Here is a 57,671-nt window from a genome sequence, read left to right on the forward strand (position 1 = left end):
TACGGTTTGATGAGGAGGGGCTGGGTCATACCAGCCTTTTACTCTAGTAAGATTAACCTGTGCTCTGGAGTGGACGCTCCGCGAACGGACCGTTGTTCCAATCGCTCTGTGCTCTCCAGAATTTTTTCATTCCCTTTAGCTGTGAAAATCCGGAGACCAAACTTATGAGACAGCCTCGTTGGTTTACAGCGTGATTATAGTGTGATTCCGCCGTCGTTAACTTCTTACCGGCTTTCTGGATATTCCCTCCAGCACCTCATGTGAACGACCGTATTTGCACATGGCGTCACATTCACACTGCAGATCCGAGAATAAAATATAAGATATGTGCCCAGCGTTGTTCTGCTGTAAGGAAGGACGCAGCAGCTGGGCCTGAATTTCTTTTTCCCGGCTGTCAGGAGAAATAAGGTATAAACTGCATTCCGGCTCATTCAGTGATAAGGCTAAATCGTATAGTCTGAGAATGCCCGAATATATAGAAGTGCTTTTCTCCACTTCAAAGGCAGCGATCATTCTGTTCTCATCATCAAGCCAAAGCACATCAATGAAGGATATAGTGTCAAAGACTGCTTTGGATACCTGAAGCGGAGGCAAAACGGGCAGTGAATGTTCGCCGAGCTTTGCATTGTTCCATTGTCTCTTGTGATCATTCTGAGCGATCCATACCTTATATCCGAGCGAACGGCCTAATCTTGCCAGATGATATTGCATTTCGCTATGTGCATTTTCTTCACGGATGTCGTTCATGATCTCCATATGACGTTTTAACTGGGTTTTCTCCTGCTTGGCAGCCTCAGACTCCAGAATCCGCTCTGCATTACCGCTTACAATGAGACGGCCGGTGCCAATTTCAAACACAAACCCTCCAATAGCGCCTAAATCATTGGACAGCAGGGAACGTTGTTCATTATTCATTTGGAGCAGACCTTCACGCATTTCCAGATATGCAGTCCATGAACCCAGCTTGATTTTCTGGCCCAGAAGTTCGTTATAGCCTTTTACAATTGCAGTATTGAAAGGCGGGAATAGGGTGGGATGAAGAAAATATATAATATTGGCTAAAGCAGGGCCCAGCCCTTTGATATGTACACTGTCGAGTTTATAAATCTCCTCCAGAATTTGCTTCTCCTGGCTGGCTTGCTGAACTGCCTTCAGAAAGCGTCCAAAAGCGAGCTGATGGACATCATTCTCATAAATATCCGGAATACGCAATTTAGGTTTCCAGTAGAAGGCATGAGCCGCTCCTTCAAAAATCTGTTTCTGCTCACAAATGGCGGACATTACAAACTCCAGGGATGAACCCTTATAATCATTGCCGAATGTCCGGGCTTCAATGCTGCGGATGACGTCTGTCAGTCCGTTTTTGATTGTACGGAATGCCTTTAACCGCTCGCTATTATTCAGAAACCAAGTGTTGTAAACAGACTCCGGGTCTGCCTTATAAGCTTTGATACGATCTGTAATATAGTGATTGTCCATGCCGCTTATCCTCCAGATACCATAGTATCCATATTGTACAGAAGCAGCAGTAGGTTCTCAGTATACTTTGTTGCTTCATTCTTTCTACACATTTGTCCTATACACTTCTAGTTATTCGCGAGAGCAACTTGAATGGAGGGACAATGATGAAGAAAAGACTGCTGACGGCTACCTTTATCCTGCTGCTTGGAGCTACATTGGCGGGTTGCAGCCCGGGCGCAGATAACAAGGAAGAATCAAGCGCTATCACTGCACAAACAGCGGTAGCTACACCATGGATCGCTACCAAGAATACAACACGGATCAACACCTCTGACCCTGTTCAGGCGGCTGTGCTGGTCTCCCGGACCTTATGGACGGCTGAAACGAAGAGCAACCGGCCATCGTCTGTAGTCCTGACAAGTGTGGATAACTGGCAGATTGCGGCGGTAAGCACGGACCTGATCCACCATCCGAGCAACGGTCCGGTGCTCTTTTTCACCAAAGACGGTGTGCCGGATGAGACTCTTACTGAATTGAAGCGGCTGAAGCCGCTTGGTGCGGACGGCAATGACGGCATTCAGGTTGTAATTGTCGGGCCTTCGTCTGAAGCTGTCGAGACTCAGCTCAACTCGCTTAATCTGAAGCTGGACAAGATTGAAGGGGATGATCCAGCCGCAGTGGCAGGCGCTATTGATTCTTACTATGCGAAAGTGTCAGGCGAGCTGCCGCAGAGTGTAATTATCGGCTCGATGGATAGTCCTGAATATACCCTCCCGGCCGTGAACTGGATCGCCCATATGCCGGAGCCTTTACTATATGTGGGAAAAAGCGTAATCCCGTCTGCAACAGCAGACGCGCTCAAGGAACGCGGCGGAAGTGCTGCAATCTATATTCTGGGTCCCCAATCCGTCATTTCAGCAGATGTGGAGGAGCAGCTCAAGCAATACGGAACGGTTACGCGCATAGCGGGAGAGGATCCTTATGAGAATGCCATTGCCTTTGCCAAATTCAAGGATACGGCGAACGGCTTCGGCTGGGGAATCACTACTCCCGGACATAACCTGTCCTTGTTGACTACGGATTCAACGATGCTGGCAATTGCCGCTGCCCCCTTCTCCCATCTGGGCAAACACGCGCCGCTGGTCTTCATGAAGCAGGACGGATTGCCGGATTCTCTGATGAATTATACGATGGAGCTGCAGCCCAAATTCAAGGATTCACCGGCTGAAGGCCCGTATAATCACGCGTGGCTGACTGGCGATGCAGCAACGATCAGCGCCGCGGCGCAGAGTGAGATCGATGACATGCTGGAGATTTCCTCCGCCTCCGGTGATAATCCGCACTCGGGGCATTAGACAGAGCAAGCCCGCAGCGGGACCCGCTGCCGGCCTCTTTATTTATATATCAAGTAAGAAGGCATAACCGTTTCCACTTGGGTATAATGAATGCACGAACTATTAACCAGTACACGAAAAGGGTGAACGGCTTGTCCAAATCTCAAATACTTATAGTAGACGACGAATGGAATATGCGGAATTTGCTGCGTATATATCTGCTGAACGAGGGCTTCACCACCAGGGAAGCGGCCACGGGGCAGGAAGCCATCCGCATGGCAGGGCAGCACGAGTTTGATCTGATTCTGCTCGATGTGATGATGCCTGACATGGATGGCTGGCAGGTCTGCCGTGTGATCCGGGAGCAGAGTCATATCCCCATCCTGATGCTCACCGCGCGTTCGGAGATTAAGGATAAGGTGCAGGGGCTTGGCATCGGCGCGGATGATTATCTGACTAAGCCGTTTGAGCCGGAGGAGCTGCTGGCCCGGATACATTCGCTGCTCCGCCGTTCTGCGCTGACGCAGTCACTGGCGCCCCGGGAAGAAGTACTGGAGTACCCCGATTTGCGGATTTACCCGGAGGCACGCGAGGTGCGTGTACAGGGCCAGAACGTTGATTTTACGTTAAAGGAGTTCGATCTCCTGGCCTTGCTGGCGCGCAGCGGACAACGGGTATTCACCCGCGATGAGCTGGTCGAACGGCTATGGGGCAACGATTACGGCGGTGAAACCCGGGTCATCGACACCCACATCAAGAATATCCGCGAAAAGATGCAGAGAGCGGGCCTGGCGTATAATCCGGTGCAAACGGTATGGGGCCTCGGGTATAAATTCCAGGTCACGGGTAGTCCGGATGAAACATAATATCATCGGCTCCAAGCTTGGGCTGGTCATCATGTCCGTATTCCTGATCGTGCTGCTGTCTCTGGGCATGGTGATCGACAGGATGTTCACCAGCTTCTATTACAACGAAATGAAGACGGAAACGGAGGAGCTGGCCTCCCATTTCACGGTCATGGCCCAGTCCAAGGAGTCCACGACCAGCCAGATGATGACGACGTTTGCTGAATTCTCCAATGTCAGTATATTTAACATTCTTCCTGATGGCCGTACGAATCTGCATTCAGGCGTTCACGATTCTGCGGACCGGGCGTTCATCCGGACCGGGGATCTTACAGACATTTTTACCGGCAAAACAGTCAGCTTCCTGTACAAAGATCCAGCGGGGCACCGGTATTTCGTCACTGGACAACCTATCACAGGTGAGGATGGGGTCAGTTCGGCACTGTATGTAATGTCCTCTACCACGAGTATGGAAGAATCGCTGGCTTCAGTGCGCAATATTCTGCTGCTCGCGGGGATTGGCGCGTTCCTTTTGGCGCTCGGCATCACCTGGATCATTGCCGTGGTCCTGTCCCGTCCGCTTCTGCAGATGCAGAGAGCCACCCGCAAGATCGCCGCCGGTGAACTGGAGACACGCCTTACCATCCGCGGCAAGGATGAGATTGGTTTCCTCGCAGGAGCCATTAACGATCTGGCCGTTGACCTGCAGCGTTACAGGGATACCCGCCAGGAATTTCTGGCCAATATCTCGCATGAACTGCGGACACCGATTACTTATCTGCAGGGGTATGCCAAGGTAGTGAAGAGCGGGTTATATGAGACGGAGGAAGAGAAGGGGCTGTATCTCGACATCATCGATCAGGAAGCGCACCGGCTGCAGCACCTGGTCGACGACTTGTTCGAGCTGGCCAAGATGGAAGAGGGCAGAATTCCGCTGAACCTGGAACAGGTCAATCTCAGACAGATCGTGGATCAGGCGGTCCGCAGGGTGGAATTACCGGCGAAGGAGAAAGGTCTGCTGCTGACAGCTTCGTACGATGGCGGGCAGGAGGTAAGAGTATTAGGCGATGGCAAACGGATGGAGCAAATTGTGATGAATCTGCTGGAGAACGCTGTCCGCTATACCGAAAAGGGACAGATCAGGGTGAATCTAAGATTCACTCCGGACTCAGCAATATTTGTTGTAGAGGATACGGGAATCGGTATTCCGGAGGCGGAGCTTCCCTTTATTTTTGACCGGTTTTACCGGGTAGAGAAATCCCGCTCGCGGCAATACGGAGGCTCCGGCCTCGGGCTTTCAATTGTGAACAAGCTGGTCGAGCTGCTCGGCGGTACGATTGTGTTTACAAGTAAGGTGGGCGTAGGAACACGCTGTGAGGTTGTTTTTAGGAGATAACTAAGAATTATTTAGACTTATACCTTGCAGGATGTAATCCCAATTCGCATAATCATTCATATCACCGGGCACTTCCAGAACGCAGACATTGCTGATACCCCATTCCGCTTCTCTTGTTAGGGTAAGGCCGGGTATGGGATTTAGGATGAGTATTGTGAATTTCTTGTTGTTTAAAAGTTTTGATAATATCATGTGCAGCTCCAGCACCTGTTCAGCGCTTGCAAACCATCTGACAAATAAACTATCGTCGCTGCTGAGCAGACTGTTCCAGAACCGGCTGATCCGGTATTCCAGCTTCAGTCTGTAGGCGGGATAGGAAGCGCTCCAGCCCTGACCTGTAATAATCGGGAAATCGTGGGCGGAGATGATGTTATACAGAGAGTCCCGTATGAAATAGGATTGTGACAGATTGTTCCTGGAATGATCCAAATACACGGGATCTCCATCATCCAGCAAAAAATGGGTCTCATTCAACGGATGCAGATTTTTGAAATCCATAAAGTTCTTGAACTCATTCTTTAGAAGCCGGTTGACATCGGCCAGTGAATACGAAATCATCCAGTCTAGAGGCATTGAGAATTTCCGTAAACCGTATCTCTTCAGGTTAATTGCTGGCGCACAAGATGAACCTAAGCTGACGATCAGCCCATAGTCCTTTTTGACTTCTTGTAGTTTCATGAATTCACCCATTTCTATCCAGACTCAATCGTTAGTAAATCATATACGTGATGCTCCGGGATTGATTGGACGGATGAGACAAAATTCAGCGGCACACATGCTTCGGATAGCTGAGAGGCGATCTCATTCTGACGGGTTTGTGCGTAATGAAAACAAAAGGTGCCCGGGCAGCTATTTCTATAGCCTCCCCGGACACCTGTCAATCTTTTATAGACTTGGGTGACTCAACTCTTAGTGGCTCATGCCAGCCATTCCGCCCATAATTTCCGGATTCACCATCCCGAAGATCATGGCGATGTGGGCAACAACGAGGAAGCCGCTGATCAGCAGGAAATGCAGCTTAAGCTTGCTCTCTTCACTGCGTTTGCGGGCGATGAGACCGAGATCCAGCAGGGCCAGAGGCAGCAGGAAGATGACTCCGCTCAGATAAAAGCTTACTGCAACCACATCCACCCAGGTGTGCCATTCGCCATTTGCGGTGAGCGGGATGAAGGCGGTAGGGAACAAGTACAGGAAAACTCCGGTGAAATAGAGTCCGGCAAGAATACTGCATACCCGGTTGAACGCTCTGAGCGGCCCGTTCAGCTTCTTGGTGAATAGAATAATAAACTCCGTAACCGTAATCGTCTCGGCAAAAATCACGGGAATCGCCATAAAAAGAATCAGATTCCATGGCTGATTGTCCGCCAGCAGGGACATATAATGCGTCATGTTCATGTTACATCCTCCAGGTTCAAATATAGCTTACATAGTGATGTTAGTAGATAAGTGTGTGGAAAGTATGAAGAAAGGAAGGTATGATGGACAAAGTTAAACAGGAAGGGAGCACGAACGGAAGTGAAGGACGCGTTGCATCATATTTTATTTGATCTGGACGGCACATTAACCGACCCCAAAGAAGGCATTACCAAATGCGTGGAATATGCGCTGCACAAGCTAGGGATCGGGGTGGAGCATCCCGACCTGCTGATCCCGTATATCGGCCCGCCGCTCTATGATTCTTTTGTTCACATCCAGGGTCTGACACATGAAGCTGCCCTGCAGGGTGTGGACTTCTACCGGGAGCGTTACCGGACGCTCGGCATGTTCGAGAACAGTGTGATTCCAGGGGTTCCGGAGTTACTGGAGAACCTGCGGAATCAGGGGTTCAGCCTGTATGTGGCGACATCCAAACCCACGGTCTTTGCTGAGGAAATTCTCCGCCATTACAAGCTGGATCACTTCTTCAAGTTCACCGCTGGCAGCAATCTGGACGGGACACGCTCGAAGAAGCGCGAGGTGATCCAGTATGTGCTGGACCAGAATGATATTCCTGCCGCACAGGCGCTGATGATCGGGGACCGGGAGCATGATATTATCGGGGCGAAGGCCTGCGGTGTACCCTCCATTGGCGTGTTATTCGGCTACGGTTCAGAGGAGGAATTATCGGCTGCCGGAGCGGATTATATTGCTGCTACGGTTGAAGAAGCGGGTATGATTATTTCGCGGATTTCAAGTGAATGATATTAACGGATAGATTGCCGGGGGGACAGCGGCATAGAACTATTTTTTCATTGAGGTATTGACTTTTAGCGAAGGCATTCAGTATTATGTAACCAGCAACACCATATCTAAGGCAATGACCAGAGACAGGATATCCTCCCAGGACTGACCAGAGAGAGAAGTGCAAGGTGAGAGCTTCTTACAGAGACCAGCCGGATGTTACCCCTTTGCAGCCGTGACACTGAACCCTCCTGCTGTTAGTGAGGCTGTAAATGCCACCGACCCATCCCCGTTAACGGATGCCATGAGGATTGTGCTTATCACGTTTCCGCCGAACAGCCGGGGGTCCGTAGATACATAGTCGAATTAGGGTGGAACCACGAGCTTAGACGCACTCGTCCCTTTCCGGGATGAGATGCGTTTTTTTGCGTTCAATATACACAAACAGAAACCTGAAGAAATGGAGGCCACAATCATGGAGATTCAAGTGAAACTGCCGGATGGAACAATTAGGAGGTATTCGCGTAACACCACAGTTGCGCAGGTTGCGGAGTCAATCAGTGCAAGTCTGAAGAAGAATGCGGTAGCCGGTAAAATCGACGGCAGGCTCGTTGACCTTGATCACCCGGTTGAACAGGATAGCCTCGTTGAAATTATAATGGCGGACAGCAGTGAGGGTCTAATGATCCACAGACATAGTACTGCTCATCTGATGGCCCAGGCTGTCAAACGGATCTACGGGGATCAGAACGTTAAATTGGGTATCGGTCCGGTCATAGAGGATGGATTCTATTACGATATTGATATAGCACGGCCGTTGTCCGTGGAGGATTTGGGTGCGATTGAGCGGGAAATGGAGAAGATAATCGGAGAAAATCTGCCGATTCTGCGCCGGGTTGTCAGCAGAAGTGAAGCGATGGAACTGTTCCGGCAGCTGGAGGAGCCCCTAAAGCTTGAACTGCTCCGTGACCTGCCGGAGGATGCAGTGATCAGCTTGTATGAGCAAGGAGAATTCACTGATCTGTGCCGGGGGCCGCATTTGCCGTCTACTGGCCGGATCAAGGCCTTCAAGCTGCTTAGCGTAGCGGGAGCCTACTGGCGCGGGGATTCAGATAATCAGGTGCTCCAGCGGATCTATGGAACTTCATTCTTCAAGAAATCTCAGCTGGAGGAGCATCTCCACATGCTGGAGGAAGCGAAGAAGCGCGACCACCGCAAGCTGGGCAAGGAACTTGGGTTGTTCATGTTCTCCGAAGAGGCGCCGGGCATGCCGTTCTATCTGCCGAAGGGCATGATCATCCGTACAGAGCTGGAGAACTTCTCGCGTGAATTGCAGAGGTATAGTGGATATGATGAGGTCCGTTCACCCCTGATGATGAACAGAAGGCTATGGGAGCAATCCGGGCACTGGGATCATTATAAAGACGAGATGTATTTCACAAAAGTAGATGAAACAGATTTTGCGCTCAAACCGATGAACTGCCCCGGACATATGCTGATCTACAAGAACAGCCTTCGTTCATACCGGGAGCTGCCGATCCGGATTGCTGAATATGGCCAGGTCCACCGCCATGAATTCTCAGGGGCGCTGAATGGAATGATGCGTGTCCGGACTTTTTGCCAGGATGATGCCCACCTGTTTGTCCTGCCGGAACAGATCGAGGATGAAATTAGCCGGGTGCTGGAGCTCATTGATCAGATGTACAAAGTATTCGGTTTCGAGTACAAGGTGGAGCTGTCCACACGTCCGGATGATTATATGGGGGCTGAAGAACTCTGGGATCAGGCGGAGCTGTCGCTCGAACGCGTGCTGAAGAACAACGGGATCGAGTATCGGGTGAACGAGGGGGATGGCGCTTTTTACGGGCCTAAGATCGATTTCCATGTCCTTGATGCCTTGAAAAGAAGCTGGCAATGCGGTACAATCCAGCTGGATTTCCAAATGCCGGAGAAGTTCGATCTGACTTATATTGGTGAAGATAACGGAAAGCACCGTCCGGTAGTCATTCACCGTGCTGTATTTGGCTCCATTGACCGGTTCATGGGCATTCTTACAGAGCACTTCAGCGGAGCATTTCCGCTGTGGCTGTCTCCCGTGCAAGTCAAGCTGCTGCCTGTATCCGGGGTTCATGCTGATTATGCCTTCCAGATTAAAGGCCAGCTGCAGGCTGCCGGACTGCGGGTTGAGCTCGATGTGCGGGATGAGAAGCTGGGCTACAAAATCCGTGAAGCACAGCTGGAGAAAGTGCCTTATATGCTCGTACTCGGAGATCAAGAACAGAACAACGGTACTGTTTCCGTACGGGGCCGTGCGGAGAGTACACAAATACCGCTCAGCGTGCAGGAATTCATTCAGCTGCTGGCCGGCCAAATCGCAGATCGGAAATAAATTGCTTCATTAAATAGGTAGTCAAAGGTCTGGAGGGCTGATGCATGATTTCGAAGAATGCTGAGCAACTGGAGGGCGGTGTGATCAGGCTTGTGCCCCTCATGGAAGAGCATAAGCCGGAGCTGGTTAAGGTGCTGAACGATCCGCTGATCTGGGAATATACCTGGAGAAGGATCAGTACAGAAGAGCAGGTAGGGCAATTGATAGACGCGGCACTGGTGAATAAGGCCAAAGGTACGGATATCCCTTTTGTCATCATTGAGCAGGCCTCCGGCCGGATTGCCGGTACTACACGGATCATGCATCTGGACCGGAGACACCGCAATGCAGAGATCGGCTGCACCTGGATTTCGCCGGATTACTGGAGAACCGCAGTGAACACGGAGTCGAAGTCACTGCTGTTGAAGGTATGCTTCGAGAAGCTGGAATTAATCCGCGTTGACTTCTCTATTGTCAGTACCAACCTCCGGTCGCAGCGGGCGGTTGAACGGATTGGTGCTGTCCGGGAAGGCGTGCTGCGCAAGCACCGCCTCACTTCTGACGGCATGGTTATGGACAATGCGCTGTACAGTATCATTGATGACGAGTGGCCTGCGGTGAAGGCTAATCTTGATTATCTGTTGAATGTGAAATATAAGTAGCTGCATCCATCCGGGTGCCCAAGCGAAACTTAGAGGGGTCCCTTTGCGGGCTCCTCTATTATTTTTTGCAAATAGCCATATCTGTGAAACATTGATATAATAGAAAGACATGAGGATAGAAACATACATTCCCATTTTTTATGGGTCCTAATCATTTACTCAACGTCTATATCTCTGTATGTTCTGGCCCATACTTCACCCTTCGGGGAGGATTTGGGTTTATGCTATGTTGTGAGGGTGAAGGCATGAAAGAGCGAATCAAGGAAGTTATTGAGAGTAAGTTTAGGAATTCACGCAAAACCAGAAGTATTATTAAACTTGGAGACCTTGTGGAAGCAATACAGGAATCCTTCGAATACCGGGGTGACTACGACGAAAGTGGTGGAGGATTCTCGGCGTTTCAATACGGGATTATACAGTTAGTTGATGAAGGATATTTAACAGCCATGTCTAAACCCAAGCAATACATGCATACAAAACTGGACGAAGTCTACTGGTTGGCTGCACCAGTTTATTCTCTGGCAGGCTGGAGTGAAGCTGCTATGATGCGGGTCATCGGTGCCAAAGAGCTGAATTTGGATTATTACAGGAATCATCCTGAAGCGCAGTCTGCAGTCGTGTGGGAATACATAGAGCGCATATATCATTTTTTGCGTATGGCAGAGGACAGAGAGACAATAACTCGTGAGGAGCGTTCGCTGGAGCTTTTTGATCAGGAGAAGTTTCTCTCGAAGCCCGAAGGCAAGCAATTTCTAACCAGGCTCGGCATGAACCTGGGGATGCTTAAAGCAGATATTGTATATGAAGATTTCGAACATTATAAGACACCGAATAGACCTACACGGAAGGTACTGATCTCGGAGAACCATTCATTCTACAATTCCGCAAAAAGATTGATGGTGAACGGACTAACGGTATGCGGATTGCAACCGGATATGCTGATCTACGGGGAAGGCTGGAAGATCATAAGTAGTCTGTATTTTTTGAAGGAACGGGTGGATCATCCGCTTGAAGCTGAGTTGTTCTATGTTGGTGATATGGATAAGACGGGCTGGGATATCTATGGAAATTTGAAACGCAGCTATCCAGAGCTGAATATTAAGCTGGCACTCCCGGTGTATAGTTGTATGCACAGCAAGGCCCATCAATCATACGATTACGAAAAAGAACAAAACGACTGCCCTCCTCATCATTTGAAGATAGTGCGTGAGGAAGTTTCCACTGTTCCCGAACTGCTGCTGTGCATGAATACACTGCTTAAAGAGAACAAGAGGATCCCCCAGGAAGTCCTAAATTATGAAGTGATGGCGAGGTTGGCTGGAGCATGAACTGGAATGATTTTGGAGAACGGAATAAACGGCTGAATCCCCTATGGAGTCTGGGGGCAGGCATGAATCTCGGCGAGCTTCAGCCTTATAAGGAAATGATTGCTCTAAGCGTGCTGCTGCAGGTCTATTATCTGGAGCTGGAATCGAATGAACAGAGATCCAGGGAGGATCTGGTCCAGCTGACTTGGAGCTCGCTTGAACGCTTCGGCATCGCGAGGCTCGGCAGTCCGGAATCGGTGGAACGGCTGGTGGACGGGCTGCTGTGGAGCGGAGGCGGCGGGGATTTCGAGGCAAACTATTATGATGATCAGTCCCGTCAGATGGCGGTGCAGAAATACAAATATTTCACAGTGGATGAAGATGCCACCCGGACCAGCTGGGAAGAGAACGGGACCACAATCTACCGGCTCTCCGAATATGCGATGGAGCTGATCTTCATGAGCCATGAGATCATTGATGAATTTCAGATCAGCATTAAGCTGCTCGAGATTCAGATGCATATCAAGCATGGACGGGTAACCCGGGCGATGCAGGATGTGAACGAACTGATCTCCCGGGTGCGGAAGATGACCCAGCAGCAGCAGGAATACCGCAATGCGCTGCGCCGCAATCCGAAGCATATCTTCAGCGAATATGGCGCCCAGCGGCACCAGCGGCTGGAGGAGATTCATCAGCAATTCGACGAGGAACGCAAGCATTTCGATAATATTCACCGCTCGCTGGCCCGGCTGGCCAATGATGAGAAGGATGTCATCGACTTCAATGAGCTGCGGCTGCTCTCCGAGCGGGTCGAACTCTCCCGTCGAGTGCATGATGAGCTTGCCGAAGTGGTACTTAGCATTTTTGAAGCGGAAACCAATCTCAGGCTCAACTTCCCGGAGCTGTTCTGGGGTGCCGCCGGCTTCAACTTCCGTACCCATGTATGGGAGGAATGGGTGAAGCCGGAAGGGCTGCCGGATGGAGACAGCATGGAAACCCTGATCAGCGGGCTCTTCTCTCCCAGCCAAGACTTCATTTATCCGCTGGCCTGGGCCTGGGAAGAGCAGGATGTCGGCTTCCTGCCTGACGAATTGCCGGACGACCCGGATGAAGCCGGGGAGGAGGAAGAACTCCACTATGTCCCCAAAAGCATACCGTGGACCGAGGTGTCTGAGCTTTGGCTGCCGGTCTTCGCCGGACTGGCAGAACAGGGAAGCTTTACATTCTCGACAGAGGCTTTCTCTGAGGATGAACAGCGGCGCTGGGCGGATACCCCCAATGCGGTAGACCTGTGGGTTCAATTTTTCCATACCGAAATTAAGGTGCAGGAGCAGGAAGCGGAAGGTCACGGCGGGGCCGACGAATGTCAGAAGCTGATTGGGCGTCTGATCGCGGACCACCCGGAGCTTGAGACCTTGCGGGGCAAAGTGCTGCGGACAAGAATTCTTGCCGGGCAGCAAGGCAGTGTCCGCTGGCCCGGCCTGGAGATCAGTCCTTATACCATTACTATAGTAGAGAAGTGAGATGATTCAGCATGAGTTATTCGTTAGAGCAAGTACAACAGGCTTCACGGCTGTTCTTCGACCTGCTTCGCCGCAAGGTGATATCACTTGATGATCCCGCTGCTGCTGAATGCCTGCAGGATACCGTCGCTTATGATGCCTTAGAATATGTAGCCAAGGAAGCCGGCTGCCGGATTATGAATTCCGGGCATCGTCTGCACCTGCTCGTGAGTCCAATGGGTTCCGGCTTTGCCAGCAACTTCACACAGCTGCGCAATAAATATTCCCGCATCGAACGCAAGACGCATCTGCATATCATCAACGTAATTATTCTGGTGTTCCTGGCTGAGATGGATCAGGATGAGCAGCATTTCAAGCCGGGTCAGGACAGCATGTCTTACATACAGCTCTCGGATCAGGTATCAGCCTTGTTCCAGACATGGATGGACATGGACGAAGACGGCAGCTTCAGCAAGCAGTGGCGGCTGGATATCCAGGCGATGCACAAAGTATGGAGCAGCCTGTATATGCAGACCAAAAGCCAGGAGGAGGGCGATTCGCTGACCCGCGGCGCCGGCTCACGGATCGGCCTGATCCATGAGGGGATGAAGCTGCTGGAGGAAGAGCATCTGGTATTCATCTCCGAGAATGAGAAGCGGATTTTCCCCCGGGAAGAGCTGTATGAGCGGATGCGTTATCTCTATCATGATGTGGACCGCTATAAGGAGCTGAAGGCCCTGATTGGCCGGACACTCAGCGAGAAGGAGGAGGAAGCCCATGCCGCGCATTGAGCGAATCCGCATCGCCGGACTTAAATATGAGAAGATGCTGAAGAAATATGAGGATATGATCCTCGACCTGTGCAATGAGGAAGGCCCGTCCAACACGCTGATTACGCTGATGAACGGCGGGGGGAAGGGCGTGCTGCTGCAGTCGATATTCCAGCTGCTGATGCCCAAGGCGGCCTGGGGTAAAGATAACGAGAACCAGGTAGAAGCCTTCTTCCATAATCACAAAAAACAGCTGAAGCCCTATACGTTCCACGTTGCCATCGAATGGCGGCTGGACGAGCCGGAACGGACAGAGTACATAACCACCGGAATCGCAATGACTGCCCAGAACTCGATGGATCAGCTGGAGATCAAAGTAGATTATCTGCTCTATGCGCTGCTCAATTATGATGAGAATGCGGAGCTTACGTTGTCTACTCTGCCGCTCTATGATCACGAGCTGAACACTCCGGCCAGCTTTGAAGCGATTCAGCAATTTGTCCGTGAGCGGCGTAATGAGATCGTTGCGTACGGCAGCCACAGCTCGGATCTGAAGAAATATTATGCTTTTCTGGCGGACCGGGATATCCATATTGATGAATGGCGGAATATGCGGAGAATCAACGGCGAGGAGGGCGGAATTAAAGGCTATTTCCAGAAGAATGATGCCTTCACCAACCATAATCTGTTCGAGAAGCTGATCATTCCGGAAATCGGGTCCAGTCTGAACGGCAGCATGCGCGAGGATGAAGGCTCGCTTCAGCGGATGTTCATAGATTCCGCTACGGTTGCACAGAGGCTGCCGATGCTGGAGCAGAGAGAGCGGGCTTTTGCCGAATTCACTTCACTTGCCGCCCCGCTCTATGAGGCCGTCAAGCAGGGGACTGAGGCTGACCGCAGCTTTCAGGAGACCGAATTGTTCGGACGGCAGCTGTACACGGTGATCTATGATGAGCTGAAGAATGCCGAAGACAAGCGCCGCAATACTGCGGATGAGCTGGCCGGGCATTATCAGGAAGCGAAGCAGCTTAAATTTGAGACGGATAATCTGAAGTATCTGAAGCTCAAGGAAGAGCGTGACAGCAAACAGGATGATTTCAAAGCGGTCTCGGATAATCAGGCACGGGCTAAGCAGCGGCTGGAGGAATCGAAGATCAAGGAAAAGGATCTTGAGGTTGCCCATTATTTAGCCAGACGCAGATTGCAGATCCGCCAGATGGAGCAGTGGCAGAAGGAAATTGAAGCCATCGAAGGTTCCCTTGCGATGAAGGAGCGTCAAGAGGTTATCCAAGCGGCCAAGCAGGAGCTTCGCCTGCAGTGGGATGAGGTCTACAGGTTGTGGCAGGCGCGAATTCTGTTCTTCAGCGGCCGCCAGCAGGCTCTGGGTGCAGAAGAGGCCGTTCTGCGCAAAGGCCGGGAGGCATTCCTGCTTGAACTCGGCGGACTTGAGGGCAAGATTCATGAATTGACGGCGCTCATCCGCCAGTATACCGAAGATCTGGGAGTGTTCGCTTCCCGCCACGGGCAGGAAGCTGCCCATTCACCGGCAGCCGCCCTTCAGCGCACGCTGATTGCAGCCAGAAGCATTGCCGAGAATATCGTTGCCCTGAACGAGCAGCGCAAATCCGTAGAAGAAGAGAAGCTTGCCCTGCATACCCGACATACACGGCTGACTGAGAAGCTGCAGGGGGCTGCAAGCCAGGCGGAGGAGCTTACGGACCGGATTGAAGCCCAGATGGGCAAGGAATCACAGCTCTGGTCACAGCTTGTAGTTCTGCTGGAAATGTATGAAGAACATCAGCAGCTCGGGACGACAGCATTGTTCGAGGCCAAATCACTTATCCAGGAACGGTTCATCCGCAGGCTGGAGGATGCCGAGCAGCAGACGAAGCGGCTCAGACGGGAATACTATAATCAATTGCTGGATGTAGAGCTGCAGCAGGAAGCCTATTGGCTGCCTAATAATGATATCCTGACAGTGAAGGATGCCCTGGATGCCCTGAAGATCAGCTCCATGATCGGCAGTGCATATCTGAACGACCAGTCTTACCTGGTCCGTGAAGAGGAGCTGGAGCGTCATCCGTTGCTGCCTTACGGGCTGATTGTAACGAAGCGTGAATCGGCTAAGCTTCAGCCTGAGCTGCTTCAGGAGCTTCTGCTCAAATCTCCTGTCCCGGTCTTCGTGCGTGAGGAAATGGCGGATGCCACAGGCGCCTCATTCCTGCTGCTCTCCCATCAGGGGCCGCAGATGGTGCTGCAGCCGGAGCGTTTCCTGGACTGGAAGCAAGGGATCGCCTCCCGGCTCAAAGAGCGGGAAGAAGAGCTACAGGATGCGGAAGGGTATCTGTCGAAGCTGAAATCAGCCAGACAGGAGTATGACCGTCTGCTCCAGGGTGAACACACCGTAAGTCTGCGGGCCAGTCAGAAGGTATTAGAGACCCGGCAGCAGGAGCTTGGCAAGAGTCTGAATGAATTGAATGCTGAAATGTCCCTGAATGAAGAGACTCTATCCGGAATAGCCAGAGATCTGGCTGTCAGTAAGGCCGAGAAAACCGAGCATGAGGCCAGGGAAGCGGCGCTGCGTGAATGGGCGGAGCGTAGCCGGAAGCAGGAGCAGGATTACAAAGATAAACAAAAGTCAGTTGAATTGAAGACGGCCTTAAGCAAAGAGATTACCGTCAAGGAACAGCAGCTGGCACATTTGAAGGCAGATATGGACAGCCTCTCCCTGCAGCGGGAGAAGTGGCTGGGAGAAGCTAAATATTCCTTGTTCCCGCGGCTGCAGAACTGGTTCCCGGAGATCCACTTCCCAAGTGAACATGGCGGTGCTGCACAAGATACTGTGCAGGAAGAAGCAGTGCCGGATGAGGCTGTACAGGATAAGCTGCTGCAGCTGCTGAGTACCGTGGAAAGTCTGCAGCAGTCGCTCAGCCAGAATGAGCTGGAAATCCGCACACGGGCTGCCCAGATCAAAGCGGCGGGGCAACAGCTGGTTGAACTGGAAGCTGCAGTCCATCAGGTCGATGACGGATGGCAGTCTGCACCCGAACCGGATGAATCACCGGAGGTTGTTCAGTCGGCCAGAACACAGCAGAAGAGTGACACGGTGATTCTGGATGAGGATTATCAGCATATCCGCGATTCCTTCATCCGCTGTATGGCGGAGCTGGATAACCTGCAGAAGGAGCTGGGCAAAGCCGAGAAGGCCATCAAGGAGAAGCATGAGCGTGCTGTAGAGCTCTGGCATGAGCCGCTGGCGCAGAAGGAAGAAGAGCTCAGTGCGCGCTTCCGTGAGAACGAGCATTTGCTGAATACCTGCAAGCAGGCGCTTGCCTCTATGGATATTTGGCTGCAGACACTCTCCAATCAGAGCAAGGTCATGGATACCCATGTGGAGAGCCGCATGCAGCTGCGGGATGTGCCCGAAGACGTGCAGCTGGATGTGCGGGAGAACTGTGAGCAGCTGGTTGCAGACTGGCTGCTGCGCAGCAAGGAGAGCCGCAGCCAGCGTGCGGAAATCTCGCGCAAAGTCAAGGAAGAGAAGACAACACTCAGCGGCAGACTGGCCAAATCCGGCTGGAACGTTGAACTGGAGACCAAAATTCAGGACCGGCTGAACACAGTTCACTGGGATGATTTCTCGATTGCACTGCAGGTGCTGGACTCCATGCTCCAGAGCTCACGTGATCAGATTGAGAGTATCCGCAGTGACAAGGAAGATATGGAGCTGTCGCGCAAGCTATGGGTAGGACGTGCCGCGAAGCGGGTCGTGCAGATTACCGACATTCTGAAGCGGATGGAACGCCGGATGATCATTCATAATGAGAACGGGCATGCCTTCCCGCTGGTCCGGCTGAATTACAAGAATATTACCGTTCCGAGAACGACAGATGACATCGAACCGCTGGTCAGTGAGTATTTCAACCGCTGCATCAGCAGCCTGCTGGAGAAGTTCCCGAAGATCGAACAGGTTCCGGCTTCCGCAGTCAGAGAGCTGATTAATGACGGGCGGATGGTGTATGCCGCGCTACAGAACCGCTTCCCGGTGCTCCAGGTATATAAACCGGTGACCGAGAATTATTTCCTCTACGCAGCACCGGAAGAGTACCATTACTCGGATTGGGAGGTCATTAACCGCGGGGCGCTGGATGAGGCCGTCGGCAGCGGCGGTCAACGCCAGTCGGTTCAGCTGCTGGTGGCGATGATGATTATGACCCACAAGCGCGTCAACCGTGAGAATAAAGGCTGGACAGTCTTCCTGTACGATAATCCGTTTGGTGAAATGGTCTCCAATAACGTGCTTGATCCGGTGTTCGAGATTTCCAAGGCGCTGAAGTTCCAGTGGCTGATCGTTACGCCGCCGGAGCTGGTGAAGAATGATGTCAGCATCCGTTTCGGCGTGTACTGGCAGCTGTATTTTGGCGGGGATAAAGGAGATGCACTGGATTCAACCCTGATCAAGGGCGGCCGCAAGCTGATCCCTGCCTCATTGTTCTAGCAACAATCCAAATCATATAGATGGGTGGTATTCTGATAATGATGAATCTAAAGTCGACAACGAAGTTAGCTAATGGTGTAGAAATGCCTTGGTTTGGTCTGGGAGTGTTCAAGGTCCAGGAAGGTCAAGAGGTTGTGGATTCTGTCAAAGCAGCAATTAAGGCCGGATACAGAAGTATTGATACAGCAACAGTCTATGGAAATGAAGAGGGAGTCGGTCAGGCGATCCGCGAATCCGGGGTTGCCCGCAACGAGCTGTTCATCACCACTAAGGTATGGAATAACGATCAGGGGTATGATTCTACGCTGGCGGCTTTTGACCTGAGTCTCAGTAAGCTGGGCCTGGACTATGTGGATCTGTATCTGGTGCACTGGCCGATCCGAGCCAAATATAAAGACACCTGGCGTGCACTTGAGAAGCTGTATGCGGATGGTAAAGTCCGGGCGATCGGTGTCTCGAACTTCCAGATAGATCATTTGGAAGATCTTTTAACTGAAGCCAAGGTGAAGCCGATGGTTAACCAGGTGGAACTGCATCCGCTGCTTAGCCAGCTTGAGCTTCGTGAGTTTTGCCGGGCGCAGGGCATTCAGATTGAAGCGTGGGCTCCGTTGGCCCAAGGCCATCTGCTGGACAATGAGGTGATTGCTGACATTGCGGCACGCCATAACAAAACGCTGCCTCAGGTCATCCTGCGCTGGGATCTGCAGAACGGCATTGTGACGATTCCAAAGTCGGTCAAGGAAGAGCGGATTATCGCGAATGCCGATATCTTTGATTTCGAGCTGTCAGAGGATGAAATCAGCCGCATTAATGCGCTGAACAACAACCAGCGTTTTGGATCGCATCCGGACAGATTTAATAACGAGTAACCTCCGGGCAGTCTCTTTTGAATATTTACTAGATTCGGACATAAGTATAAGGGGAATGGAACTATATCCCATAGTGCGCTTAACCGATATAGTATAGTAGAGATATGAGTAGCCGGAGGGGTATTAATGTATGGAAAAACTTTAAAAACTGCGCTTATCGCCATCCTGATGATCCTGCTACTGCTGCCGCTGGCGCCAAGCCGCACGGAGGCGGCTGTTCCGGCACATTCGGAGTCCTTTTATGTGAATGACTTCGCGGAAGTCATTGATCAGAAAACAGAGAACTATATGGTCAATTATGGCGTGAAGCTGCATCAGCAGACCGGTGCACAGGTTGTACTGGTAACAGTGGATTCTACAGGCGGAGCATCGATGGAAGATTACGCGGTGAAGCTGCATCAGCAGACCGGTGCACAGGTTGTACTGGTAACAGTGGATTCTACAGGCGGAGCATCGATGGAAGATTACGCGACTTCGCTGTTCAATGCATGGGGAGTCGGCTCGGCGGATAAGAACAACGGAGTCCTGCTGCTGCTCTCCACCCAGGATGATGATTACTGGGCGGTACCGGGCAAAGGTCTGGAGGATACACTGAACGACAATGTGTTATCTCAGATTCTCTCGGAGTCACTGGAGCCGGATTTCGCGGCGAAGAACTATAGCGCTGGTGCGCGCAAAACCTATGGTTCATTAATTCAGGAGCTTGGCGGAATCTATTCGGAGCAGGTCGGCTCCAAGAACTATGTCGCAGACAATGCCGGAGTCTTCAAGCAGGTAACGAAGGATTATCTGAACCAGTCCAGCAACCGATATGCGGCAACGACCGGCAGCGGGATCTATGTAGTGACTGTCAAGAATTCCGGAGATACAAGCCTGCAGGATTATACGTATGCGAAGTTCGCCGGCGTAGCAGCTGGACCTAGAGATGTAATGCTGGTGCTGGATATCGGCGGAGATAATTATCATGTCCTTCAGGGTAAGGATATCGACAATCTGTTGACTAATGATATGATCGGCGGGATTCTGGATACTGCGCTTGAACCGAAATTTGCGGCAAAAGATTACGCCGGCGGGGCAACCGCTACGGCGAATGCCTTCTACAACTTTTTCCTGGCTAGAGCAGATCATAGCCAACAGTCTGCAGTTCAAAGCGCTGAGTCTGCGGAGGTAAACACGTTGCCGGCAGCGGTCAGCCCTTCGAAAGTGCAGGTGCGCACGTATCCAGCCTCCAGTTATGATCCGCTAGATAAGAAGCCGGTTCCCCGCTTAGAGGGGAGTGCTATAATTCTTTGTTTTCTAATATTGGTGTGGGGCTTCAGCGTATACGCCTCGCGCCGCAACCGGAATATTGCCCGGTACGGAATCGGAATTAACCCGCATCACCCCGGCAATATACAGCGCTATGGTGTTTGGACGGGGCAGCCGGATTATGGCATCAGGCGTAGGAGCCATAACCAAAGAAGCTATACCCAAAGAAGCTATAACCAGCGGCCTCAACCCCGCAGCTCATCGTCCCGTAATGAATCACGGAGCAGCTTCTGGGGCAGTAATTCGGGAGGCGGAGGTTCAACAAGCGGCGGGGGCTCGGGCCGCTCTTCCTCCTCCAGTAGAGAAACGAATCATGGAGGCGGAGGCTCGTCAAGCGGAGGCGGCTCAGGCCGTCATTCCTCGGGATCTTCCAGCAGCAGCGGAGTGGGCCGCCACTCCTCAGGATCTTCTGGAGGCGGCAATTCCGGCGGAGGCGGTAACGCAAGTGGCGGCGGTGGTGTAGGCAGACACCGGTAATCTGTTTTTTTTGATTTTTATATCTGTAATAGTCTGACTAGAGACAGCACAAATACAACGGCAGCGCCTCCCCTTCTGCGGGCTGGCCTGCCATTTTTTTTGCTCCATACATAAGCACAACCGGAATGGAACTATATACCATAATGTGCGTAACCGATATAGTATAGAAGAGATATAACTAGCGGAGGGGTACGAATGAATCGTAAAAGTATACTAGCAGCGTTTACCGTCATCCTGATGATCCTGCTACTGCTGCCGCTGGCGCCAAGCCGGACGGAGGCAGCTGTTCCCGCCCATTCGGAGTCCTTTTATGTGAATGACTTCGCGGGCGTAATCGATCAGAAGACAGAGAATTATATGGTCAATTACGGCGTGAAGCTGCATCAGCAGACCGGTGCACAGGTTGTACTGGTAACAGTGAATTCTACGGACGGAACACCGATGGAAGACTACGGAAGCTGCATCAGCAGACCGGTGCACAGGTTGTACTGGTAACAGTGAATTCTACGGACGGAACACCGATGGAAGACTACGCGACCTCGCTGTTCAATTCATGGGGAGTCGGTTCGGCAGATAAGAATAACGGAGTCCTGCTGCTGCTCTCCATTAAGGATGATGATTACTGGGCGGTTCCGGGCAAAGGCCTGGAGGATACGCTGAACGACAATGTGTTATCCCGGATTCTATCGGAGTCGCTGGAGCCGGATTTTGCCAAGAAGGATTACAGCGCAGGCGCACGCAAAACCTATGGCTCGTTAATTCAGAGTCTTGGCGGAATCTATTCGGAGACTGTCGGCACCAAAAACTATGTATCGGATAATGCCGGGGTCTTCAAACAAGTCACCAAGGATTATCTGAACCAGTCCAGCAACCGATATGCGGCAACGACCGGAAGCGGGATCTATGTAGTGACAATCAAGAATTCCGGTGATAAAAGCCTGCAGGATTATACGTATGCGAAGTTCGCCGGTGTAGCCGCAGGGCCTAAAGATGTGATGCTTGTGCTCAATATTGGCGGAGATAATTATCATGTATTACAGGGTAAGGCAATCGATGGAGTCTTGACCAATGAATGTATTGGCGGAATACTGGACACGGTGCTTGAACCCGAATTTTCCGCAAAAGATTACGCGGGCGGGGCAACCGGGACGGCGAACGCTTTCTACAGCTTCTTCCTGGCCAGAGCAGATGCCAGTCTGGAGGCTGCGGCGGCTGGCACCAAATCTACCGCTGCAGCAGCAACCAAATCACCTGTGAAATCGCACATTAACGATAAACCGAAACCCGTCAGCGCATCTACAGGATTAAAGATTATGGGAGTCTATCTGATAATCATTGCTCTATTCAGTCTTGCTGCTTCCGGCCGCAACCGTTTAATTGCCCGTTTTGGATCACGGCTTAATCCGTTCAACCAGCAGAATATTAACCGTTTCGTTACCAGGTACGGCTCGGGTTCTACAATGAGACAGCGGCGGCACCGCCGTCATGAGCGGCATCGTAACGAAGCCTTGAATCACAGCAGTTCGCAGAGCAGCTTCTGGGGTAGCAATGAAGGAGGCGGCGGTTCATCCAGCGGAGGCGGAGTAGGGCGCTATTCCTCTTACGAGGATGAGGATGAAAATGAGGGTGATGGCGGTTCTACCAATGGTGGTGGAGCGGGGCGTTATTCTTCCTATGATGATGACGATGACGATAATAATTCCGGCGGAGGAGGCAGTGCAAGCGGCGGAGGCGGTGTAGGCAGACACCGGTGATTGGCTGGAGTTGTAGACTAAGAAAATAAAGTATTCTAAAAAAAGGACAGTGGCCGTGTGACCGCCCTGTCCTTTTTTCATAGATAAAGATAAATATGTGATGAGCTTACGGTTTGATCAAGGTTTACAGATCGACTCTCAAGGTGCCCAGCATCTTGACGAACTTCGGATCGTGGTAGGATAAGAAAAGACTGTCCCGCGTATCGAGGGCGGAAATTTGTCCGATGTCATCCGCGCTCAACTCAAAATCGAAAATATTGAAGTTTTCCGCGATCCGCTCTTTTCTCACTGATTTTGGAATCACAACGATTCCACGCTGAACAAGCCAGCGCAGCACGACCTGGGCGACGGACTTGGTGTGTTTTTCAGCAATTGAAGCCAGTGCTTCGTTGCCGAACATGTTGCCCAGTCCTTCAGCGAACGGCGCCCACGACTGGTGCTGCACGCCCTGATCTTTCATAAAAGCAGCGCTCTCGGCCTGCTGGTAGAACGGGTGCGTTTCGATCTGGTTGACAGCGGGTACGATTTCGTTATGCACAATGAGGTCCATCAGACGGTCGGGCAGGAAGTTGCTGACACCGATCGCCCTGATCTTGTTTTCGCGGTACAATTCTTCCATCGCACGCCAAGCGCCGTAGTAATCCCCGAACGGCTGGTGAATAAGGTATAGATCGAGATAGTCCAGCTGCAGCTTATTCAAGGATTTAGCGAACGCCAGCTTGGCACTCTCGTAGCCGGCATCCTGAACCCAAAGCTTGGTCGTGATGAACAGCTCCTCACGCTTCACGCCGCTACGCTTAATTGCGCGTCCAACCGCTTCCTCGTTGAGGTAACCGGCCGCTGTGTCAATGAGGCGGTATCCAGCCATCAGTGCTTCATATACGGCGTTCTCGCATTCTACAGCATCCGGGATTTGGTAGACACCAAAACCGATGATCGGCATTTTCACACCATTGTTTAAGGTTACGTTTAGCATTATAATTCCTCCCAGTATTCAGATGTACAACAGCAAACGGTGCGTATCCCGAAGTAGGATACTGAAGCGGGGATTCCACTTCCATCCGAGTTGCATTACAATAAGCCTATCGCCTTCGTGTAACACGAAGTCAAGCGGTCTTATCATTTTTTTCAAGGAGGATCACCCATGCATACGGTCAAAGAAGCCGCCCAGATTACAGGACTCACTGAGCACGCTGTACGCTTTTACACCGATAAAGGGCTGGTGCCCAGCGTACAGCGAAACCAGAATAATATCCGGCTGTTCGATGAAGAATCCATCAACTGGCTGCATGGCGTCAGATGTCTCAAGCAATCCGGGATGCCGATTGAAGTTATCAAAATATACATTGATCTCTGTCTCGAAGGAGATTCGACCCTACCGCAACGCAGTGAACTCATAATGAAGCATAAAGAAGCAGCGCTCATTAAGCTTGAAGAAGCCAAACAGCATATAGCCCATCTGGAACAAAAAACTGCCCTATATCAGGACATTCTGGAGCACGGTGCACCAGATACGACCAATCCCTTCAACTGGGCCGAAATTCAGCATATGCATGCTGACGTATTTTACTCGCCCGCTGTCCGGAAGGCGTGAGATGCTCCGAACGAACAGATTTGCACAATATTATTATCTTTGTAGAAAATTCTAAATCGGAGGAGAAGCAAACATGAGAAAACTCGTATTGTTCATGCATGTGTCGCTGGACGGGTATGCGTCGGATTCGAATGGAGGACTAGATTGGATTCCGTACAACGAGGAATTAGAGAAATACGCTGAGGAGGTCGTAACCGAGGTCGGCTCGCCCGTATACGGACGCACGACGTATCGGATGATGGAGAGCTACTGGCCCTCGGTGCTGGACGATCCGAATGCGTCGAGGCACGATATGGAGCATGCCAAATGGCTGCAGGATGTTAAGAAGATCGTTATTTCCGGCTCGATGGACATTGTGGAATGGAACAATACGATGCTGATCAAGGATAATATCGCTGAGGAAATCAGGGTACTCAAGGAGCAGCCTGGCAACAATCTCGTTATCTTCGGCAGCCCGGGGGCGGCGAAGACGTTGCTTGAGCTCGGCCTGATAGACGAATTCCTGCTGACGATTTGTCCGGTCATCTTGGGCAGTGGGAAATCAGCATTCCACAGCGACGGTGAGAAAATCAGGCTCAAGCTGCTGTCCAGCCGAACGCTCAAGTCGGGCATTATCGCGGCCCGCTATGAGTTGGAGAAATAGCCTTGCCGTACAAAGTGTTACACTTAGCTTGACAATTCGCCGATATGAAAAAACTCCCCATACTGTAGACAGGTTGTATGATCTCACCTGTCTACCCTATGGGGAGCCTATCACTAGTTATTTAGCTGAATACTTTTGCGTATATTAGCCTTTACTGTGAAGAGTAACCTGATAACCGTCCGGGTCGGCAAATGTGAAGGTTCGCCCGAAGGGTCCGTCTATTGGTGCTGATGTAATCTTTACGCCTGCTGCAATAAGCTTGTCGTGGATGTCTTGCGTATCAGGGGCATGAAGCCACAGAGCGACACCAAGTCCAGGTTGAGTACCTGCGCCGAGTTCTGTTCCAGGCATTAGGTCACGAAGAGCAAATGCAATAGGCTTGGTATCAAAGACCACAGCATGAGGTGGTCCCGCTTGAGAGCGTACCAGTCCGAGATAGTTTTGATAGAATTCCGCAGAGCCTTCAAGATTGCTCACTTGAAGTGAAATGAAGTCGGGTCCAATTGCTGGCATAATAATGTCCTCCTGTTTATGTTATTAGAATAATCATCTGACTCGCCATCGCCTCAAAAATCAGCATTTGCAAATCTTCAATGCACTATTCGTATGTCTTGATTATACAAGCCCTCTACTGCCAACAGCATGTCAGTAGCGTTCTTTCATTTTTTCGATTTCTTCTCTTATCCGGTTTTTGAAGGATTCAGGTTCAGTGACTACTACATCTGCCCCCCATCCAAGCATCCAACTCAGCAATTCTTCCGCCTCGCGGACACGAAAAGTGACATGGTAACCGTCCTCTTTAGATTCGGCAGTCTCCATATAATAGTTATTTGCTTCTTCAACTCTATCAGTGATCTCTGGATTAAAAATTGCGCAGACCCGTATGCTGCGGGTATCCTTCGGCCGATAGGACTCAAGGTTGAAGTTATCGGGAGTCTGAAACGTATCCTCAGTCACGGTAAGGTCACTGATCCGGGAGACCCGAAAATGGCGAATATCCTCCCTTAGGTCGCAGAAAGCAAGTAACAGCCAGCCATTCTGCTCATCATGTGCCAATCCGTATGGGGATACAGTTCGCACATTTACCCGGTTCCCATCAGCTTCAGCCACCCGCTTGTGATAGGTGAAACGAAGTTTCTTGCCCTCCAGCATGGCTTCACGAATGATTCCCAAGTTTACTTTCTCCCGGGCGATTATGACCATATCATCCTTTTGGAGCAACCGGATGCTCCCTTGTATTCGGGTTGTCTCCTCACGCATGGGCCGGGAAAGAATGGCTTCTATTTTTCTGCGGGAAGAACGGGCACTATTGCGATAAGTCGGATCAAAACGTTTCTCTATGAATTCAGCTCCAAGAAGAAGTGATACTGCCTCTTCTGTGGTAAAACTGATGGGTGGAAGAAAATAGCCTTCCATCAAAGAGTACCCTAATCCTGTCTCACCGATAATGGGAACCCCCGCTTCACTCAGAGCCTGCATATCACGATAGATCGTTCTTACACTAACCCCTAAGACCTCTGCTAATTCATCAGCTGTCTGCAATTTGCTTCGCTGTAGTTCCATCACAATCGATAAAAGACGCTCTGTTTTATTCAATTGAAGCTGCACTCCCTTGCTTAGAATTCAACCGTTGATCATATCTTTCGCGGTTTCAAAATAACGTATGAGATTTACTTCAGTAGGGGTTATTTTGAAATTAACCTGCCACACTTCAACCCCTTGGTTTATTGATGATTGCACGGAATTCCGGATATAGCTGCTATATTTCCCGCCCGATGAGCCAATATATTTAGAACTATCATAGATGAAACATACCAACAGGATTGCTTTGTCATTTTCATTCAAACTATGGGCCAATTCCCCAATATGTTTTATGAATCGTTCAAAGGAAGTGAAGCTGCTTCCTTCCTTAGTTTCGATATGCTCCTTAACCTCGACCTGCAATCGCGTAAGGGGTGTTTTGACCTCAATGTAAGTATTTCCTACAAGAAAATCAAGTTTGGAGTTGCCTACTTTTTGTTCTCTTTTTATTGCTTCACCATTAATCACCATACCAGAAAGCTGGCCGCTTTTAATAAAATGCTCTACATATCTATTTGCTGCATTCTGATTGATTCCTATCCATGATTTAGTGGGATTTGATGGTAAATCAACTGATATGGCCTCCACAGTATAAAGGGTCTTTCTTGATAAATTATTGCTTAATGAAAGCAGGCAAGGAACATTACGCAAAACGATGTCACCAATACGGCCTGTCGTGGGACAATGGCAATCATAAATGACTCCGTCAACCTCAACTTCCATAATGAACCGGTTTCGTCGTCTGCAAATCACACCTTCAATGAGAGGTGTTTCAAAAATAAATGGATTGTTATTAGTGTTCATAGTAAGTTCTCCTCAGTAATCTCTTTAAGCAATTATACAAAAACGCTACTGACAACAGAATGTCAGTAGCCACATGGATGAGTTAGAAAATAACAGATAATGGACAGAGAATTGACCAAACTGAAACTTTTAAACTTCTATATTCGTCTATTATGAGATATGTGAGTTTATAGAAGTATACAACAAAAGGTTTGTTTAGGGAGGATATCTAGAAGTGAATTCTTCATCATTACCGCAACGTTCCACTGTCCGCAAGAAGAAAAAACCGGCCCGTAAGCGCAAGAAAAGGGGCTTTTTCCGTACAGTCTTCAGAGTATTTATGTTCTGCCTCATCCTGCTGATTGTAGCCGGAGGCTGGCTCTACCTTGCACCGTCTGCCCAGAACACCCGCTATCTGATCGCCGATACGCTGATTACGACACAACACCGGTATATGGCCAAATATATTATTGGCGAAGATGAGCTCAAGAACCGCGTCAGCGAATATACAGAACGGTTTCAGGAGATGGGCAATGAGGTGGATACCCATGTGATTGAACCGGAGCCCGTGGTTCCGGAGGATAAACCGCTGGTCGAAATTGAAAAGGTTACTGGCAGCGGGTACGCAGGTTATGTGATGATTGTTAACGATCCGAAGAAGGTTCGCCTCGGTGTACCTAATAAGATCGGTTCAGGAGAAAAGGTATCCAGTATGGTGGCGCGGACAGGGGCAATCGCCGGGGTGAACGGCGGGGGCTTCGCCGATCCGAACTGGAAGGGTAATGGCTTCAAGCCGATCGGGCTGGTCGTCTCGCAAGGGAAGCTGTACTATAACGGACTTGGCGGCAAGAAGTCTACGCAGATTGTGGGTCTTGATAAAGAAGGCAAAATGATTGCCGGAAATTACACGTTAGATGAGCTAAGCAAGCTGGGTGTGCAGGAGGCGGTGACTTTTCAGCCGCGGATTATCGTGAACGGCAAAGGCCAGATCAAGAATGCCGCTGAAGGCTGGGGGATCGCCCCAAGAACGGCTATGGGCCAGCGGGCTGACGGCGCACTGATCTTCGTGGTCATCGACGGGCGGCAGCCGGGCTACAGCATCGGGGCGAACCTGTATGATGTGCAGCAGATTATGCTGAAGCAGGGTGCAGTGATCGCAGCCAATCTGGACGGGGGATCATCCACGGTACTGGTGAAGGATAACGAGATTCTTAACAAGCCTTCTTCACAATACGGGGAGCGTTATCTGCCTACGGCATTCCTGGTGTTTGAGAATCCCGAGCAGGCGGATATCAAGAACATCTGGGAAGGACTGGATCCGTCCAAAATCGATGCAGGCAAGAAGCGGACCCAATAACTTTAGCTTTTCACGCTGCATATTCCCTAGTAGATTAGGCGCGGCAAGGTGTGATAGGATAACTATTAAATTCTTATTTGTAGCATAGGTGAATTCCTTGATCAGAGGGGGAACAGGTTTGACATTGCAGCAGCTCCGCTACGCAATTGAGATTGCGAACAGCGGCTCTATGAACGAAGCGGCCAAAAGGCTATTTGTGTCACAGCCCAGCCTCTCGAATGCTATCAAGGAGCTGGAGAGCGAGCTTGGCATTACAATCTTCGAACGCAACAACCGGGGGATCAGTATCTCGGCGGAAGGCATGGAGTTTCTGGGCTATGCCCGGCAGATTATTGAACAAACGGAGTTTATGGAGAACCGCTATACCGGCAAGAAACGCAGTCCGATCTACTTTTCGGTATCAACGCAGCACTATGCTTTTGTTACGGACGCATTTGTGAAGCTGATGAAGGAGAGTAAGATAGCGGAATACAATTTCAGCCTGCGGGAGACACAGACCTATGAGATTATTGAGGATGTGCGTACCCTGCGCAGCGATATTGGTATTCTGTATATCAATGAGAGTAACTATAAGGTAATGAACAAGCTGTTCAGCGACGGGAACCTGAAGTTTACACCGCTATTCAATACGAATCCGCATGTATATGTGCGGGCAGGACATGTGTTGGCCGGCAAAGAGAGAATCACTATTGATGATATTCTTGCGTTTCCTTATATTACTTTTGAGCAGGGGGATAACAATTCACTGCACTTCTCGGAGGAAATGCTTAGCTTCACGCAGATTGAGAAGAATATTAAAGTTACCGACCGCGCCACACTGACTCATCTGCTGCTCGGAAGTGATTCGTATACGGTAGGCACAGGGATAATGGCCTCTGAGCTGAATGATGCGGGACTGGTCACTATTCCTTTTGACAGCAAAGAGGTGTTCTCTGTCGGCTGGATTGCCCACAAGGACCGTAAACCGAGCGAGATTATGTCGGGGTATATTAACATTCTGAATGATCTGGTGTCGGATAATTATTTCGAGCTTGAATCATTCTTACTTTAACAGCAGGAGGGACGTATGAGTAGTCCAGTTATCGGATCGACAAGAAATGCACCGCCCTTTCGCTATGACATTGTCGGAAGCTTCCTGCGGCCAGAAGCGCTCAAAGCTGCGCGCAGCCTGCATGCCCAAGGTACCATGACCGCCGGGGAACTGCGTGAGGTTGAGAACATAGAGATTGCCAAGCTGCTCCAGCAGCAGAAATCCCTGGGGCTACATGCCGTAACCGATGGCGAGTTCCGCCGCTCCTGGTGGCATCTTGATTTCTTCTTCGGGGTACAGGGGACGCAGAAGATCACGCTCGGGCCGGCCGGCAGCTCCAAGGAACCGGTGAACCGGGCAGAGAGCTTCAAGATTACCGGTAAAATCGCATTCGGCGACCATCCTATGGTGGCAGACTTCAGCAGTTTGCAGCAGATGGCCGGAGACACGCTTGCCAAAATGACCATTCCCTCACCGGCGCTGTTTCATTTCGTGCAGGATTATAACGGAAACGAGGTCTACTCGGATTCCGCAACGCTGTATGGAGATATCATCCGGGTGTACCGGGATGCAATTCAGGCCTTCTACGATGCCGGTTGCCGGTATCTGCAGCTGGATGATACCACGTGGGGCACACTTTGCAGCGGCAAACACCGGGCGCATCTTCGCAGCAGAGGCGTCGATCCCGACCAGCTGGCGAAGGACTATGTGCGGCTGATTAATGAGAGCATCGCTGCCCGCCCTGCGGATATGACGATTGCGCTGCATGTGTGCAGAGGTAATCTCCGCTCGACTTGGTTTGCTGCCGGGGGCTACGGGCCGGTTGCAGAAGAGCTGTTCGCTGGTGCCGAAGTGGACGCGTTCTTCCTGGAATATGACAATGAACGTTCTGGTGATTTCGAACCGCTGCGCTTTATTCGTAACCAATTTGTAGTGCTGGGGCTGGTGACCACGAAGCATGGCGGGCTGGAGAACAAAGAGCAGCTCAAAGCCCGGATCGCCGAAGCTTCTCAATACGTGGATATTAATCAGCTCTGTCTCAGCACCCAATGCGGCTTCGCCTCCTCCGAGGAAGGGAATATCCTGACGGAAGAAGAGCAGTGGGACAAGCTGCGGCTGGTGATTGAGACGGCGGATGAGGTTTGGGTGTAAGCTATTAGAAGGCTGATCTCTATGTGTCTGCGAGGCACGGATCTGGTTAACACGCCAGTTATCTATTAGAATAGTTGTACTTTGTACACTTATAACAGCTCCTTTGCCGATAATGGACGATATAACTGTATTCTCTGCAATTATATTGATCTGGTAAAGGCTGAAAGCGGGATTTTCCGGGGAATAGGTGCACGAAATACAACTAAAGTCACTTCAGTGATTTAATTCTTCAAAATAAGTGTACAAAATGCAGCTAAAGCTACTGACGCCGACTGACTGCTTCCGTTCCAGGAAATATGAAGAAGAGTTATTGACAGAAACAACCTACCAGGAGTAATATTGCTGATAATTACTTACATACACACAAGCGATGAAGAGAAGAGTAGGCAGGCGGCAGCGTTCACAGAGAGCTCCAGAGTGGTGAAATGGGGCAGCGAAGCGTCTGATCTGAAAAAAGTCTCTGAGCTGCATACGGAATTGGGCACAATGCCCAAGGATGCTATGCCGGGATCTCCCGTTACAGAGATAGGGTATAAGCGTAATGGCCGTACCCGAAGAGGCGGGCCTGGCAACATGTCCGCGAACAGAGGTGGTACCGCGAAGCTTATTCAAGCTCTCGTCCTCAAGATAACAATCTTGAGGGCGGGAGCTTTTTTGCGTTCCCGGGCGGCCGGGCGTCGTGCCAAGTCTAATAGGCTCCACATGAGCTCCATACTAACAGTAGAGGTGATTTGCCAATGCATTGGGCAGAAAAAATTGCAAACCAGTTAATAGAAAACCATCAGGAGCGTCAGACTTTTGTATGTGCATCGGGGATCAGTCCGTCCGGATCGGTCCATATCGGAAATTTCCGCGAGATTGTAACCACTTCGTTCGTAGCCAAAGCACTGCGGCGGGCGGGGAAGGAGGTACGGTTCATTTTCTCGTGGGATGACTTTGACCGGTTCCGGAAGGTGCCGAAGCTTGTGGACCCTGCGTTCGGACAATATATAGGGCTGCCGTATTCACAGGTTCCCTGTCCGCATGGCTGCCATACTTCGTATGCGGCACATTTCGAGGCGGAGTTTGAGCAGGCGCTGCAGGCGTTTGAGATCGAGCCTGAATTCATCTATCAGAGCCGGGAATACCAGTCACGCCGCTATAATCCGGCAATCCTACATGCCCTGCGCCACCGGGAAGAGATCTACGATATTCTGATGTCGTTCAAAACAGGGGAGAGCTCTGCGGAAGACCGGGCGGCCTTTTATCCGGTGAATGTATACTGCGGACGATGCGGAAAAGATGCGACAACGATACTCAGCTTCGACGACAGTGCAGAGACCGTGGTGTACAGCTGTAAGTGCGGTCATGCCGATACCATAAATGTTCCTGAGGCTGACAACATGAAACTGCACTGGAAAATCGACTGGCCGATGCGCTGGAACATGGAGCAGGTGGTGTTTGAGCCTGGAGGACGTGATCATTCGTCTGAAACCGGAAGCTATAATGTGGCCGCAGTGATCTCGGAGCGAATCTTCAGGAACCCGCCGCCGATGTACGTGCCCTATGAATTTATCAGCATTAAAGGCAGTTACGCCAAAATGTCCAGCTCGTCCGGGCATAATTACACGCCGGATGATCTGCTGAACATATACGCCCCGGAGAATATCCTGTTCCTGTTCGCCAAATACCAGCCGAATGCGGCTTTTCATATTGGGCTGGATGAGGATGTGCTGCGCAATTATGCGGAGTTCGAGCGATATGCTGCTGGAGTTCATGCCGGGACATTAACCGGTGACCTTGCAGATGCGCTGAAGCTGTCGCTGCTAAGCGGCTCGGCCGGGATGGCCCCAAGCTTCAGTCAGGTGTCCAGTCTGCTGCCGCTAATCAACTTCGACCGGCGGATGCTCCGGGATATTCTCGCCAAGAATGGGGCGGAGGCTGATCAAGATCAGCTGCGGCAGACTGCGGACCGGGCAGAGCATTGGATCAGAAACTGGATGCCACACAAGCTGGTAACGGTCAATACTTCGCCGGACTTAGCCTACTATCATTCCCTGGACCTGGTAGAGCTGAAATGGCTGCGCACCCTCTGCAGCCTGCTGCGGAACGAGGAGCTGGACGAAGGGCAGAGAATGACCCAAATCTATGCGATCTGTCATCATGAAGACAAAAAAACAATGCGGACTCAGCAAAAAAGGCTGTTCACCATTATCTATCAGCTGGTTCTGAGTGCGGATGAAGGCCCGCGTCTGCCGATGCTTATTCAGGCTGCGGGGACGGACCGGATGCTGTCTTTACTGGATTTATGAATGGAGCCGTACGGCCCTTTACGGGATATATCGAACAGAGGTATAATATACAGGACTGTTTTTAATCAAATGTTGGAAAGCGAGCGGTAACGATATGGGTCGTAAGTGGAATAATATTAAGGAAAAGAAAGCATCCAAGGATGCCAATACAAGTAAGGTCTACGCCAAGTTCGGAGTAGAAATCTATGTTGTCGCTAAGAAGGGTGAACCTGATCCGGAATCCAACCGTGCACTGAAGGTGGTTCTGGAACGGGCCAAAACTTACAATGTGCCGAAGGCGATTATCGACCGCGCACTTGAAAAGGCAAAAGGCAGCGGCGACGAAAATTACGTGGAGCTTCGTTATGAAGGCTTCGGTCCAAGCGGTTCGATGATCGTAGTCGATGCGCTGACCAATAACGTTAACCGTACAGCTCCGCTGGTACGCTCCACCTTCAGTAAGAACGGCGGCAATATGGGGGTCAGCGGTTCGGTAACGTATATGTTCGATCCGACAGCTGTTATCGGTGTGGAAGGCAAAACTGCGGATGAAGTCATGGAGCTGCTGATTGAAGCAGACCTGGATGTCCGTGATGTGCTGGAAGAGGATGAAGCAGTGATCGTATATGCCGAACCCGACCAGTTCCACGCTGTACAGGAAGCTTTCCGCGGCGCAGGCATTACGGAATTCACCGTAGCCGAGCTGACTTTGCTTCCACAGAATTATGTAGCTCTGCCTGAAGATGCACAGGCGCAGTTCGAGAAGCTGATTGACGCTCTCGAAGAACTGGACGATGTGCAGCAGGTCTACCACAACGTAGATTCGGAAGAATAGAATAAGCTGCTTTGCTAAGCGGACAAGCCCATTTTCAGGCTTGTCCGCTTTTTTACTTCTGCCATGCTGTGTATATTCTATACCGATCTTTGCCAAAATAAACCGAACCGAGCAGACAAGCCCATTTTCAGGCTTGTCCGCTTTTTTACTTCTGCCATGCTGTGTATATTCTATACCGATCTTTGCCAAAATAAACCGAACCGAGCAGCACACTACGTAGAGGAGGCAATGCAGTGGAGGAATTTACAACACCGGATAAGAACCTGGTTAATACCGTCAAGGAGCTTGATCAGGACCCGGTCACCAGCCAGGAAGCGCAGCAGATGGAACAGAAGAAGAGTGACATCCGCAAGGAATCTCTAAAGGATGACAAAACGACCTATAAGAAAAATGAGCAGAATACGTATAAATGATTTGCTCCTGTAAGTGAAGCAGGGGCCATGCGGGCGGGGGGGGGGACCCCCAGATGGAACAGAAGAAGAGTGACATCCGCAAGGAATCTCTAAAGGATGACAAAACGACCTATAAGAAAAATGAGCAGAATACGTATAAATGATTTGCTCCTGTAAGTGAAGCAGGGGCCATGCGGGCGGTGAGGGCAACCTCACCGCTTTTTTGGTATTCAATGAAGTAGACAGTACCCTTTCCGTCTGACAAAGTACAGCCTGGTATGCTATAGTCGATTGTAAATATGCAAACTAATGTTCTCTTTAATTGGTTAGCTGATCAAACAGGAGGAATTACGAAATGGAACCTTTCCGGTTGTTGAGTGTAGTCCATGTATTTCTGATCAAAGACGGGCAAATATTGCTGCTGCGGCGCTTGAACACAGGACATCATGACGGGGATTATGGTCTGCCTGCGGGCAAGCTGGATGGAGGTGAGGAGTTGTTCTCCGCCGCCATCCGTGAAGTCCGGGAAGAATGCGGTGCTGTCATCGCGCCATCAGACCTTGAAATGCTCGGAGCGATGCATATCCGGATTTCCGGAAATGAACGGATTGATTTCTTCTTCAGAGCGGAGCATTGGAGTGGTGAGATTAGCAACACCGAGCCGGATAAATGCGATGATTTGCGCTGGTTCCCGCTGGATGATCTTCCGGAGAATGTAATTCCTTTTGTGCAGGAGGCCTGGAGCAAGTTCAGGGATGGTATCTGGTTTGCTTCACATGGATGGGCGTGACAGGAGTAACCGGAGCCGTGCGCATTTTCACAAATCTATGGTGCATCCCGCCAAAATTGTGTATGCTGAATGAAGTTTACTGAAAACAAATGTAAAGTACATAGCAGGAGGATTTCCGCAGGATGGAAGATTGGACGATTGGCATGGTGGCAGTATTGGTGCTTTGCGGTTTTTTGGCCGGATTAATTGACTCTGTGGTAGGCGGGGGAGGACTGATTGCAATTCCTGCACTGCTGTCCGTAGGGATTCCGCTTCCTCTGCTGCTGGGCAGCAGCAAATTAGCCGGGTCAATGTGCTCGCTGACCAGTACGGCCTCTTTCGTGCGCTCTGGCAAAATCAATTTCAAGCTGGTCCGGACACTGATTCCGTTATCCATCATTGGGGCGGTGGCCGGTACACTTACCGTCCGTCAGGTACCTTCAGAGTTTCTGAAGCCGCTTGTCATTGTAATGCTGGTAGTGATAACGGTCTATACTTTGTTCAAAAAAGCCTGGGGGGACGTATCCACCTTCTCCGGCAGCAATGGCAGAACACGGCTGATCGGGATTACCGCGGCACTGGTCATAGGCTTCTATGATGGCTTCTTCGGACCGGGAACCGGATCTTTTCTGATCTTTGCTTTTCTGATGATGGGCTTCGAATTTGTTACGGCCGCCGGCAATGCCAAAATGCTGAATTTTGCCAGCAATATCACGAGTCTGCTTACGTTTATAGCCCTTGGCTCTGTCAGCTATACCCATGGGCTGATCCTGGGTATTCCGATGGTGATCGGAGCTATTGTCGGCTCCAGAATAGCTATCCGCAATGGAGCGGCTTACATCCGCCCGCTATTTATAACAGTCACTGTCATATTGATCGGCAAGCAGATATGGGATACGATGCATTAAGTACATATATTGGAGTGGATGAGATGGAGATCAGGATCATACAGAAAGAAGAAGCATGGAAACTGAGACATGAAGTGATGTGGCCCGAGCGTGAGCCGGATTACATTAAACTTACGGATGATGAGCTTGGCGTACATTACGGGCTGTATCTGGGAGAACAGCTGGTTTCGGTGTTATCCCTGTTCATTAATGGTACCGAAGCACAGTTCCGCAAGTTTGCTACGCTGGAGCTGGAGCAGGGTCTGGGCTACGGCAGCAGACTGCTGCAGACCGTACTGAAAGAGGCAGAGCAGGCAGGGGTACAGCGGATCTATTGCAACGCAAGAACCTACAAAGCTGGGTTCTACAAGAAGTTCGGCATGCAGGCTACAGAAGAAGTGTTCAGCAAAGGCGGCAAGGACTATGTCGTAATGGAAAGGTTCTTCACGCCCGCTGAAGACGGCAACGGAAAGGAGTCTACCCATGACTAAGAAGCTGTACTATGATTCGGCCTACTTGAATGAATGGAGTACAACCATAAGTGGTACCGTTGAACGTGAAGACGGGCTCTATGTGACGCTTGCAGAGACAGCCTTCTATCCCCATGGCGGCGGACAGCCTTGTGATACAGGGTACATAGGTGAACTACCAGTGCTGGATGTAGTGCTGGAAGATAATGAGGTGCTTCATAAGGTAGCGCAGCTCCCTGATCAGGCTGAAGTCAATTGCAGAATCGACTGGAACCGGAGATTTGACCATATGCAGCAGCATAGCGGACAGCATTTGCTGTCGGCGGTTTTCCGTGATTTGTACCAGGCTATGACCCTGAGCTTCCATCTTGGCAGTGACTATGCCACGATTGACATCGGACTGCCGGAGCTGTCTGCTGCGCAGATGGCGGAAGCAGAACTGGAGGTCAACCGGCAGATATACCTGAACCGGAGCATTGTCAGCTACTTCGTGACTGCAGAAGAGATGGCCAGGCTGCCGCTCGTGAAGCTGCCTAAGGTGACAGAGGATATCCGGATTGTTGAGATTGAAGGTGTCGAACACAACGCCTGCGGGGGGACGCATGTAGCTTCAACAGGAGCCATCGGCATGATCAAGCTGCTGCGTTCCGAGAAGCAGAAGGGCAATACCCGGATTACCTTCAAATGCGGAAGCCGTGCACTGGATGAATTCAATGACAATGTACGTATTCTGGGGCAGCTGTCAGCCAAGTTCAATACCGGCAAAGACGAGATTATGGACCGGATCGGCAAATGGGAGACAGAGCAAAAGCTGCTTCAGACTGAACTGGCTGCGCTTAAAGAACAGAATGATATCTATCTGGCACGGGAGCTATTATCCGCTATGGAACCGGGCAGCCAGGTGCTTACGTATATCTCCGACACCAGAACGCTTAAGGATTTGCAGAGCCTGGCTGTTAAGCTTACAGCACTGACGGACCTTCCCGTTCTGCTGGTGAGCGCGGCGGAGAATAAGGTGGTGCTCGCCCACAGCGGTGCTGCGGATCTGTCCTGCGGAGCCTTCTTCAAAGCCCATCTCGGCGAATACCAGGGCAAAGGCGGAGGCAGCGACAAGCTGGCCCAGGCCGGCTTCCCGGCATGGGAAGCAGCCGTGGCCTTTTATGATTTTGCCAAAGGACTACTCTAATTCAAGTAAAAAGGCCGCGGATCGCGGTCTTTTGTGTATTCGGAGAACGGCAATGCGGATTTAGTGTTATAATCACCCCTGTGTGTGGATAGATGAATTCTGATGTTATGAACCAAAGGGGCGATAGGTTTGAGCGTAATACGTATGGAGAACGTGACTAAGAAATATGAGGATACATTGATCTTCAGAGATATCTATTTCCGTGTAAGCAAAGGTGAACGCATAGGTCTAATCGGACGCAATGGTGCAGGTAAATCGACGGTTTTCAAGCTAATCATGGGACAAGAACAGCCAACGGCCGGGAACGTGGAGCTGGACCCGAAGGTTAAGATCAGTTATTTCTCCCAATTCTCGGAGCTTTCCGGGTCCTTGTCTGTTCAACAGGAGTTGGAGCTGTGCTTCGGGCAGGTGACGCTTATCGAACAGGAGCTGCATCAGATCGGGGAACAGCTTGGGCAAGTAACGGATGATAACCAGATGAATACCCTGTTAGAACGGCAAGCGGAGCTTTTTGAACAGATGGATCATTTGGATGGCTGGAATGTCTCCGTGGAGATTAATACGGTGCTCACTAAACTGGGGTTTGATGAGAGATCACGGCATCAGCCTGTAGAGGAGTTATCAGGAGGGTGGCGGAACCGCGCGGCACTGGCCAAGGTTTTAATTGAGGTACCCGATGTCGTATTGCTTGATGAACCTACTAACTTTTTGGATATGGAAGGAATCGTATGGCTCGAGCAGTGGCTGCACCGTTTCACCGGGGCGATGCTTCTGGTCTCACATGACCGGCAGTTTATTGACAGGGTAGTTACACGGACCATAGAAATCGAGAATTATCATTTTCAGGAGTACGAAGGCAATTATACCGATTATGTTCAAAAAAAGAAGATGCGCAAAAAGGTACTCGACCGTCAGTTTGAATGGGAGGAAGAACTTCTACTTATGGAGTCTGAAGCCATTGATACCCGGGGCCGTAAAAAGTCTCCCAAAGACCGCCTGTCGCGCAAGTTGACGGAGATCAAAAAGCGGGTGGAGCCGCATCCGGTGAATGTCCTGATTACCGATATTTATAGCAATTTGCGTTTTCCGGACAAGCTTGCTGAAGTGAAGGGAATTGGCCAGACCTATGATGACCGGACCATCTTCCAGAACATTAGCTTCGACATTCAAAAGGAAGACCGGATGGTCATAGTCGGCCCTAACGGAAGCGGGAAATCGACGCTAATCAAGGTGTTGACGGGTCAGGAGGAGCCGGATTCCGGGGTTGTGACTTGGGAGAGAGGTGTCAGTTACGCGTATTTCAATCGTATGTGGGACGAGCTTGATCCTAAAGATACAGTAAGTCATGCGGTTAATGTGTATGGTCTGGGACTCGATGCGCCGCGGAAAAAAGTGAACAAATTCCTGTCTATGCTGCAATTCTCGGAAATAGATCTGAGCAAAAGGATCGGACATCTATCCGGCGGCCAGCAGGCCAGAGTAGCGTTAGCGAAATGTCTTCTCTCCGGTGCTGCTGTGATCATCCTGGATGAGCCTACCAATCACCTGGACCTGACCAGTATTCAAGTGATGGAGCAGGCACTCATTCATTTTCCCGGAGCGGTAGTTACCGTCAGTCATGACCGGTTCTTTATTGATAAAATAGCGACGAAGATGCTTACCTTTGACCCGGAATCGGGGATCTCGGAGCAGGACGTTTAGGTAAGAAGTAATTAGAGAGCTATGGATCATTCCGTAGCTCTTTTTTTGCGCGGACTTCTTTTGCGGCGACTTAAGGATTATTTAATAATTGACCCGCTATACTCAGGACAGAGCTTGACGAAAGGAGAACAACATCGTGTTCCTGAAAATACTTAAAAAAGATCTGCGGCGTAAAAAAGTGATGAACACCGTTCTATTGGTACTCATTATTCTGGCTTCAACGCTCGTAGCAAGCAGCTCCAGCCTGATGTATTCGACGTCCAGTGCCCTTACCAGCTTCATTAGCAAAAGTAAAGTGGCTGATCTTAATATCACACTGGCGGATACTCCCGAATATAACGGGGCGGTCAAGGACTGGGTTAAGAATGAGAAGAAAGTGGAGACGGCGTATACGGAGAAACAAATCAGTCTTTCACTGGAGCAAATCAAGATGCCAGAGGGGCGTACCAGCTTTTCCGGCAATACGAGTCTTGTACTGTCCGCCATTCCGGAACAGGTGAACCTGATCTTCGGCGCAGATAATGAGCCCTATACCCTTCAGCAAGGGGAGATTGGACTGCCTACGAATCTGATGCTGACTAGCGGCATCCAAACCGGAGACCGGATCAGCTTCCAGCTGGAAGGGATTACGAGAACTTTTACCGTCAGCGGATACTTCAAGGATGCATTTATGGGTTCGAATCTGCTGGGCCTCAAACGTCTGATAATCTCCACAGAAGACTTTAACGAAATTGAGAAGACGCTGCCGGAGAATTCCCGCGTGAATTTATGGAGTTTCAACGCTGTTCCGGGTATCGAGCCTACTGAACTGTCCGGAGCCTTTGCCGGTGCGGATCTGCCGATTAACTTCGAGGTCGACAAGTCGCTCGTTGCGATGTCCTATATGACGGACCGGATCATCTCCGCAATGATGTTTGCGATCAGCCTGTTCCTGATCTTCATTGCCTTTCTTACCCTGCGGTTCACGATTGTCTCCACATTGCAGGATGAGTACAAGGAGATCGGTGTGATGAAGGCGATTGGCTTCAGGAACCACGCGATCAAACAGCTCTATTTAACGAAATATATGGGGCTGTCCTTGTTTGGCGGCATCATCGGACTTGGAATCAGTCTTCCGCTTACAGGGCTGATGTCCGGCAGGACTTCGCAGTATATGATTCTGCCGGGCGGCAGTATCAGCATCATTATATCCGCGTGCAGTACTGTAGCCATTATAGGTTTCATTCTGCTGTTCTGTTTGCTCTGTATGCGCAAGATTAACAAGGCTTCCGCCATTGACGCCATCCGGCAAGGCCAGACAGGAGAACGCTTCAAGGCTTCCCGCAGAATTCATTTACATAAAAGCCGCTACCTGCACACCGCATTCTTCCTGGCGCTGAGCGATGTGCTGAACCGGTTGAAGAGCTACACTTCACTCATCATGACTCTTGTCCTGAGTACAGCGATCATCCTCATCCCGGTTAATCTGACCAATACGATCGTTACCCCTAAGTTTTTGGAGTATTTCGGCACAGTCGGGGCGGATTTCTATACCAAAACGGAAATGACTGAGAAGTCTGTGGATGAGATCCAGCGGGAAAAGGCGATACTCAGCCAGAGCTTCCGCGATAAAGGCTTCGATGTCTCGCTCACGGCCAACTATGCGCTCCTGATCAAATATATCTCAGATGACGGTCAGGATAACCGGAGGATTAACGCCCAGAAGAATGATCAGGACGAGTCCATTCCATATCTGGAGGGCACTGCACCCATACTTAAGAATGAAATTGCCATAACGAGCATCATGTCCGAAAAGTATGGCAAGAAGGTGGGGGATAATATCCAGTTTGAAATAAATGGGGAAAGAAGCAATTTCATTATCAGCGGACTGTTCCAGAGTATCTCTAACGAAGGTTATGGCGTCTGGATTGCCCGGGATTACAACCCGAAGGTTATATCAGCTTACCTGTTCTCTGGTAATATCCATGCCCCGGAGGAGCAGAAGGCTGAAATTATTAAGGACATTCAGAGCCAAATCAGCGGACTTAACATCAAATCGGGGATGGAAATGCTGGGAGAGACTACCGGAGGATTCATGAGCCAGCTGAAAAGCATTAATGCTCTGCTCACCGCGATCATCTGCATCATTACGTTCTTTATTACGAGTCTGTTCGTCAGGTTGATGATTACGAAGGAAGTGCACGGCATTGCGGTCATGAAAAGCATCGGCTTCACGAATTCAGCCATCCGGCTGTGGCAGGTACTGCGCATTCTGATTATTATGGCTGTCTCATTAATCCTTGGGGTGATTGCAGCGAATACCCTTGGAGGACGTCTGCTGGGACTCATCTTCCGGATATTCGGTCTGACGAAGCTGGACCTCGTCCTCATCCCGCTTCAGGTCTATGTCTTCTATCCGCTCCTGATGCTTGCTGTCGTCATGCTGGCGGTATACTCCAGCTGCGGACAAATCAGGCGCGTGCAGATCTGGAATATGAATAAAGAATGAGTGAGTGTTAGCGAACTGCAAACAACTACCCAAGGAGGAATACAGAAATGGCAGCCGTACTGGAAGTAACCAATCTGTGCAAAACCTATATCGTCAATAAAGGACAGCATAATGTCCTGCGGAATATTAATCTTACGCTTCATGAAGGAGAGTTCGTGTCCGTGATGGGACCGTCCGGATCGGGCAAATCAACGCTGCTCTATACTGTCAGCGGGATGGACCGGCTCACGGCGGGGGAAGTGGTGTTTGACGGGCAGAGCCTCTCACAGCTCTCCGAGAAAGAGATGGCCGAGCTGCGCCTGCATAAGATGGGGTTCATCTTTCAGCAGATGCATATGCTGAGCAATCTGTCCGTTTATGATAATATCATTCTATCGGGCTATCAGGCGCTATCCGGCAAAGGAAGCGGGCGCAGCCGCAGTGATGTCAATCAATACGCAGATTCCCTGATGCGGAAGCTGAATATTATTGAAACTGCGGCACATGACATTACAGAGGTATCCGGGGGACAGCTGCAGCGGGCCTGTATATGCCGGGCGCTGATTAATGAGCCGGCGATGCTGTTTGCCGATGAGCCGACAGGTGCGCTCAACTCAAAAGCAGCGCAGGAAGTGATGTCCGAGCTGTGCCGGATCAACCGTGAGGGAACAACCGTTATGATTGTGACCCATGATGTGAAGGTAGCCGCACAGAGCGATAAGGTATTATATATGGTGGACGGCAATATTCAGGGCGAGCATGTTCTGGGCAAATATTCACCGGAGCAGGGTTCGAGGGAACGTGAGCGCAGCCTGACGGGCTGGCTGATGGAGATGGGCTGGTAACAAGCAGCAGGAGGAGATAGCCGTGGCGGATATTCTGATCATTGAAGACAATGCGGAGCTGGCGGAGGTGATTAAGGATTTTTTGCAGGTGGAGGGATATTCTGTATTCATTGCAGCCTCCGGAGAAGAGGGACTGGCATATCTGGAAGTGCATGCGGTCAAGCTGCTGCTGCTCGATATTATGCTGCCGGAGCTTGACGGCTTCGCCGTCTGCAGACTCGCCAGAGAGAAGTTCAATTTGCCGATTCTGATTATGAGTGCACGCCATGGGGATGACAATAAGATTATCGGTCTGGAGCTAGGTGCAGATGACTATCTGGAGAAGCCTTTTTCGGTCAACCTGCTGACAGCCAAGGTCAAAGCGCATCTGCGGCGCAGCTATGATATGAACGATGATAAGCAGCTGCTGGCCGATGGAGACCTTACACTTAACCGGACCTCGATGATGGTATATAGAGGCGGGCAGCAGCTCGGGATGACGGCCAAGGAATATGAGCTTCTGGTGCTGCTGATGAATAACAAGGGAAAGGCCCTGCGCAAAGAGTGGCTGTTCCAGCAGGTATGGGGAGCAGACAGCTTCAGTGAGCCTTCGACGCTGACGGTACATATGAATAAGCTGCGGGACAAAATCGAACTGAACCCCAAAGAGCCGAGGCGGATTGTAACCGTCTGGGGGGTAGGATACAAGTATGAAGGCATATAACAAACTGATTCTCTGGACAATACTCGCCGGGTTCATCGTGATTGCCATTCTGAATGCATATGTATCCTACCGGGAAATACGGGAGCCCGGCAAAGCTTACCGGGTGGAGATCAACCGGATCATTGATCAGGTGCAGCGCGGGGTGCTGCCGGAAGAGATTATACTTACTCCGGGAGATTATACATATGTTAACGGATTAAGCTGGATAGATCAGGGGGCGGAAGCACAGGCTGTTGAGCGGTTTTTTGCCGGAATAGGTGTAGCGGATTCATACGAATTCACGGTCAAACCAGTCTTTCTGGAGCAGCAGCTGACAGGGTATTTAAGGTTCTCATACCGGTTGCCCGGTGCGGATCACAGCGTATTCCTAATCCTGAATGTGTTCCTGCTGGCGGCGCTTGGGGCGGTGACTGCACTGCTGTTCTATATCCGGAAGCAGATCCTGCAGCCGTTTCACACCTTACAGGAGTTGCCTTACGAGTTATCCAGAGGCCAATTAAATACAGGTATGAAGGAGCACCGGAGCCGGTTCTTCGGCCGTTTCGTATGGGGGCTGGACCTGCTGCGGCAGACACTGGATGCCCAGAAGCAGACCAATCTCCGCCTGGAAAAAGACCGCCAGACGCTGGTAGCCTCATTGTCACATGAGCTCAAAACACCGGTCGCCGCAATCAGGCTGTACGCCAGTGCCCTAGACGGCAGCCTCTATGACAGTGAAGTGAAACGCCAAGCGGCCGCCAGACTGATTGGCCGGAAAGCGGAGCAGATGGAGCAGCTGATCGGGAATATTATCACGGCCTCGGTCTCCTCCCTGCAGGAAATGGAGGTCGTGCCGGGAGAGTTCTACATCAGTGAGTTGATCCGGAAGGTTGTCCCGGGTCATAAAGAACGGCTGGAGCTGCAGAAGATAGAGCTGAAGGTGGGGCCTTATCAGGACAAACTGCTGCTGGGTGATCTGGATAGGCTGCTTGAAGTACTTAATAATCTTATCGAGAATGCGATAAAATACGGCGATGGCGGTACGGTCAGCATGACCTTCCGGGAAGAGGACTACCGCCAGCTCATCGTCATTGAGAATTCAGGCGAACCGCTATTGCCGGGCGAGCTGCCCTATATCTTCACCAGCTTCTGGCGCGGCTCCAACGCGGACGGGAAGCCGGGCAACGGTCTCGGACTCTTCATCTGCAAACAGCTGCTGATGAAGATGGGCGGCGATATCTTCGCGGAGCCGCTGGAGCACGGGATGCGGTTTGTGGTGGTGCTGCGGTACTGAGGTATGTGCCTCATATTAGCCTTGTTTCGTTGACAATCTTAAAGGAAGCTGACAAAAAAACTCAAACCTAGGTTTGAGTTTTTTTGTCAGTAGGGAGACTGGGATTTCGAATAAATACTGGTGTTAACGGCAGTACTCAACCTATAATATGATTACTGGGATTTTATGCAATCTTGAACCCATCTACTTTTAATAACAAAGGGTGAAATTAGGATTGAAAACGATTTTTAAGTGGCTCAATCATATTAAGTTTTGGGCAATTAAGCTCCTTCCATTGATAATGACAACAGCTTTCATTTATTTCGGGCTACTGGTTTTAAGGGTTTCTGGAGCAGCGTTATTCGGCAGGGATTATGCAGGTTATGACAGGCAACTGATTATATTTGTTTATTCTTTTATTGGATTATTTATGGTGTGGGGTTACTTACGGGTACTCTGGTCTTCTGGCCCATGGAGTGATAACCCGCTAACCAAAAGAAAATTGCTTCGCATTAATGGCGTAGCGCTAGCGATTTTATTGGATCATATAATGAATGATCATAATTCTGGTTTGAACAAACCGTTGTTCTCCATTTTATATGATGTGACTTACATTTTTGCTGGATTGTCACTAGTGAGGTTGGAAATTTCTTTTCTGCTATTCTCAATCCTTAAGTATGAGCAGGCCGATAGATTACGCAGGCTTGCCTACCGGATGGAATTCTTAAAAAGCATTATTGCGGATAATAAAGGTACAGGCGCTGGTACAGATAACGATAAAACTCAGAAACCCGGTTTCAACACGGAAGGTTCACTCGGAAAGGAAGGAAAGGATAAACTTAATCGTGAAGAATTTGCCAAGCATGTTGCCCAAACCATTGAAAAACATATAAGTACTGCTAATGAAGGGGCATTGACGATTGGATTATATGGTCCTTGGGGTTCAGGGAAGTCCTCAATTTTTGACATGATGGAAAGGGTGTTTGTCAGTAAAGAGGACAAGCCGGTTATCGTCCGATTTCAGCCCTGGTTCTTTGGGAAAGATTATATGAACCTAATTCCCGAATTTTTGAATAAACTCATAGATTCCATTAAAGAGCATTCCCCAGATTATGATGCCGGGCTAATTCATGATCTGAAAACATACAGGAAATTCCTGACTCCGATAAGCCTGAGACCTCCCGGACTGATCATTAACCTTAAGGATTTTCCAACAAATACAGTATTCAGTAAAGATTATCAAGATGCTGAAGAGTTGCGTGAACATATTGTAAACCGGCTGAAGAAGGCCAAAATCAAACTTGTTGTTTTTATTGATGATTTGGACCGGCTGGATAATAAAGAAATTCAAATGGTATTCAAGTTAGTGCGTATGATTGCAGATTTCCCCAAGACTACCTATGTTATTGCACTAGATGAGGAGATTGTCAGCAATTCGCTGGCACAGCTCTATTCCAAGGATTTCTCGAAAAATGTTGGGAAAGAGTATTTAGAAAAATTCATTCAAGTTCCGTTATACATTCCAGCCTGTGATCCTGTGCTCTTGGCTAAGCTTGGTTGGGAGATGATAAAGCCGATATTGGTGGCAGAAGAAATTGAGATTAACCAGAGACAGATCAGTGAAATTCTAACAGAACTGAAAGTCTCTCCGCGCAATTTGCAGCGCCTGACTAATTTGTTACAGCTATTTCTGCCATTACTTAAGAAAGATGTATTTCCACTTGATCTGATTAGATTATTAACCATCAAAGTTAGTAAACCGAATTTATTCGATTTTATTGTGGAGCATGGTGATTTCTTTCTCGGTAAAACTGAAGATGAAGAAACGCAGTCAGTATTACGTAAGGAATTAAAGAAAGATTATGCTCAATATCTGTTCGTGATAAAGAAGCTTTTCCCTTTAATGGATACCAATCAGAGAGATGAGAAATGGAAGCTGCAAAAACGGATAGGCGATCCTGAGTACTTCTGGACCTATTTCATGTATTCAGTGCCGCAAAATAAATTGTCTGAGAATGATATGGATAATTTCTACTCTGCGTTGGAATCAGAAAATTCTAAGGCTAAATCTGAAGAACAGCAGAACTATCTGGTTCGAAAGACATCACCAGAAGTGTTTTACCGGAAGCTGGAAGAGAAAATCGCTTCGTCTAATGAGAACAGAAATTTGATGCTCCTTATATATTTGACTACTAAATTCAACGCGGAATATGATAAGGAGAAATCTTATACATATGGTATTGAAGGTAAAACGATAACTTCCCTGTTCTCTCATTTATACAATAGTCCTTGGAGAACATCTGCCATCAACATTATATTCGCAAACAATGCTACCAATCTCGCTCTGACGGGGATAGTCTATGCTCAAATAACCAGCGCAGAAGAGCTTAAGAAAGATATTCAAAACTATTTATCGACCTGCTTTTCTTATTCACTGTTAATGGGGCATCATGAAGATGACATAAGAAGAATATATCATGCTTGGTCGGAAACTGCGGAGGAAGATGTAAAACAAAATATACTAAAAAATTGGTCTAGTCAATATGGAATCGAAGCTATAATAAGATTTCTTATGACAGATGTTCCATACGAAGATATGCTACTATTAGAATCTTACATAAATGTACTGAAGTACGTACCATTACACACAATTGAAAAGGGTTTAACAGGTTTAGAACATATTAAATCAGTTTCCAATATGATTGATGAGTTCAATATGGGTGGGAATCGTTATTTGATAATCCTCAGCTATATGCATAATACGATGTATGATTTTGTTCTCAATACGTTGAAGTTGATAGAGGAAAAAGACGGACTGTTAACATTTGAATTTTCACAAAAAGCTACAAGCTTATGTGAGTTGGGCAATTCGGAGCATATCGAAGAGATTATCCGTTTGCAAAACAAGTTATTATTTAATGATATTCACCAGGATTTTGCATAGATACTAAAACTGAACCGGCTGCTTGCCATAGGGGCAAACCATAATCCATACTTAAATCATTATTAAAAGACCTGACTGGCAGCCATTAGCCGGATCAGGTCTTTTAATATGCGGGTCTTATAGAGCGGCTTATTCAGCCTCAGACAGTCACGCCATCAACAATACAGAAGAAGCTTTGATGATAGCCGTAACAGGGGAGCCTTCAAAAGTGAATTTCCATCATTGTCGACAAATATCATAGTAGAGTATTATTGTAAACGGAAACATGGAGTGTATTGGAGGTTTAATGCGATGATTGAGCTGAAGGTAGTGGATTATCCTGCGGCTGAAGTTTTTTTTGCCGATAAGAAGCAGCATATTCCCGCATTGTCAGTCTTGCAGGGGAATTATCCCGGGCGGGTATTTGCCGATGATGCAACTGCATCATCCCTTGCCGTGGTATGGGCTACGGGGAGATGGATGTATGCTGCCGGAGATATCAGTACAGAGCTGAACAGGATGAAACTGACAGCATTTTTGCAGACCCAAGTGATTCCGGATTGCCGGCGGCGGCAAGAGAATTGGTTCGAGATATACACGGATGATTGTGATGCATGGACGGCATTATTTAGGCCCGGGTATGCCGGACTACAAATATATAGACATATGGAATCGGTATATGAGTTCAATCGTGCAAGGTTCAATCCGCCTGAGAGTAAGGTTACGGAAGACGCTTCAGGCAGCGGCGTGACCGTTGACTACGTGGAATATCCGGTTCTGGAGAATCAGGAAGAGAGTTCATCCGAAATACATAACCGCTTCAGTAGCCTGACAACCACCGGAGCTGTGGTGAAGGTAGAGGGTCAGGCAGTCTCTGTCTGTAAGCATAACGGCTTCACCGTTAACAACAGATATTTCATTGATGTGGATACATACTCAGAAGCTGAGCGCGGCAAAGGATACGCAACGCTAGCCGCACGGTCACTGATTGGTTATTACCTGGAGAGAGGCCAGCTACCCTTGTGGGAAACCACACATGAGAATACCGCGTCACACAGGCTGGCATTGAAGCTGGGATTCGAGCCTGTGGAGAGTTATCCGGTGTTTGCTTTTGTCATGGAGAGCCAGGAGCTTAAACTTCAGTCACCGGGGTAATATACAATATAATCCAGTGACAGGAGGAGAGTATTATGAGAACTTTTGGCAGAGGGATGTTGTATTCCATTATCGTGGTAGTCATTTCGAGAAATGAGGACCGTTCTACCGGATAGAGCTATAATGTTGTGCCGGGATTTAGTGAAAGGCTGTGCTCCGTTATAATGGAGGCGGTCTTTTTTATTGTAAGCAATTCTATGTTGCATTTGGGCAAGAAGGCTAGTGTTGTAGGAAGCGGACTGAGAGGACCCTATTTCCTGAAAAAACCACCTTTTGAGGATGAAGCGGACTGAGATTCCGTTATCTAGTTAAATCGTGCCCGAAATATACAGTATCGAGTAATATAAGCGATTCTGAGTCCGATTGGTCAGTAAATCACCCTAATCTGCTCAAATAAAGGAATCTCAGTCCGCGTCAGAGGTGGATGGACTTGAAGCCTCCCGCCTAACGGACTAGTATGCAATCTGCGATTAAGTATGGGGCGGTATAGCTATACAGAGACTGGACCTTATCGCGCAAACCATTCATAATAATAAGGTCAGTTGTTAACGGTTCCATTGGGTTCATTACACTAACTTAACTCATAAACGGAGGTTCTACGATGAAATACCGCAAGCTGGGAAATACAGGTTTGTCAGTAAGTGAAGTCAGCTTTGGCACTTGGGCAATCGGCGGGGACTGGGGCAGCAGCAGGGATGAAGACGGGCTGAAGGGCTTACAGCTGGCTATGGAGCAGGGCGTTAATTTCTTTGATACTGCCGATGTATACGGCTCCGGGCATGCGGAAGAGCTGCTGGCCAAGGCAACCAAAGGCAAGCAGGATGAGATACATATTGCTACGAAATTCTGCCGTGCCGGTGATATTCATGATCCGGAGAATTACTCTGCGCGCAGAATAAGCGAATATTGTGAACAGAGCCTGCGGCGGCTGGAGAGGGAAGCAATTGATCTGTATCAGGTCCACTGTCCGCCGATGGAAATTCTGCGGGATGGCAGTGTCTTCGGGGCCCTTGACCAATTGAAGGCCGAAGGCAAAATCCGCCACTACGGCGTAAGTGTAGAAACGATAGAGGAAGGACTGCTCTGCCTGGAGTATCCGGGAGTGGAGGCGCTTCAGGTGATCTTCAATCTGTTCCGCCAGCAGCCGGCGCTGGAGTTATTACCGCGTGCGGCTGCCCGTGGCGCAGGGATCTTGGTACGTCTGCCGCTGGCCAGCGGACTGCTGACCGGCAAGTTCAAGGAAACCAGTACATTCCAGGAGAACGACCACCGCAGCTTCAACGCGAACGGCGAGCAGTTCAACGTTGGCGAGACCTTCGCCGGTCTTCCGTTTGTTACCGGAGTAGAACTGGCCCGCAAGCTGGAGTGGATTGCTGAAGGACGCGGCAATATGGCCAGAGCGTCCATGCGCTGGATTCTGGATCATCCGGCCGTCAGCTGTGTGATTCCGGGCTTCAAGAATGAAGCTCAGGTAGCGGATAATCTCGCTACACTTGAAGCTCCTTCCTATAGTTCAGCTGACATGGAGCGCCTGGGCTCATTTTATCAGTCCGAAGTTGTTCCGCATATCCGTGGAGGAGTGTAGCCGCAGCTTATGAACAATATAACCGTCGGACTGCTTGCACATGTAGATGCCGGCAAGACGACCTTCGCTGAACAGCTGCTCTACCATACCGAAGCGATCCGCAGCCGTGGCCGGGTGGATCATCAGGATACCTTCATGGATACCCACGAGATTGAAAAAGCGCGCGGAATCACTGTTTTTGCCGATCAGGCGGAATTTGTATATAAGGATTCGCGGTATTTCCTGCTGGATACCCCGGGCCATGTTGATTTCTCTCCAGAGATGGAGCGCTGTCTGCAGGTGCTGGATTATGCGGTGGTCATCCTCAGTGCGGTGGAAGGCGTGGAGAGTCATACGGAAACCGTATGGCAGCTGCTGCGCCAGCATAACATTCCCACCCTGTTCTTCATTAACAAAACCGACCGTGCCGGTGCGGACGCGCAGCGTGTACTCGAAGAGATCCGGCAGCAGCTCAGCGGCAATGCCTTCCTGCTGCCGCAGCAGCCGGGAGAAGCGTTGACCGATGAGCTTAGAGCATTTATAGCGGAGCGTGATGACACGCTGCTGGAAATGTATCTGGAAGGAGCTCTGCCTGACAACGTCTGCCGCAGTGCACTGCCTGACATGTTGAAACGGGGCGACATTTTTCCTTGTATGCAGGGCTCCGCATTGCTTGATCAAGGGGTGGACGGGTTCCTGGAGGTTCTAAACACGTTAACCTTCACGGAGTACGATCATGAGCTGCCTTTTGCGGGGAGAGTCTACAAGATCCGCCACGACGAAAAAGGCACGCGTATCACCTACATCAAAGCACTTCAAGGAGTGCTGAAGAACAGGGACAGCTTAATGTACGGACATGGACCGGAACGTTTATCGGCGCGGGTTACCGGAATCCGCAAATATAACGGCACCAAATATATTTCCGCCGATTGGGCTGCCGCAGGAGAGCTGTTCGCGGTTGTAGGGCTTACTGAGGCCCTGCCCGGTGAGGGCGTTGGTGAACTGACGGACTCACAGGAAAGCGGCCTGATACCTACGCTGAAATCCAAAGTCCTTTTTGAGCCGCCGGTACACCTGAAAGAACTGATGAATGCCTTTGGACAGCTGGGTGCGGAAGATCCTTCGCTCAATGTAAGCTGGGATGAAGAGCTGCAGGAGCTGCAAATCCATGTCATGGGCGGAATTCAGCTGGAGATTCTGGAGCAGATCATGGCTGAACGTTTTCAGATCCGGATCGCTTTTGGTCCGCCGGAAATTCTCTACAAGGAGACGATTGTGGGCACGGTCTACGGCTGCGGACATTTCGAACCGCTGGGCCACTACGCCGAGGTTCATCTGAAGCTGGAGGCGGGGGATCGCGGTAGCGGTATTTCCTATATTAACAATTGTCATCCGGATGATCTGGCCGTAGGCTATCAGCATCAGATTGAGCAGCATTTGCTGGAGAGCGGCCATCACGGCCTGCTGACCGGTTCACCGCTGACCGACCTGAAGATCACCCTGCTTAGCGGCAGAGCACATAATAAGCATACGAGCGGCGGAGATTTCCGTGAAGCGGCTTACCGTGCCTTACGCCAGGGACTGGAGCAGGCCGGGAATCTGCTGCTGGAGCCGGTCTATGACCTGAAGCTCCGGATAGATTCAGACTACGTGGGCAAAGTAATGAGTGATATCCAGCAGGCCAGCGGCAGCTTCAACCCACCTGAGATTACGGAGTCCAAGGCTGTCATTACCGGTACGGTTCCAGTGGCAAGCTTCATGAATTATGGGGTGAGACTGGCTTCCATGACCCAGGGCAAGGGTTCGCTGTCGCTTAGAGTCGCGGGTTATCAGCCGTGCCATCAGACCGGGACAGTAATTCAGCAGCGGAATTATAATAAAAATGCCGATCCGGCTTACTCCTCGACCTCGATATTCTGCGCCAAAGGCCAGGCGTATCCGGTACCCTGGGATGAAGCAGAGCAGCATATGCATATTAAAGTACGATGAAGAAAGGTGCAGACGGACAATGACTGAAGTAATTGATAAAATTGCCTGGATATATATCGTGGACGGCAAGGTGCTTGGCGCGCGTTCCAAAGGAAAGGACACCTATTATTTCCCGGGAGGCAAACGGGAGTCTGGTGAGAGTGATGCACAGACATTGATCCGGGAGATCGAAGAGGAATTATCTGTTCAGATCATACCGGAGACCATTGCGGAATTCGGAAGCTTTGAAGCTCCCGCGCATGGCAAAGCAGACGGCGTTTCAGTCCGGATGACCTGCCTGACCGCAGATTTCACGGGTGAACTGAGCCCGGCTTCAGAAATCGAGGAATTGGCCTGGTTAACCTATGGGGATAAGGCCCTTGTGTCAGCTGTCAGTGTGATGATTATGGACAAGCTGCGGGAAATGAAGTTGCTCTCCTAAACCATACAGTTATAAGCCCGTTTCGAGCCGGAAATCCGGTTTGAAATGGGCTTTTTATCTCTTTACCGGCTTCTTTCGGGCAGCCGTTCGCAGACACTTTTACAATTCAGGACATATGTCCTTCCCGAATCCGGCAAACTGGCTTTTAATTAAAGCAGACAGTATATAGAGGAGAGAGACAGATGAAGGGGATAATTTTCGCATTTATAGGCGGGGCATGCATTACGCTGCAAGGGGTAGCGAATGCAAGAATCAGCCAGGATATTGGTACGTGGCAGGCAGCAACGATCACGCAGTTCACCGGGTTCCTGATGGCGCTGGTCATTGCGCTGATCGTACGGGACGGCAAGAAGCACGGCTTCCGCAAGGTTAATCCGTTATACCTGATCGGCGGCGGTTTTGCCGCATTCGTTATTTTCAGTGAGGTTACGGCGATTCAGAGCATCGGTGTCACCTTAACCATCTCCGCCTTGCTGATTGCTCAGCTGTGCCTGACTTTTGTCATCGACATCAAAGGCTGGTTCGGGGTAGCCAAGCAGAAGATGAAGCTGCCGCAGTTTATCGGGATCGGGATGATGATCCTGGGTGTGGTCGTGCTGAAGTTCTGATGATCAGGTCAAGCGGAGGTGAACCTGTGCGATGAAGGAAATTCAAGATTCCGGTCGGCTGCAGGCATATCTGCAGAAGCACCAGCTCGATTATATTTTCACAGAGCCGCTTAAGCCGCTCTTGTCGCTGCTAAGCTACGATCCGGGGGAGCATATTTGTTCCAAAGGAGACCCTTCAAGCACACTCTATGTGCTGGTCAAGGGGAAGCTTAAGATTTACACGACCTCGGCAGAGGGCAGAACATTGATTATTTCGTTCAAAACTCCGCTTGAGCTTATAGGCGATGTCGAATATATCCAGGGTACAGAGATGCTCAATACGGTAGAGGCGGTATCACCGGTTCACATGATTGGGGTGCCGTACCGCTGGCTGAATAAATATGCGAAGGATCATCCGCCGCTGCTGCATTTTATGCTGGAGATCATCACTCAGAAGTTCTACCGGAAGTCCAGCTTCCTCAGTCTTAATCTGATGCATCCGGTGGATGTGCGGCTGGCCAGCTACCTGCTGTCAATCTCCTACGACGAATCCGATCCGCAATTTACCGGCCAGCTGAATACGGTTAATCTGGTGGATACCGCTAATTTCATCGGCACCAGCTACAGGCATTTGAACAGAGTGATCCGGAAGTTCTGCCAGGAAGGGCTGACCGAGCGCAGCTCAGGGGCAATTATCGTCAAGGACAGGGAAGGGCTCTCAGCTCTGGCTAGCCGCAATATTTACGAATAAACCCAGGCAATAAGGCAACACAAATCAGCATATAAGGGAGCAACAGATATGTTAGCAGGAATACTACTCGCGCTGATCGCGGGTGCACTGGTTAGTCTACAGAATATTTTCAATGCCAAGGTCAATGAGCATACAGGCTCCTGGACAACCACCACACTGGTGCTGGGTATGGGGTTCGCAGCTTCACTGATTATGGGGCTGATTATGGAAGGGAAGAACATGTTCACGCTGCAGCATATGCAGCCCTGGTACTGGTTCAGCGGTATGATCGGTGTAGGCGTCGTCATCTGTCTGGTCCAGGCCACCCGAATTCTAGGCGCAACTTATGCGATCTCCATTGTCCTGACTGCTCAACTCGGCTTCGCCTTGCTCTGGGATTCCCTGGGCTGGCTGGGCCTTGAGAAGGTTCCGTTCTCATTCAATCAGCTGATCGGTGTGCTCATTATCGTCGGGGGCATTCTGGTGTTCAAATTAGGAGGCAAAAGCGATTCTAAAGAATCCGCCGGAGCCATCGAGCGCCGCAGTGCGCTGCATACGGATTAAATTAAATGTGAGGCGCGCACCCGTTCAAAAACGGACTGCGTGCTTTTTTTTCAACAGATAAGAATTTATTTGCTGCACACTAGCTGAAAAGATGCTGTCCTTATAGGGACGGGTAAGCCGCCGTTTCAGGAGAGATGCGGATAAGTGGAGGGCTTGCTAAGAACGGGTGCTGGTGGGGCTGAAGATACTGGTGGAGCTGGTGGTGCTGGTGTGTTGGAGGTGCTGGAACTGAAGCTGGCGATGTTCGAATAAGTGAAGAAGCGGACTGACATTCCTCTATTTCATGTAAAAAGCTTCTATTGGTGCGTATGCGGACTGAGATTCCGTTATCCTGTACATTCGGACATAAAATAAGCGTGTTTCGGACACTTAACGGAATCTGAGTCCGCGTGTCATGCGATTTCGCCATAATTGCTGAAATAACGGAATCTCAGTCCTCATAATAGCGTGTTAGTCGTGTAGAACCCCGGTATGCTCCCGCAGAAAAAGTGCCTGATTGCCGTTACTCCCGCAAAGCAAAGCAACACCAGGCTGCAGCCCGGCGCTTAACAGCGCGCAAAAAGCAGACCGCAATACGGTCTGCCGCCCATAATATAGCTCTGCAAAGCAGGCTACACCTGTCCGAGAGAGGCTGCTGTGCTGCTGCCTTGCATCGCACTTTTCCATTTCGCATACGTGTTCCAGGCCAGGCCGTTGTCCAGCAGATGCTTGCAGGTATAGACGCCTTCCTCAATAGAGTTGACCCTGCCGGCGGCATGGAGCCTGGCTGCACCATTCAGCAGTGTCTGATTGTAGAACGCCAGATGTCCGCCGCCCTGCAGCACTTCCTCGGCGGTACGCAGCTGTCTTTCGGCTGTCCAATCGACTTCCGGAACGGGTACTTCCAGTCCGAGCGACTCCGGATCAATGATATCCAGCTCCGTCGCACCATTCTGAATGCGGTATACGCGGTTCGGCCGGTCGATATACAGATCCTCCGAGCCTTCCACGCCTTGAACAACCAGTCCCCGCTGATATCCGAGCTTCGCAATCAGCCGGGAGATCCGGTCGAATACCGTATTATGAAAAATGCCGAAGACGATATAAGGTGAACAGGAATAATCAATCAGCTTCTCGGCTGTATTGAAAATCGTGCGCAGCCCAATGTCTTCACGCAGGCCGCGCAGAGCACCCAGCGGCGGGCACCACTGCTCCGATTTCGCAAACAGCACACCGCTGGCCTCCGCCGCCTCAATGGCGGCACTGCGACTTAGACCGGTAATATCAATTCCGGATGCATGAATGATATCCTGCAGCGTAATCCCCCACTTCGGAGGCAAGCCTGCGGAGCCATGCAGAGTAACCGGCAGACCGGCGGCAGACAGCAGGAAGGCTGCCGGGAACGTGGCGATGAAGGAATGAACCCTGCCGTCATAGGGTCCGGCACAATCGATCCCCTGTTGGACAGGTTCCCGTGAGGCATATTTGCGGCAGACTGCGACGAAGGCTTCCAGCTCTTCCAGGCTCTCCAGCTTCATGCGTTCGGCGATCAGGAACGCGCCAATCTGCACCGGAGAAGCAGTCTGTCCGAGAATGGCTTCCGCTGCATATTCCGCTTCCCCGTAGCTTAAATCTTTGGCACCGCGCTTGCCGCGGGCCACTTCTTTCAGAATATTAATCATATGGAAGTCTCCTTAAGTTTGATCCTGCAGCATCTGGTACACCTTGACAATGGAAGTAGCGACATCGACCATCCGTTTCCGTTCGTTCATTGCCTGCTTGCGCAGCAGGTCGTAAGCTTCGGATTCGCTGATGTTCCTGGCTTTGGAGAGAATACCTTTGGCCATGTCGATCCATTTACGCTCCTCAAGCCGGGATAACAGCTGTTCCCGTTCCTTGAGCCATTGCTGGCGCTCGAAGCATTGCCTGGAGCTGAAGTGGAGGATCCAGTGGATCTCCTGAGGCTGCATCGCCGGAGACAATATTCCATCCACCATAATATCATCTCCACAGGCAGAGACGGATAACGTTGCGGTCCGCGGGGTACACCACCAGAGTACAGGGGCAACCTTGTGCTGAACCAGAATACTTCTCCAATAGCTGATCTCAGTAACGGGGAGATGAAGAATGAAGGCATCCGTGTCACCGATCAGCGGAAAGACCTGATCTTCCGAAGCAGCCGTCCCGATCACATAACCACAGGAACTGAGGATACTGTCAGGAGTTGGGGAGGAGCGTTCTTCTGCGGAATTCTCTGTTCTGCCCGGATCTATAACTAACAGGGAATGCATAGTTGACGACGCTCCTTTTACATATAATAAGGGGATAAGTCTGCACACCAATGTAGAACAAGTACAGTCGTAATAAAGACGATGTAATATTATATAACACAGTTCAGGTAATTTTGTCGATGAATTAAAATAATAAAATTTTATATGTCATAATTATTGACGTAATCAGGATGGCTGTAGTATAGTCGTTTTAACAAATTCATCAATTCTGCGAATACAACGATGTATTCGGTTGAAGCGGCAATGGCGCCTGCTTTCACTTAAATCGCAACGGAAGAAGTATGTTTCCGGGCGGAGTGAAGCGGGCTATTTCTGTTGTTTACCTGGAGAGGAGAGAGATACATGTCAGCAATTCGCAAAAAACTGATATTAGTCGGTAACGGAATGGCGGGGGTACGGGCGATTGAGCATCTGCTCAAATTAGCGCCGGAGGCTTATGACATTACAATCTTTGGTTCGGAGCCGCATCCGAATTATAACCGTATCATGTTGTCTTCTGTTCTTGCAGGCGGTGCAAGCCTTGATGAGATCGTAATCAACGACCTGGAGTGGTACCGGAGCTTCAATATTCAGCTGTATACAGGACACACCGTAACCTCCATTGATCCTGTAGAGCGCAAAGTCCATACGGATAAAGGAATTACTGCAAGTTATGATGAGCTGATTCTGGCAACCGGCTCCAACCCCTTCATGCTGCCGATCCCAGGTGCCGAGAAGGAGGGCGTCATTGCCTTCCGGGATATCAAGGATACACAAATCATGCAGGAGGTATCGCAAAAATATGGCAAAGCGCTGGTGATCGGCGGCGGTCTGCTCGGACTGGAGGCGGCAAGAGGGCTG

Annotated in this window: 49 protein-coding genes and 1 other annotated feature (1 of these 50 running past the window's edge); of the genes, 40 read left to right on the plus strand and 9 right to left on the minus strand. The window is 50.1% G+C overall.

Annotated elements, in window-relative coordinates; all coding sequences use genetic code 11:
• Positions 1-216: 216 nt before the first annotated feature.
• Positions 217-1,479: a hypothetical protein gene (locus QW71_RS00005; RefSeq protein ID WP_039291487.1), complete on the minus strand. Its 1,263-nt coding sequence runs from the start codon at positions 1,477-1,479 to the stop codon at positions 217-219.
• Between the two features lie 143 nt (positions 1,480-1,622).
• Between QW71_RS00005 and QW71_RS00010 the strand changes: the two genes are divergently transcribed.
• The 3 genes from QW71_RS00010 to QW71_RS00020 all read left to right on the plus strand — a co-directional run bounded on the left by QW71_RS00010 (position 1,623) and on the right by QW71_RS00020 (position 5,036).
• A complete protein-coding gene (locus QW71_RS00010) occupies positions 1,623-2,816 on the plus strand; it encodes a cell wall-binding repeat-containing protein (protein ID WP_152679650.1) in 1,194 nt (397 codons plus the stop codon).
• A 131-nt stretch (positions 2,817-2,947) separates the two neighbouring features.
• Positions 2,948-3,661 (plus strand): response regulator transcription factor, encoded by a 714-nt coding sequence (locus tag QW71_RS00015; RefSeq protein ID WP_235441349.1) that lies wholly within the window; start codon positions 2,948-2,950, stop codon positions 3,659-3,661.
• Positions 3,651-5,036, plus strand: coding sequence for a cell wall metabolism sensor histidine kinase WalK (locus tag QW71_RS00020; RefSeq protein WP_039291491.1), 1,386 nt, complete (start codon positions 3,651-3,653; stop codon positions 5,034-5,036). The genes QW71_RS00015 and QW71_RS00020 overlap by 11 nt, the downstream gene beginning before the upstream one ends.
• On the opposite strand, the gene QW71_RS00025 is transcribed toward QW71_RS00020, so the two are convergent.
• Positions 5,037-5,714 (minus strand): DUF1796 family putative cysteine peptidase, encoded by a 678-nt coding sequence (locus tag QW71_RS00025; RefSeq protein ID WP_039291790.1) that lies wholly within the window; start codon positions 5,712-5,714, stop codon positions 5,037-5,039. It abuts the gene before it with no gap.
• A 231-nt stretch (positions 5,715-5,945) separates the two neighbouring features.
• Entirely contained in the window at positions 5,946-6,431 is a 486-nt protein-coding gene (locus QW71_RS00030) for a DUF6803 family protein (protein ID WP_039291493.1), read from the minus strand.
• 120 nt (positions 6,432-6,551) lie between these two features.
• Between QW71_RS00030 and QW71_RS00035 the strand changes: the two genes are divergently transcribed.
• The 11 genes from QW71_RS00035 to QW71_RS37580 all read left to right on the plus strand — a co-directional run bounded on the left by QW71_RS00035 (position 6,552) and on the right by QW71_RS37580 (position 22,711).
• Positions 6,552-7,217, plus strand: coding sequence for an HAD family hydrolase (locus QW71_RS00035; RefSeq protein ID WP_039291496.1), 666 nt, complete (start codon positions 6,552-6,554; stop codon positions 7,215-7,217).
• A gap of 454 nt (positions 7,218-7,671) precedes the next feature.
• Positions 7,672-9,585, plus strand: coding sequence for a threonine--tRNA ligase (thrS, locus tag QW71_RS00040; protein WP_039291497.1), 1,914 nt, complete (start codon positions 7,672-7,674; stop codon positions 9,583-9,585).
• A gap of 44 nt (positions 9,586-9,629) precedes the next feature.
• Positions 9,630-10,226 carry a GNAT family N-acetyltransferase gene (locus QW71_RS00045; RefSeq protein WP_039291500.1) on the plus strand — a complete coding sequence of 199 codons (597 nt, stop codon included), beginning with the start codon at positions 9,630-9,632 and terminating at the stop codon, positions 10,224-10,226.
• 245 nt (positions 10,227-10,471) lie between these two features.
• Complete coding sequence (locus QW71_RS37575) at positions 10,472-11,554, plus strand: hypothetical protein (RefSeq protein WP_160311761.1); 1,083 nt, start codon at positions 10,472-10,474, stop codon at positions 11,552-11,554.
• Positions 11,551-13,056 carry a hypothetical protein gene (locus QW71_RS00055; protein ID WP_039291502.1) on the plus strand — a complete coding sequence of 502 codons (1,506 nt, stop codon included), beginning with the start codon at positions 11,551-11,553 and terminating at the stop codon, positions 13,054-13,056. The genes QW71_RS37575 and QW71_RS00055 overlap by 4 nt, the downstream gene beginning before the upstream one ends.
• A gap of 11 nt (positions 13,057-13,067) precedes the next feature.
• The gene (locus QW71_RS00060) at positions 13,068-13,826 is read left to right on the plus strand and encodes a DUF6063 family protein (RefSeq protein WP_039291505.1); all 759 of its coding nucleotides are present in this window, start codon (positions 13,068-13,070) and stop codon (positions 13,824-13,826) included.
• Positions 13,813-18,303, plus strand: a complete 4,491-nt coding sequence (locus QW71_RS00065; protein WP_039291512.1) for a hypothetical protein — start codon at positions 13,813-13,815, stop codon at positions 18,301-18,303. Before QW71_RS00060 ends, QW71_RS00065 begins: the two co-directional genes overlap by 14 nt.
• Before the next feature lie 35 nt (positions 18,304-18,338).
• Entirely contained in the window at positions 18,339-19,172 is an 834-nt protein-coding gene (locus tag QW71_RS00070; RefSeq protein ID WP_152679654.1) for an aldo/keto reductase, read from the plus strand.
• Positions 19,173-19,298: 126 nt separating this feature from the next.
• On the plus strand, positions 19,299-20,957 hold the full coding sequence (locus tag QW71_RS00075; RefSeq protein WP_039291517.1) for a YgcG family protein: 1,659 nt from the start codon (positions 19,299-19,301) through the stop codon (positions 20,955-20,957).
• 195 nt (positions 20,958-21,152) lie between these two features.
• Entirely contained in the window at positions 21,153-21,452 is a 300-nt protein-coding gene (locus tag QW71_RS00080; RefSeq protein ID WP_039291520.1) for a YgcG family protein, read from the plus strand.
• 2 nt (positions 21,453-21,454) lie between these two features.
• The gene (locus QW71_RS37580) at positions 21,455-22,711 is read left to right on the plus strand and encodes a YgcG family protein (protein WP_052769795.1); all 1,257 of its coding nucleotides are present in this window, start codon (positions 21,455-21,457) and stop codon (positions 22,709-22,711) included.
• Between the two features lie 124 nt (positions 22,712-22,835).
• Here the strand turns inward: QW71_RS37580 and QW71_RS00090 are convergent, their stop codons facing one another.
• Positions 22,836-23,687 (minus strand): aldo/keto reductase, encoded by an 852-nt coding sequence (locus QW71_RS00090; protein ID WP_039291522.1) that lies wholly within the window; start codon positions 23,685-23,687, stop codon positions 22,836-22,838.
• Positions 23,688-23,855: 168 nt separating this feature from the next.
• Here QW71_RS00090 and QW71_RS00095 point away from each other — a divergent pair, with 168 nt between their 5' ends.
• Positions 23,856-24,305 (plus strand): MerR family transcriptional regulator, encoded by a 450-nt coding sequence (locus tag QW71_RS00095; protein ID WP_039291525.1) that lies wholly within the window; start codon positions 23,856-23,858, stop codon positions 24,303-24,305.
• Between the two features lie 73 nt (positions 24,306-24,378).
• The gene (locus QW71_RS00100) at positions 24,379-24,948 is read left to right on the plus strand and encodes a dihydrofolate reductase family protein (protein WP_039291527.1); all 570 of its coding nucleotides are present in this window, start codon (positions 24,379-24,381) and stop codon (positions 24,946-24,948) included.
• Positions 24,949-25,092: 144 nt separating this feature from the next.
• Here QW71_RS00100 and QW71_RS00105 read toward each other — a convergent pair whose 3' ends face one another.
• From QW71_RS00105 to QW71_RS00115, 3 genes are all read right to left on the minus strand, one after another.
• Complete coding sequence (locus QW71_RS00105; RefSeq protein WP_039291530.1) at positions 25,093-25,461, minus strand: VOC family protein; 369 nt, start codon at positions 25,459-25,461, stop codon at positions 25,093-25,095.
• A gap of 132 nt (positions 25,462-25,593) precedes the next feature.
• The gene (locus QW71_RS00110) at positions 25,594-26,544 is read right to left on the minus strand and encodes a YafY family protein (protein WP_039291532.1); all 951 of its coding nucleotides are present in this window, start codon (positions 26,542-26,544) and stop codon (positions 25,594-25,596) included.
• A gap of 27 nt (positions 26,545-26,571) precedes the next feature.
• Positions 26,572-27,333, minus strand: coding sequence for a DNA/RNA nuclease SfsA (locus QW71_RS00115; RefSeq protein WP_039291533.1), 762 nt, complete (start codon positions 27,331-27,333; stop codon positions 26,572-26,574).
• Between the two features lie 214 nt (positions 27,334-27,547).
• Between QW71_RS00115 and QW71_RS00120 the strand changes: the two genes are divergently transcribed.
• The 23 genes from QW71_RS00120 to QW71_RS00235 all read left to right on the plus strand — a co-directional run bounded on the left by QW71_RS00120 (position 27,548) and on the right by QW71_RS00235 (position 54,561).
• Positions 27,548-28,669: a phosphodiester glycosidase family protein gene (locus QW71_RS00120; RefSeq protein ID WP_039291535.1), complete on the plus strand. Its 1,122-nt coding sequence runs from the start codon at positions 27,548-27,550 to the stop codon at positions 28,667-28,669.
• Between the two features lie 118 nt (positions 28,670-28,787).
• On the plus strand, positions 28,788-29,720 hold the full coding sequence (locus tag QW71_RS00125; protein WP_039291538.1) for a LysR family transcriptional regulator: 933 nt from the start codon (positions 28,788-28,790) through the stop codon (positions 29,718-29,720).
• A 15-nt stretch (positions 29,721-29,735) separates the two neighbouring features.
• Positions 29,736-30,851 carry a 5-methyltetrahydropteroyltriglutamate--homocysteine S-methyltransferase gene (locus tag QW71_RS00130; protein ID WP_039291540.1) on the plus strand — a complete coding sequence of 372 codons (1,116 nt, stop codon included), beginning with the start codon at positions 29,736-29,738 and terminating at the stop codon, positions 30,849-30,851.
• Positions 30,852-31,212: 361 nt separating this feature from the next.
• Positions 31,213-31,478, plus strand: a binding site (T-box leader).
• Positions 31,479-31,588: 110 nt separating this feature from the next.
• Positions 31,589-33,142: a lysine--tRNA ligase gene (gene lysS, locus QW71_RS00140; RefSeq protein ID WP_039291543.1), complete on the plus strand. Its 1,554-nt coding sequence runs from the start codon at positions 31,589-31,591 to the stop codon at positions 33,140-33,142.
• Positions 33,143-33,236: 94 nt separating this feature from the next.
• Positions 33,237-33,956: a YebC/PmpR family DNA-binding transcriptional regulator gene (locus QW71_RS00145; protein WP_039291545.1), complete on the plus strand. Its 720-nt coding sequence runs from the start codon at positions 33,237-33,239 to the stop codon at positions 33,954-33,956.
• A gap of 233 nt (positions 33,957-34,189) precedes the next feature.
• On the plus strand, positions 34,190-34,369 hold the full coding sequence (locus QW71_RS00150; protein WP_039291547.1) for a hypothetical protein: 180 nt from the start codon (positions 34,190-34,192) through the stop codon (positions 34,367-34,369).
• Positions 34,370-34,703: 334 nt separating this feature from the next.
• Positions 34,704-35,138, plus strand: coding sequence for an NUDIX domain-containing protein (locus tag QW71_RS00155; protein ID WP_039291549.1), 435 nt, complete (start codon positions 34,704-34,706; stop codon positions 35,136-35,138).
• A 122-nt stretch (positions 35,139-35,260) separates the two neighbouring features.
• The gene (locus QW71_RS00160; protein WP_039291552.1) at positions 35,261-36,025 is read left to right on the plus strand and encodes a TSUP family transporter; all 765 of its coding nucleotides are present in this window, start codon (positions 35,261-35,263) and stop codon (positions 36,023-36,025) included.
• A 23-nt stretch (positions 36,026-36,048) separates the two neighbouring features.
• Positions 36,049-36,495: a GNAT family N-acetyltransferase gene (locus QW71_RS00165; RefSeq protein ID WP_200905859.1), complete on the plus strand. Its 447-nt coding sequence runs from the start codon at positions 36,049-36,051 to the stop codon at positions 36,493-36,495.
• Positions 36,488-37,660, plus strand: a complete 1,173-nt coding sequence (locus tag QW71_RS00170) for an alanyl-tRNA editing protein (protein ID WP_039291555.1) — start codon at positions 36,488-36,490, stop codon at positions 37,658-37,660. Before QW71_RS00165 ends, QW71_RS00170 begins: the two co-directional genes overlap by 8 nt.
• Positions 37,661-37,789: 129 nt before the next feature.
• Positions 37,790-39,361, plus strand: a complete 1,572-nt coding sequence (locus QW71_RS00175; RefSeq protein ID WP_039291558.1) for an ABC-F family ATP-binding cassette domain-containing protein — start codon at positions 37,790-37,792, stop codon at positions 39,359-39,361.
• 136 nt (positions 39,362-39,497) lie between these two features.
• On the plus strand, positions 39,498-41,849 hold the full coding sequence (locus tag QW71_RS00180; RefSeq protein WP_039291560.1) for an ABC transporter permease: 2,352 nt from the start codon (positions 39,498-39,500) through the stop codon (positions 41,847-41,849).
• A gap of 47 nt (positions 41,850-41,896) precedes the next feature.
• The gene (locus QW71_RS00185; RefSeq protein ID WP_039291563.1) at positions 41,897-42,673 is read left to right on the plus strand and encodes an ABC transporter ATP-binding protein; all 777 of its coding nucleotides are present in this window, start codon (positions 41,897-41,899) and stop codon (positions 42,671-42,673) included.
• A gap of 22 nt (positions 42,674-42,695) precedes the next feature.
• Entirely contained in the window at positions 42,696-43,376 is a 681-nt protein-coding gene (locus QW71_RS00190) for a response regulator transcription factor (protein WP_039291566.1), read from the plus strand.
• A complete protein-coding gene (locus tag QW71_RS00195) occupies positions 43,363-44,649 on the plus strand; it encodes a sensor histidine kinase KdpD (RefSeq protein ID WP_052769796.1) in 1,287 nt (428 codons plus the stop codon). The genes QW71_RS00190 and QW71_RS00195 overlap by 14 nt, the downstream gene beginning before the upstream one ends.
• Positions 44,650-44,863: 214 nt before the next feature.
• Entirely contained in the window at positions 44,864-47,572 is a 2,709-nt protein-coding gene (locus tag QW71_RS00200; RefSeq protein ID WP_039291569.1) for a P-loop NTPase fold protein, read from the plus strand.
• Positions 47,573-47,863: 291 nt separating this feature from the next.
• Positions 47,864-48,706 (plus strand): GNAT family N-acetyltransferase, encoded by an 843-nt coding sequence (locus tag QW71_RS00205; protein WP_039291571.1) that lies wholly within the window; start codon positions 47,864-47,866, stop codon positions 48,704-48,706.
• Between the two features lie 601 nt (positions 48,707-49,307).
• Positions 49,308-50,291: an aldo/keto reductase gene (locus tag QW71_RS00210; RefSeq protein ID WP_039291573.1), complete on the plus strand. Its 984-nt coding sequence runs from the start codon at positions 49,308-49,310 to the stop codon at positions 50,289-50,291.
• Positions 50,292-50,300: 9 nt separating this feature from the next.
• On the plus strand, positions 50,301-52,259 hold the full coding sequence (locus QW71_RS00215) for a translation factor GTPase family protein (RefSeq protein WP_039291576.1): 1,959 nt from the start codon (positions 50,301-50,303) through the stop codon (positions 52,257-52,259).
• Between the two features lie 19 nt (positions 52,260-52,278).
• Entirely contained in the window at positions 52,279-52,680 is a 402-nt protein-coding gene (locus QW71_RS00220; RefSeq protein ID WP_039291579.1) for an NUDIX domain-containing protein, read from the plus strand.
• A 182-nt stretch (positions 52,681-52,862) separates the two neighbouring features.
• Positions 52,863-53,288: a DMT family transporter gene (locus tag QW71_RS00225; RefSeq protein WP_039291582.1), complete on the plus strand. Its 426-nt coding sequence runs from the start codon at positions 52,863-52,865 to the stop codon at positions 53,286-53,288.
• 31 nt (positions 53,289-53,319) lie between these two features.
• Positions 53,320-54,018, plus strand: a complete 699-nt coding sequence (locus QW71_RS00230; protein WP_039291584.1) for a Crp/Fnr family transcriptional regulator — start codon at positions 53,320-53,322, stop codon at positions 54,016-54,018.
• Between the two features lie 48 nt (positions 54,019-54,066).
• Entirely contained in the window at positions 54,067-54,561 is a 495-nt protein-coding gene (locus tag QW71_RS00235) for a DMT family transporter (RefSeq protein ID WP_039291586.1), read from the plus strand.
• A 611-nt stretch (positions 54,562-55,172) separates the two neighbouring features.
• Here QW71_RS00235 and QW71_RS00240 read toward each other — a convergent pair.
• Positions 55,173-56,222 (minus strand): anthranilate phosphoribosyltransferase, encoded by a 1,050-nt coding sequence (locus QW71_RS00240; protein WP_039291589.1) that lies wholly within the window; start codon positions 56,220-56,222, stop codon positions 55,173-55,175.
• 12 nt (positions 56,223-56,234) lie between these two features.
• Complete coding sequence (locus tag QW71_RS00245) at positions 56,235-56,831, minus strand: ANTAR domain-containing response regulator (protein WP_039291592.1); 597 nt, start codon at positions 56,829-56,831, stop codon at positions 56,235-56,237.
• Between the two features lie 342 nt (positions 56,832-57,173).
• Between QW71_RS00245 and nirB the strand changes: the two genes are divergently transcribed.
• A protein-coding gene (nirB, locus tag QW71_RS00250) for a nitrite reductase large subunit NirB (RefSeq protein WP_152679652.1) crosses the window boundary here: on the plus strand, positions 57,174-57,671 show its 5' end (the start). 1,929 nt of this gene lie beyond the right edge of the window; only the first 498 of its 2,427 coding nucleotides appear in the window; the start codon lies at positions 57,174-57,176; the stop codon falls past the right edge of the window.

Origin of the sequence: Paenibacillus sp. IHB B 3415, assembly GCF_000802655.2 — a bacterium.
Classification (GTDB): Bacteria; Bacillota; Bacilli; order Paenibacillales; family Paenibacillaceae; genus Paenibacillus_AQ; species Paenibacillus_AQ phytohabitans.

Bases quoted from the DNA above. Each gene is read 5' to 3' on its own strand.
- QW71_RS00005 (WP_039291487.1), bottom strand. From the start codon at position 1,479: ATGGACAATCACTATATTACAGATCGTATCAAAGCTTATAAGGCAGAC.
- QW71_RS00010 (WP_152679650.1), top strand. From the start codon at position 1,623: ATGATGAAGAAAAGACTGCTGACGGCTACCTTTATCCTGCTGCTTGGA.
- QW71_RS00020 (WP_039291491.1), top strand. From the start codon at position 3,651: ATGAAACATAATATCATCGGCTCCAAGCTTGGGCTGGTCATCATGTCC.
- QW71_RS00025 (WP_039291790.1), bottom strand. From the start codon at position 5,714: ATGAAACTACAAGAAGTCAAAAAGGACTATGGGCTGATCGTCAGCTTA.
- QW71_RS00030 (WP_039291493.1), bottom strand. From the start codon at position 6,431: ATGAACATGACGCATTATATGTCCCTGCTGGCGGACAATCAGCCATGG.
- thrS (WP_039291497.1), top strand. From the start codon at position 7,672: ATGGAGATTCAAGTGAAACTGCCGGATGGAACAATTAGGAGGTATTCG.
- QW71_RS00045 (WP_039291500.1), top strand. From the start codon at position 9,630: ATGATTTCGAAGAATGCTGAGCAACTGGAGGGCGGTGTGATCAGGCTT.
- QW71_RS37575 (WP_160311761.1), top strand. From the start codon at position 10,472: ATGAAAGAGCGAATCAAGGAAGTTATTGAGAGTAAGTTTAGGAATTCA.
- QW71_RS00055 (WP_039291502.1), top strand. From the start codon at position 11,551: ATGAACTGGAATGATTTTGGAGAACGGAATAAACGGCTGAATCCCCTA.
- QW71_RS00060 (WP_039291505.1), top strand. From the start codon at position 13,068: ATGAGTTATTCGTTAGAGCAAGTACAACAGGCTTCACGGCTGTTCTTC.
- QW71_RS00065 (WP_039291512.1), top strand. From the start codon at position 13,813: ATGCCGCGCATTGAGCGAATCCGCATCGCCGGACTTAAATATGAGAAG.
- QW71_RS00075 (WP_039291517.1), top strand. From the start codon at position 19,299: ATGTATGGAAAAACTTTAAAAACTGCGCTTATCGCCATCCTGATGATC.
- QW71_RS00080 (WP_039291520.1), top strand. From the start codon at position 21,153: ATGAATCGTAAAAGTATACTAGCAGCGTTTACCGTCATCCTGATGATC.
- QW71_RS00090 (WP_039291522.1), bottom strand. From the start codon at position 23,687: ATGCTAAACGTAACCTTAAACAATGGTGTGAAAATGCCGATCATCGGT.
- QW71_RS00095 (WP_039291525.1), top strand. From the start codon at position 23,856: ATGCATACGGTCAAAGAAGCCGCCCAGATTACAGGACTCACTGAGCAC.
- QW71_RS00100 (WP_039291527.1), top strand. From the start codon at position 24,379: ATGAGAAAACTCGTATTGTTCATGCATGTGTCGCTGGACGGGTATGCG.
- QW71_RS00105 (WP_039291530.1), bottom strand. From the start codon at position 25,461: ATGCCAGCAATTGGACCCGACTTCATTTCACTTCAAGTGAGCAATCTT.
- QW71_RS00115 (WP_039291533.1), bottom strand. From the start codon at position 27,333: ATGAACACTAATAACAATCCATTTATTTTTGAAACACCTCTCATTGAA.
- QW71_RS00130 (WP_039291540.1), top strand. From the start codon at position 29,736: ATGAGTAGTCCAGTTATCGGATCGACAAGAAATGCACCGCCCTTTCGC.
- lysS (WP_039291543.1), top strand. From the start codon at position 31,589: ATGCATTGGGCAGAAAAAATTGCAAACCAGTTAATAGAAAACCATCAG.
- QW71_RS00145 (WP_039291545.1), top strand. From the start codon at position 33,237: ATGGGTCGTAAGTGGAATAATATTAAGGAAAAGAAAGCATCCAAGGAT.
- QW71_RS00155 (WP_039291549.1), top strand. From the start codon at position 34,704: ATGGAACCTTTCCGGTTGTTGAGTGTAGTCCATGTATTTCTGATCAAA.
- QW71_RS00160 (WP_039291552.1), top strand. From the start codon at position 35,261: ATGGAAGATTGGACGATTGGCATGGTGGCAGTATTGGTGCTTTGCGGT.
- QW71_RS00165 (WP_200905859.1), top strand. From the start codon at position 36,049: ATGGAGATCAGGATCATACAGAAAGAAGAAGCATGGAAACTGAGACAT.
- QW71_RS00170 (WP_039291555.1), top strand. From the start codon at position 36,488: ATGACTAAGAAGCTGTACTATGATTCGGCCTACTTGAATGAATGGAGT.
- QW71_RS00185 (WP_039291563.1), top strand. From the start codon at position 41,897: ATGGCAGCCGTACTGGAAGTAACCAATCTGTGCAAAACCTATATCGTC.
- QW71_RS00195 (WP_052769796.1), top strand. From the start codon at position 43,363: ATGAAGGCATATAACAAACTGATTCTCTGGACAATACTCGCCGGGTTC.
- QW71_RS00205 (WP_039291571.1), top strand. From the start codon at position 47,864: ATGATTGAGCTGAAGGTAGTGGATTATCCTGCGGCTGAAGTTTTTTTT.
- QW71_RS00210 (WP_039291573.1), top strand. From the start codon at position 49,308: ATGAAATACCGCAAGCTGGGAAATACAGGTTTGTCAGTAAGTGAAGTC.
- QW71_RS00215 (WP_039291576.1), top strand. From the start codon at position 50,301: ATGAACAATATAACCGTCGGACTGCTTGCACATGTAGATGCCGGCAAG.
- QW71_RS00220 (WP_039291579.1), top strand. From the start codon at position 52,279: ATGACTGAAGTAATTGATAAAATTGCCTGGATATATATCGTGGACGGC.
- QW71_RS00225 (WP_039291582.1), top strand. From the start codon at position 52,863: ATGAAGGGGATAATTTTCGCATTTATAGGCGGGGCATGCATTACGCTG.
- QW71_RS00230 (WP_039291584.1), top strand. From the start codon at position 53,320: ATGAAGGAAATTCAAGATTCCGGTCGGCTGCAGGCATATCTGCAGAAG.
- QW71_RS00235 (WP_039291586.1), top strand. From the start codon at position 54,067: ATGTTAGCAGGAATACTACTCGCGCTGATCGCGGGTGCACTGGTTAGT.
- QW71_RS00240 (WP_039291589.1), bottom strand. From the start codon at position 56,222: ATGATTAATATTCTGAAAGAAGTGGCCCGCGGCAAGCGCGGTGCCAAA.
- QW71_RS00245 (WP_039291592.1), bottom strand. From the start codon at position 56,831: ATGCATTCCCTGTTAGTTATAGATCCGGGCAGAACAGAGAATTCCGCA.